Below are 57042 nucleotides of genomic sequence, written 5' to 3'. Positions count from 1 at the left end.
TGACCGAGATCATCTGCAACTCTTCCAACCGGCGCTGGGCGCGGCTGACCCGCGCGGCATCCATCGCCGTCAGGATGCACAGATCCTGGGACGAACAGGGCTGGTTCGACGGCAGTGCCATCATGATCCGCCACTCGGGCACTTGTAGACCTGCATCTTCCACGACTTGCTGGAACACGCGGCCAGAGATGACGGACATCTGGAATGGCAGGTACTCGCAGAGATCGAAAAGCAGGAATTGGGCTTGATCCTTCACGCCGCAATCCTTTCATTCGCGAGGAATTCAATCATAAGTTTAGGACGGCTTGATCTACTCGCGCAAGTGTATTGTCAATTCCGATGGACAAAACGCCGCGTGAAACGTTGAGCGAACCGCCCAATCCCCTTGTTTTGCTGACCTGACGAAACCCATGGAATCAGGGTGTTACCCTTGATTTTGCGCAAAACGCTCTGCGCTTCGGCGTTTCATTTCTCGTCTCCAGAATGCCCGGTTGCGACGCTTTGGTCGCATTTTCCGGCTTGTCGGCCCTGACGGTCCCCCGTATGTGCGGCGGCGGGACACCCCTCCCCAACGAGGGGCGTATATCTGAGAGGGTATCAGATCATGACTATCGACCAACCGGCCACGCGGCCGGCCAATCCGCGTTTTTCCTCTGGCCCCTGTGCCAAACCCCCCGTTTTTTCCCTCGATAAACTGTCTGGCGCCGCGCTGGGCCGCTCGCACCGCGCCAAGATCGGCAAGGACAAGCTGAAAGCCGCGATCGAAATGACGCGCGAGGTTCTCGGCGTGCCCGCCGATTACCGCATCGGCATCGTGCCCGCCTCGGACACCGGCGCGGTCGAGATGGCCATGTGGTCGCTGCTGGGCGCGCGCCCCGCGACGATGGTCGCCTGGGAAAGCTTTGGCGCGGGCTGGGTCACCGACGCAGTCAAGCAGCTCAAGATCCAGGCTGAGGTGAAGACCGCCGAGTACGGCCAGATCGTCGATTTCGCCGAGGTCGATTTCAACACCGATGTCGTCTTTACCTGGAACGGCACCACCTCGGGCGTTCGCGTCCCGAATGGCGACCTGATCCCGGCCGACCGTGAGGGCCTGACGATCTGCGACGCGACCTCTGCCGCGTTTGCGCAGGACCTGCCCTGGGACAAGCTGGATGTGACGACCTTCTCCTGGCAGAAGGTGATGGGCGGCGAAGCGGCGCACGGCATGCTGATCCTCAGCCCCCGCGCGGTGGAGCGTCTGGAAAGCTACACCCCCGCATGGCCCCTGCCCAAGATTTTCCGCCTGACCAAGGGTGGCAAGCTGATCGAAGGCATCTTCGTGGGCGAGACGATCAACACCCCCTCCATGCTGGCGGTCGAGGATTACCTGCTCGCGCTGGACTGGGCGCAGGCCATCGGCGGCCTGCCTGCCCTGATGGCGCGGGCCGATGCCAACGCGCAGGCCATCTTCGATTTCTGCGCCGAGCGCGACTGGATCGACAACCTCGCCGAGGATCCGGCGACGCGGTCGAACACGTCGGTCTGCCTCAAGTTCACCGATGACCGGATCACGGATGGCGCCGCTTTTGCCAAGGCCGTCGCCAAGCGGCTGGAGGCCGAGGGCGTGGCGCTGGATATCGGCGCCTATCGCGATGCCCCCGCCGGTCTGCGGATCTGGTGCGGTGCGACGGTGGAAACCGCCGATATCGAGGCGATGCTGCCGTGGCTCGACTGGGCCTTCCACGCCGAGATCGAGGCGCAGGCTCAAGCCGCCTGACGGATATGCGTATGTACAGGGTGTGTACGGCATGTGCACGCCCTGTGACCCCCTGAATTTCTTGAATGAGGAGTGCCTGACATGGCCCCCAAAGTGCTCGTGAGCGACAAGCTCTCCGAAACTGCCGTGCAAATTTTCCGTGACCGTGGCATCGACGTGACCTTCGATCCCTCCATCGGCAAGGACAAGGACAAGCTCCTTGAAGTCATCGGAGATTATGACGGTCTGGCGATCCGCTCGGCCACCAAGGTGACCGAAAAGATCATCGCCGCTGCCACCAATCTCAAGGTCGTCGGCCGGGCCGGGATCGGGGTCGACAATGTCGATATTCCCGAGGCGTCGAAGAAGGGCATCATCGTGATGAACACGCCCTTCGGCAACTCCATCACCACCGCCGAACACGCCATCGCGATGATGTTCGCCGTGGCCCGCCAGATCCCCGAGGCCAACGCCTCGACCCATGCCGGCAAGTGGGAAAAATCCCGCTTCATGGGCGTGGAACTGACCGGCAAGACCCTTGGTGTCATCGGGGCTGGCAACATCGGCTCCATCGTCTGCAACCGGGCGCTTGGGCTGAAGATGAAGGTCGTGGCCTACGACCCCTTCCTGTCCGAGGAACGCGCCAAGTCCATGGGCGTGACCAAGGTCGAGCTCGACGAACTGCTGGCCCGCGCCGATTTCATCACGCTGCACGTGCCCTTCACCGAGAAGACGGCGAATATCCTGTCGGAAGAGAACCTCAAGAAGACCAAGAAAGGCGTGCGCATCGTCAACTGCGCCCGTGGCGGTCTGGTCGACGAAGCGGCGCTGGCGCAGCTGATCAAGGACGGTCACGTCGCCGGTGCGGCCTTTGACGTGTTCAAGGAAGAACCCGCCACCGAGAACCCGCTGTTCAACCTGCCCAATGTCGTGGTCACGCCCCACCTTGGCGCCGCCACCACCGAGGCGCAGGAAAACGTCGCCCTCCAGGTGGCCGAGCAGATGTCGGACTACCTTCTGACCGGGGCCGTCACGAACGCGCTGAACATGCCGTCCGTCACGGCCGAGGAAGCAGCGATCATGGGCCCCTGGGTCAAGCTGGCCGAGCACCTGGGCGCTTTTGTCGGCCAACTGACCGAAGAGGCGATCGAGGAAATCGAGATCACCTATAACGGCCTGGTCAAGGACATGAACCTGCAGGCGTTGAACTGCGCTGCCATCGCGGGCCTGATGAAGCCGTCCAACCCGGGCGTGAACATGGTGTCCGCACCGGTGATCGCCCGCGAGCGCGGGATCGAGATTTCGACCACCACGCAGGACAAGACCGGCGTGTTCGACGGCTATATCCGCCTGCATGTGAAAACGGCCGTCAAGGATCGTTCGATTGCGGGTACGGTGTTCTCCGATGGCAAGCCGCGCTTCATCCAGATCAAGGGCATCAACATCGATGCCGAGATCGGCGAGCACATGCTTTACACGACCAACAAGGACGTGCCGGGCATCATCGGGACATTGGGCCGCACGCTGGGTGAGAACAGCGTGAACATCGCGAACTTTACGCTCGGTCGCTCGGGCGCGGGCGAGGAGGCCATCGCGCTTCTCTACCTCGACGAACAGCCGCCTGAACCGGCCCTTGTCGCGCTGCGCGACACCGGCATGTTCCAGCAGATCCGTCCGCTACAATTCGACGCCGCCTGAGCCGGACATAGCAACAAAAAGGGCGTCCGGCCTTCCGCCGGGCGCCCTTCTCTTGAACTCTACCTTGCCAAATTCATCGTTTTACGTAAGACAGTTACAGTTCGCAAAGAGTAGTCACTTGCCATGTCCCTGTCGTTTCGCCTCGACGATTTCCTTCCCTATCGCCTTGCCGTTCTGGCTGGTCGGGTCAGCCGTGAATACGCTGATAGCTGCCGGTCCAAATACGGGCTGAGCCGGTCCGAGTGGCGGGTGCTCGCGCATCTCAACGAGGAAGCATCGGTCTCCGTCCGCGAGATCCACCGGCGCGTCGATATGGACAAGTCCAAGGTCTCGCGCGCAGCGGCCCGGCTTGAGGCCGCCGGTCTTGTCACCAAGACGGTCAGTCAGTCCGACCGCCGCCTGGTCGAGCTGGAGCTGACCGGCGAAGGCAAATCCATCTTCCACGCCCTTGCGCAGCAGGCGCACGCGTTTGAACGCGAGCTGAAGTCGCGTCTCGGCCCTGATGCCGACGCATTCCTCGCCGGGTTGGAACGCTTGATGGAGCATGATCCCGACGAGGGCGACGCCGCGTAAAACGCAACGTCGCTCTTTACCCTCGCCTTCCCCTTTGGCTTAACCAGAGCCAACGTGACTTACCTGAGACGGGGGAGGGATCTCATGGACGATATCGTCATTCTATCCGGTGCGCGGACGGCCATCGGCACCTTTGGCGGCTCGCTTGCGGGCGTTGCGCCGATCGACCTGGGCACGGTCGCCACGAAGGCCGCGCTGGAGCGTGCGGGCGTCGAGGGCGGCCAGATTGGCCACGTCACCTTCGGCCATGTCATCAACACCGAGCCGCGCGACATGTATCTCAGCCGTGTCGCCGCGATGCAGGCGGGTATCCCCGACACGACGCCCGCGATGAACGTGAACCGTCTATGCGGGTCGGGCGCGCAGGCCATCGTCTCGGTCATCCAGTCGCTGGCCATGGGCGATGCCGCGTTCGGCCTTGCCGGTGGCGCCGAAAGCATGAGCCGCGCCCCCTACATCATGCCCGATGCCCGCTGGGGCCAGAAAATGGGCGATGTGGGCGCGAAAGACATGATGCTGGGCGCGTTGAACTGCCCCTTCGGCACCGGCCACATGGGCGTGACCGCCGAGAATGTCGCCAAGGAACACGCTATCACCCGAGAAGCGCAGGACGCCTTTGCCCTCGAAAGCCAGAAGCGCGCCGCAAAGGCCATCGCCGAAGCCCGCTTCAAGGACCAGATCGTGCCGGTCGAGGTGAAGGTGAAGCGCGACCTCGTGCCTTTCGACACGGATGAACACCCCAAGGCCACGACCGCCGAGGCGCTGGCCGGTCTGCGTACCGTCTTCCAGAAGGACGGCACGGTGACGGCGGGCAATGCCTCGGGCATCAATGACGGCGCGGCGGCGCTGGTTCTGGCCCGCGCGGATGCGGCGGAAAAGGCGGGCCTGACGCCGCGCGCCCGCGTGATCGGCTATGCCCATGCCGGGGTGCGCCCCGAGGTCATGGGGATCGGCCCGGTTCCCGCGGTCGAGAACCTGCTGGCCAGGACGGGCCTTTCCATCACCGATTTCGACGTGATCGAGTCGAACGAGGCCTTCGCCGCACAGGCGCTGGCGGTGAACAAGGGCCTCGGCCTCGACCCCGCCAAGGTGAACCCGAATGGCGGGGCCATCGCGCTGGGGCACCCTGTGGGTGCGACGGGCGCGATCATCACCGTCAAGGCGCTTTACGAGTTGGAGCGTATCGGTGGCTCCAAGGCGCTGATCACCATGTGCATCGGCGGCGGGCAGGGTATCGCGCTCGCCATCGAGCGTATCTGAGCCTGATCGGGACTAGGGCGCCGCGATCTCGATCGCGCGGCGTCCGGCGCGGCCCTCCGCGTCGATCACCATCAATTCGCCAAAGCCCAGGCCGGGCCGGTCGAGGGCGAACTCGCGGTCATGCAGGCCCGACGCGACGGGTGCGCCATTCCACAGCCATGTAAAGGGGGGCGTCCCGTCGGCCACGCGCGCGGTGACGGGCAGGTCGGGTTGCCAGGCCAAAACGGCGCCCTCCGGGGGAAAGGCGATCTCGGGGCCGTCTGCCTCGGGGACGGCGTCATGGGCGGGTGTGAACCGGCGCAACGGCGCCGGAAGCTGCCCGTGCGAAAGGGTCAATGCCCCCTCGGGCGCACCGGCGCGCGGGGCCAGATCGCCGTCGATCCGCGCGAAGGCCTCGAACAGAAGCGGTGCCGAAAGGTCCGCGCCGAACGCCCCGGGAACCGAGGCGCCATCGGCCCGCCCCATCCAGATCCCCACCACGTGCCGCCCGTCGAACCCGAAGGCCCAGGCGTCGCGATGCCCGTAGCTGGTGCCGGTCTTGAAGGCCAGGCCGTTGCGCGGGGCGCTCGCCGGGGGCGGGACATCGCCCAGCACGTCGCCGAGATACCACGACGCGACAGGGCCGATCACGCGCTGCCCCTCGGTGGCCGTATCGCCCTGCCGCCAGTGCCAGGGCACCTCGACCCCGCCGCGCGCGATGGCCGCGTAAAGGCGCATCAGGTCTTCCATCCGCGTGCCGATCCCCCCCAGGGCGATGGCCAGGCCCGGCTGCTCTCCCACGGGCAATTCGATCTCCATCCCGGCGCGGCGCATGGCGGCCAGCATCTGCGCTGGCCCGATCTCGTGCAGGAGGGTCACGGCAGGGATGTTCAACGACAATTGCAGCGCCTCGGCGGCCGAGACCTCGCCCCGGAACGCGTTGTCGAAATTCCGGGGCGCGTAGCCGCCGAAATCGATGGGCCGATCCGAGATCAGGCTTTCGGGATGCAGCAGCCCCTCGTCGAAGGCCAGCCCGTAGATCAGCGGCTTCAACGTCGATCCGGGCGAGCGCACGGCGGTTGTCATGTCGACGAAGCCTTCGCGCGTCACATCCGTGTAGTCGGGTGACCCGACCGAGGCCAACAGCGCCCCGGTTCGGTGGTCCATCACCATGATCGCCGCGCTTATACGCGGGCCGCGCCCCTCGATGGCCCGCAGGGCGAGGTCCTCCATCCGGGCCTGTAGCCCGGCATCGAGGGTCAGGCGATGGGTGCCTTGCGTGGGCCGCTCGGCGACGGCGCGGTCGGCCAGGTGCGCGGCGAAGGCGGGAAAGGGGCGGCGTTCGGTCGGGATGGCTTCTTCACGCGCCCAGGCGATCTCGGCTTCGGTCAGCGAGGTAAAGCGCACGGCGCGGTCCAGCACCCGGTCGCGCGCGATGCGGGCATTCTCGGGGAAGCGGTCGGGGCGTCGGGACGCGGGCGCTTGCGGCAGGGCCACAAGCAGCGCCGATTGCGCGGCGGTCAGACGGTTGGGTTCCACCCCGAACCATGTCAGCGTCGCGGCGCGGATCCCCTCGATATTCCCGCCATAGGGGGCGAGGTGGAAATAGAGCGTCAGGATCTCTTCCTTCGACAAAACCCGCTCCAACGCCAAGGCCAGACGGATCTGCCGGATCTTGCCGTCCAGCGCCCCAGTGCCTGAGTCCTCCAACAGGCGCGCCACCTGCATGGTCAGGGTCGATCCCCCTGACACGATCCGCCCCGAGGTCACGGCCTGCCACGCCGCGCGGCCAAAGGCCCGCAGATCGACGCCGGAATGGCTCCAGAACCGGCGATCTTCGTAGGCGACCAGCATCTCGACGAAATCGCGGTCCACCGCGCCATAGCTGACCGGCAGGCGCCAGCGCCCGTCCTCGACCGTGTAGGCGCGCAGCAGGCGGTTGTCGCGGTCCAGCACCTCGCCCCCGGTTTCCAGCACCAGTGGCGGGATCTCGGTGGCGTCGATCCAACGATCCAGCCACCACGCGCCCGCACCCGCCGCCAGTAGCAGCGCGACCAGAAGCGTGGTGATGACCCGTTTGATCATTCGCTTGCGATCACGACCCGGCCCGAGGCGGTCTGCGCGCGGTATTGCGGGCGGTACATGTCCTCGACGCTGGCCGCGGGGTGGTGGAAGTCACCGGGGGTGACCGCGCGCACGATATAGGCCAGGCGGAACTGCCCGGCATCGCCGCGCCTGTCGACGGCGGCAAGGAAGCGGTCCTGCCGGAACTCCGCCATCTCGGTCCCAAGGAACAGGTCCAGCCCCTGCACCGCCGCAAGGTCGCCCGATTGCAGAAGGTTCGGGTTGTCGATCTCGAACCCCGCCGGCAGCGGATCGTTCACGATCAAGCGGCCTTCACGGGTGCCGCTGGTTGGCGTCACCGTCAGGACCGCGACCATGCGGGTGCCTTGCGCGACCTGCGCCGGGTCAACCGGCTGACCCTCCAGCGTGAGGTAGCTGCGGCTGATGCGGAACCCGTTGCCGAAGGCCTCGGTCGCGCCCTCGGGCACGCCGAAGCGCGTGATGGTCAGAACCTCGTCGCGGTCGCCCGCGTTTTCGAGGGTGCGGGCGGCATCGCCAGCCTGCATCACCTCGACCAGCGGGCCGTTCACCACCTCGCCGTCGATGCGCAGGCCACCGGCGCTCGGGTCGTCGATCAGCGCATGCGCGGCCAGCAGGCTCCACACCGCCTCTTGCGTTGAAACGGGCCGGTTTACGGTGGCCAGCGACTCCGACAGGGCAGGGAACGGCACCGCTTCGGACCCGGCCGCCGCCGCCAGCGCCAGCAGGCCCGCCGCATCGCGCCGGTCGCTGCCGTAATCGGCGCGCCAGACCTGGCCTTCGCCCTCGCGCTCAAGGTCCTGCAACAGGGCATAGCCCGCGCGGAACATCGCATCGGCGCGCGGCTGGTCGCCATACATCGCCAGCGCCGCCCCCAACTGACCCAAGGCCAGCGGCGTGGCGAAACTGTCGGCCTTCACGTCGGCATAGTAACGCAAGTCGCCCATGCTGGCCTGCCCCTCGCGCGCCAGAACCATCAGCGCATAGGCCAGGCCCTGCCCGCCCTCCTCGAAATCGGGATGGGCGGCGACCTGGTTGGCAAGGTTGTCGAGCGCCGATTGAAACGCCTGCGCCGGAACGCGGTGCCCCTGCGCCCGCGCGCGGCTGAGGAAATCGGTGACATAGGCATCGAGCCACAGGTCACCCGACCCGGCGCGCCACAATCCGAACCCGCCATTCGCCGACTGGTTGGTCAGAACCCGCCCGATGGCATCGGCGATCCGCAGCCCGAGGTTTTCGGCCGTGCCAAGGTCCAACGCCTCGGCGACCGAGGACAGGTAGAGAAGTGGCAGTGCCCCGCTCGTCACCTGCTCGGTACAGCCATAGGGATAGCGGTCCAGCATGGTCAGAAGGCCCGCCGCGTCGAACCGTGCCAGCGGACCTGCCGCAACCGTCACCCGCCCCACGCCTTCGCGGAAACCGGTGAAGGCGGCGGCATCCAGAAGGAAGCTCTGGCCGGGCGAAAGGGTGACGCGGCTGGTTTCCGCGACCTCCGGGTCGTTCACCTGCACGGGCAGCATCAGCTCTTGCATCAATTCGATACCATCCGGCGTGGTCAGCGCGACGCGGATCTCCTGAACGCCGGTGGCTCCGGTGGCTTCGATCGGAAGGGAAACGCGCTGCGTTTCGCCCTCACCCAAGGTCACTGCACCCGGCACCTCGCCGATGCGCACGCCGCCATCCGTCTCGATGGCCAGTTGCATCTCGCCCGTCGCGCCCTCGGCATGGGCCAGTTCCAGCAGCATCCGCGCGCTGTCCCCGGGGGCGAGGAATCGCGGCAGGCTGGCCTGCACCACCACCGGGTCACGCAGGATGACCTCCGCCTCGGCCTGCCCCACGCCCGTCTCGGACCACGCGACGGCCATCAGCCGGACGGTGCCGTTGAAGGCGGGCATGTCGAAGCTGGCGCGCGCAAGACCATCCGCGCCCACCGTCAGCGGGCCGGAAAACTCAGCCACCAACTTCTGCGTGGGTGGCGGGGCTTGCATCCGCATCCCGGCGCCCGCGTCACCACCTTGCCGGATGCGCCCCTCGGCCCCGTCGCGGCTGTCGATCAGGCGGCCATAGACGTCGCGGATCTCCATACCCAACCGCCGCTGGCCGAAATAGTGGCCTTGCGGATCGGGGCTGTCGAAGCCGGTCAGGTTCAGGATCCCCAGGTCGACCGCCGCGATGGTGGCATGGACGGTTTCGCCCTCGACCGCGCCATCGACGCGCAGCGCGACCTCCAGCGGCTGGCGTGGGCGGGCCTCTTCGGGCGTCTCCAGCGTGACGTCCAGGGCGCGTGCGCCGGGATCGACAGCGGCATGGACCAGACCCATGGCGCGCGTCGGCACCGGGCCAGAGACCGCGCCGATGGGCCGGATCAGAGAGGCGGTGACATAGGCCCCGGCCCCCCAGTCCTCGGTCACGGGCAAGGTCACCTCGGTCGGGTCGTCGCCCAGTTCGACGATCTGCATGTCGATCAGTCGGTTCGACATGACCTGCACCAGCGCCACGCCGCCCTGCCGTGGCACGATGCGCAGCGTCGCGGTGTCGCCCGCGCTGTAGCTTTCGGCATCGAGCGATACCTCGAGGACATCGGGCGTGTCGGTGGCCCCCTCGGCCCCGTACCAGCCGGCGTCGAAGCCAACCGACGTGACGGCATAGCCGCTGGCATCGCTTTCCACGCGCAACTCGTAGCTGCCCCAATCGACGGGCAGGGCCAGGCGCTCGGGCGTGTCGCCAAGCGTGGTTTCGCCCGTCGCGATCCGGCTGCGCGTGGTGATCGGCTCCCACGTCCAGTTGCCGTTCTGGCGATACCATTGGTAGCGCCGCTCGACCCGGTTCAGGACCCAGCGGACGGGCAGGGCGTCGGCGCCGACCGCGATCAGGTCGAACTCGGCTTCGGCCTCCTCGGGCAGGGTCGAGTCGAATAGCGGCCGGATCCCGATCATCGCCGTGTCGGGCAGGACCACGCGTGTCAGGCTCCGTTCGACCGGACGCCCGGAGGCTTCGGCAACTTGGGCAGTGACCGTCAGGCGCGAGGGCTGCGGGGCACCTGACAGGGCAGGGATCGGGACGCGCAACGCCGCCGATCCGTCATCGCCCGTCGTGGTGGTGGAGAGCGTCGGGAATTCGGCATTGGGCTGGTCGTCATGACGCCCGAAGAGGTGGCCGGGAAAGTCCTCGGTGCGGCGGGTGGGGCGCAGGGCGGCGCGACCCGTGACCTCGAGGTCGCTGGCGGGCGCGCCGAACAGGTAATCGGCCTGCACGGACAGGCGCGGCCGGTCGCCCGGGGTGAATGGCCCCTCGTCCATGCCGAGGGCGACGTCGATCCGTTCGGGCAGGAAATCCTCGACCAGCAGGCTGGTGGAGGAGAGCGGCGCATCATCAGGGTCGGCATGCACGGATAGGCGCCACGTCCCGCGCGGCACGTCCGCGCCCAGATCGAAATCGAAGACATAGCCCCCGCCGCCGACCTCTTCGATCAACTGGCGGGCATATTCCACGCCATCCGCCCGGTTCAGGATCGCGGTCAGCGGCAGGTCCGTCACTGCCCCGGCCCGGCCGTCGCGCGCCAGCGCGGTCGCATGGATCGTCTCGCCCGCGCGGTAAGCGCCACGCTCGGTCGTCAGGAAAAGGTCGATCGCGCCGGCGGGTTCGCGCCCCTCGACGCCGCGGTCACTCAGGTCGAACTCGGCCTCGCGCAGACTGAGGAAGGCGAAGTCGCTTTCCCCGTCGCGCAGGCTGACCATGGCCGGTGCTGCGCCCGCCTCTCCGCGGGCCAGCCCGGCGTCGAAATGCGCATAACCATCGGCATCGGTCGTGACCTCGCCCAGCAACCGGTTCGAGGCCGACACCAGCGAGACGGACACGCCCGCGCGTGGGCCTGCCGTTTCCAGCGATCGCACGATCACATGCACCCCGTCGGCCCCGAGCAAGGTGGTGACGCCAAGGTCGCTGACAAGGAACCACTGCGTCGCGCTGTCCGAGCGCGTCCCCGCTCCGCCGACAGAGGCCTCCAGCGCGTAAAGACCCGGTTCGCGCCCGTCCAGCACCTCCCCGATGGGCAGGCGCGTGGTGACCGAGCGGTTCTGTTCCATCGCGACCTCGGCCTCGCCTTGCCAGATCTCTTCCCCGATCTCCTCGGCGAAACGGGTCAGTTCCCAATCGGCCAGCGGACGCCCGAAATACTGGGTCTGCAAGGTGCGCAGGATGTTGCGGTCGGACACGTGGTAAAGTCGCAGGTCGACAAGATCGGTATTCACCGCGACCAGTGGAATGGTGCCCCCCGCGCTGGCCGGCAGGATATAGGCGCGGCCCGCGAAACGGACGCTCGGCTGCCGGTCGCGCACGTATTGGCGCAAGGTCACCGGCGCGCGCAGAACCTCGCCCGACGCGGCGGGAAGGTCCGCGCGCAGGGTGAATTCATAGCGCGAGCCGTGGCTGACCCCGGTGATGCAGAATTGCCGGTCCTCGGCCTCGACGGCCAATCCGTCCTCGGTCGTTTGCAGGAAATCGTCAAACAGCACGCCGCCCGGTGCCAGCGGTTCCGAGAAGATGGCGCAGATGCGCGGAAACTCGGCCTCGGCCTCGACCCGGGTGTCGGTGACGCGAAACCCGTAAAGCCCAAGGACCCGGTCCAGCGCCTCTTCCCGCGCGGGGGTGGGGGCCTCGGCGATGGCAAGGCGCAGGGCCGGGATGGCGTCGCGCCCGCGACCTTGCTCTTCCAGCGATTGCGCAAGAATCGTCGCGGCGCGGGCCAGGTCCTCGCCCGGTGCAGCCCGCAGCGCGGCATTGGTGGCGGCGCGCAGGGCCGCGCGGCGGTATTCCCGCTGGCGGCCGCGATCCTCCGTTTCGATGGCCAGAAGAAGCCGCGCGTAATCGGTCCAGTCGGCGGCAAGATCCCCGCGCGTGATCCCGGCCCCCATCAGGCGCATCGCGCCGACAAGGTTGCCATCCGCCTCCTCACGCTGCGACACGTCGCGCCAATCGCTGGCCGGAAACGCCCCGCCGTAATGCGCCCGCGCCATGTCCAGCGCCTGCTCGCGGGCAAGCTCGAAATCGCTTTCCCGCAGGAAGCTAAGCTGCCCGATCCGGTCCTCCAACCGCGCCAAAACGCCCGCATCTGTGGGACGGAATACCCCCGAGAACGCACCGCTATAGTCTTCGCTATCGCCTGCGGCGGATTTCGGAAAGCAGCTGTCGTTGCGGCTGTTGAAGGTGAAGGCGACGCAATCGGGGTCGGCGCGGCAGGCGGCTGAACAGGCCTCCAGCGTCGTGTCGAACAGCGGGCGAAGGTCGTTTCCGGGCAGATCCACGTCGCGCGCAATCGACAGGTAGCGGTCGGGAACGACCTCTTGGGCGGTGGCGGAAAGCGGCGCGATCAGCCCCGCACCAAACAGCAGGGCAACAAGGGCTCGCATATGATCCTCGCGGGAAACGCAATCAAATAAGGCTCAGCGTGCCATAGCGGTGATCCCCGAGTCCACGATTCGCCCGGTCAGGGTCAGGACATCCTTACCCCTTAACCGATTCTTCAGCCTGTCCGCGCCATGCTGCCCGCGCGTGCAGGGGCGACTGACGGAAGAGCGATGGGGTTTGGCGGCATTGATGACAGGCTCGCGCAGGAACGCCGGGCGCGCCTTCAGGCCGAGCGCCTGCTCGCCCTGCGGTCCGAGGAACTGTATTCCGCCAACCGCAAGCTGGCCGAACACGCGCACGCCCTGTCTCACCAGATCATCGAGCAGCGCGAGGAAAACGCCGCCTTGCGCGGCCAAAGCGAAGAGGCCGCTGCCGCGCTTGATATCGCCACTGACCGCGCCGTTCTGGCCGAGCGGCGGCTGTGGGATGCCCTGACCGCCGCCGAGGATGGATTCGCCATTTTCGACGCCGATTGCCGGCTCGTCATTGCCAACCCGGCATGGCTGGCCCCGTTCGACGGGATGACCGATGTCGCGCCCGGCGCCTCCTACGAGGCGATCCTGCGCATCGCGACCGATGAGGGGATCGTTGATTTGCAGGGCGAGGGGCCGGATGACTGGATCGACCGGATGCTGGCGCGGTGGGAAAGCGCCCCGATTCCGCAAGAGGATATCCGGCTTTTCAACGGCACCTTCATCCGCCTGATCGACAAGCGCACGCCGCAGGGCGACACGGTTTGCCTTGGCCTCGACATCACGCGCACCATTGAACGCGAGCAGGCCCTGCGCGAGGCGCGCGATGCCGCCCTTGCCGCCAGCCGCGCGAAATCGGCCTTCCTCGCCAATATGAGCCACGAAATCCGGACACCGATGAACGGCGTCGTCTCGATGGCCGAGATGCTGCGCGAAACCGGTCTGACCGAGGAGCAGGCGCTTTACGCCGAGACGATTCGCAATTCCGGCGAGGCGCTTCTCGTGATCATCAACGACATTCTCGACTACTCGAAGATCGAGGCGGGCAAGATGGTGCTGCATCGTGACGCCTTCGACCTGCCCGCGATGATCTACGAGATCTTCCGCCTGCTGCGCCCCACGATCGCGGGGCGCGATCTGGATCTTCGGCTCGACTATGACCTGTTCCTGCCCGACCGCATCATCGGGGATCGCGGGCGCGTGCGGCAGGTGCTGACGAACCTGATCGGTAACGCGGTGAAGTTCACCGAGGCCGGGCATGTGATCGTGCGCGTCGTGGGCGACCCGCCACCGCCCGCCGGAACCAGCCCCAGTCATCTGACCCTGCGCGTGGTGGTCGAGGATACCGGCATCGGCATCGCGCCCGACATGCAGAAGCACGTGTTCGGAGAATTCAACCAGGTCGAGGATCAGGCCAACCGCCGCCATGACGGCACGGGCCTTGGCCTCGCGATCTCTTACCGGCTGGTGAAGATGATGGGGGGCGAGATGTGGCTGGACTCGACCCTTTGCCAAGGCTCTGCCTTCGGGTTCCGCATCAGTTTCGATGTCGACCCCAAGGCGGTCGGCGACCCGGTGCCGCCTCTGCCCGACGGAACCGGCCCCGTCTACCTCGTCGGCGACGGTGGAGAGGTTGCGCATGCAATCGGCGCAAAGCTGGCGCGGCTCAGGGCCGACATGCACCACGTGTCATCCCTGCCGCCCGCTGACGAATGCGCCGGTGCATCGGCATTCATCTGGACGCAGCCGCCCGGCGATCCGCCCAAAACACGGGCTGCCCTGCAAGCGGCGGGCATGTCGGGCCTGACCGCGTGCCTCGTGACCGGACCCACGCCCGCTCTGCCTGACTGGCTGACCCCGCTCGAGGCGTCGATCTCATTGGGCGATCTCGCGGCCATGCTCACGATGGCCCCTTCGCCCGAGACTTCGATCCAAGCACCAGTGCCAAACCGCCGCCTCCGCGTGCTTGCGGCCGAGGATAACAAGACCAACCAGATGGTCCTGCGCGCCCTGCTGAAAACCTGCGATCTGGACCTGACGATGGTGAATGACGGGGCCGCGCTTGTGGCCGCGTATCAATCGGACCCGCCTGACCTGATTCTCACCGACATCTCCATGCCCGGCATGGACGGGACCGAGGCAACCAGGCGCATTCGCGAGATCGAGGCAAGCCGGGGCGCCCGGCCCGTCCCGATCATCGCCATGACGGCCCATGCCCTCGACGAAGACCGCCAGCGCATCCTTGCCAGCGGTCTCGACGGCTACATGACCAAGCCGCTCAGGAAAGAGGTGCTGCTGTCCAACATCGCCGCGCACCTGCCGCCGGGCTGCACCCCGGTCACGCCGCCCTAGGGCCGCCAGCGCGCAAGATCGTCACTGACCTTGATGAAGCCGGTTTCGATGCCCCGCCAGTTGCGGATCGGCCCGTGCGCAAAGGCCACGGCCTCGGGGTGTTCGGGGTCCAGTACGCCCATCGCGATCAGGATTTGCGTGATCACGGCCTCCGAGGCGCGTGTGCCGCCATCCTCGATCTTGACCGCGACGCCCATGCGCCGCTCGGGGATGATGGCGGCAAAGACCGCCTCGGCCCCGGTCTTGATGGTGGCACGCCCGCCCATCGCCTGCATCAGCCGGGTACAGGCGCGCCCTTCGCCCGCGACCAGTTCGGGGTGGGCGGCCATCGCCGTGCGCAGAGTCACCATCGCCTCGTCGCGCACCCCGCCGCCCGCGCCCGCCGCCGCATAGGCCGCAAGCGCCTTGGCAAAGGCCTTGAGCCGCGTCGCGAAATTCGGGGCCGAGCACCCGTCGATGCCGTAACCGGGACTGTCCTCGCCCGTCACCTCTTCGAAGGCGGTGCGCACGGCGACCTGAACGGGGTGGTCGATCTCAAGGTATTCCGGCCCGGCCTTCAGATGCTTGGCCACTGTCAGAAAGCCGGAATGCTTGCCCGAGCAGTTGTTGTGCATCTGGTTCGGCCCGTCATGGGCGCGAATCAGGCGGTCGCGTTCTTCGATGTCGTTGGGCCACTGGCAGCCGCAGCGCAGCGCGCCCTCGCCCAACCCCAGATCGCCCAGCCAGTCTTCGACCATGCCGCGATGCACCGCCGCCCCCTGGTGCGAGGCGCAGGCCAGAGCAAGCTGCCGTTCGCTCAGGCCCGCCTCGCGCGCCGCACCGCTTTCGAGCAGCGGCAAGGCCTGGATCATCTTGCAGGCGCTGCGCGGCAGGATCACGGCCTCTGCATCGCCCCAACTGGCCACCAACCCGGTGTCGTGATGCCAGATCGCGACATGGCCGCGATGGGTGCCTTCGTGGAACGGCCCGCGCCAGATTTCCACCAGTTCCGCGGCGTCCGTATTGGCTCGTTCCATCATGCGCGTGTCCCTCTTGTCAGCTGGCGTTCACAGAACGGCGAATTTCCGCCGCCGGGTCTTTCTCAAATCCGCGCAATCCCCTATGTTCATCCTGTGGATAAGGCGCGTGACCGGGTTAGTCCTGAACCAAAAACCTTGCGCGCGCCAGAGGCAGAGAAGGGGCTGGAGGCTCTCGTGGTCATGAAGAATACCATTGTCGGCATGGTTGCGGCGGCGGCGCTTACGTTTGGCGGGGCGGCACTGGCGCAAGAAGAAGAATCCTCGAACCGTGTGGCTGCCGAGACGGATTGGAGCGTTTTCGTCGAAGACGATCCGACCCAGTGCTGGGTCGTGTCCACCCCGCGCGAGACCCTGAACACCCGCGACGGGCGCGAAGTCTCGGTGCGCCGCGGCGAGATCCTGATGTTCGTCAGCTTCTGGCCCGGCCAGGATCGTCTGGGCGAGGTTTCGTTCACCGGTGGCTACCCCTTTGCCGACGGCTCCACCGTCACGATGCAGATCGGCGATTCGACCTTCGAGCTGTTCACCGATGGTGAAATGGCCTGGGCCGCGTCCCCGCAGGATGACCAGCGCATCATCACCGCGATGAAGCGCGGCGCCGACGCCGTCCTGACCGCGCGCTCCAGCCGGGGCACCCAGACCCAGGACACCTTCTCGCTCATGGGTTTCACCGCCGCCGTCGAGGATGCCGAGGCGCGCTGTTCGGGCTAAGCTCGGGTTTGCGAAAACGCGGCGGCCTCTATATGTGACCCTCGACCTTATCCGAGGATTCTGACCGATGACCGCCAGCGCCCCTGTCACGCAGGATGTTCTGACCATTCCGCGCAAGCTGCCCGAGGGCGGCAAACTGAACCTCGTGGGCCTGACCCGCGAGGGGCTGCGCGATGCCCTGATCGCCGCAGGCACCCCCGAGAAACAGGCGCGCATGCGCACCGGGCAGATCTGGCAATGGATCTACCAGAAGGGCGCGCGCGAGTTCGGCGCAATGACGAACCTGTCCAAGGACTATCGCGCGCAGCTCGATGAGCATTTCACCATCGCGGTGCCCGAGATCGTCTCGAAACAGGTCAGCCTGGATGGCACGCGCAAATACCTGATGCGCATCGCCGGCGGCCACGAGGTCGAGGTTGTCTACATCCCCGAGGAAGATCGCGGCACGCTGTGTATCTCGTCGCAAGTGGGCTGCACGCTGACCTGCACCTTCTGCCACACCGGCACGCAGAAACTGGTCCGCAACCTGACCGCGGGCGAGGTGATCGGCCAGGTCATGGTGGCCCGCGACGACCTCGATGAATGGCCCCGCCCCGGGGAGGGCTCGGGCGAACGCCCGCGCCTGATCTCGAACATCGTGCTGATGGGCATGGGTGAGCCGCTCTACAATTTCGAGAACGTGCGCGACGCGATGAAGATCGCGATGGACGGCGAAGGCATCGCCATTTCCCGCCGCCGCATCACGCTGTCCACTTCGGGCGTCGTACCCGCGATCGCCAAGACCGCCGAAGAGATCGGCTGCATGCTGGCCGTGTCCTTCCACGCCACGACGGACGAGGTGCGCGATGTCCTCGTGCCGATCAACAAGAAGTGGCGAATCAAGAAGCTGCTGGAGGCGCTGCGCGAGTATCCCAAGGCATCCAATTCCGAGCGGATCACCTTCGAATACGTGATGCTGAAGGATGTGAACGACAGCGACGAGGATGCGCGCCGCCTGGTCAAGCTGATCGCGGGCATTCCGGCCAAGATCAACCTGATCCCCTTCAACGAATGGCCCGGCGCGCCCTACCAGCGCTCGGACTGGGACCGGATCGAGAAATTCGCCGACATCATCTACAAGGCCGGCTACGCCAGCCCGATCCGCACCCCGCGCGGCGAAGATATCATGGCCGCCTGCGGGCAGTTGAAATCTGCCACCGAACGCGGCCGCAAGTCCAAGGCCGAGATCGAGGCCGAAACCGGCATCTGACAATATCCACCCAGACAGCGAAAAGCCGCCCTGCGAGGGGCGGCTTTTTCATGGGGACGCCGTGCATCTGCACGATCCTGAAAAGAGAAAAGGCGGCCCGCCGAAGCGACCCGCCTTTCCAATCACGTCTGATCCGTTGGGATCAGTTGTGGTGCAGAGCAGCTGCGATCAGGATCAGAGCGATCACCGGAACGATGATGCCGCCTGCCGAGCTGGACGTGTCTTCAACGATCACGACGGGCTCAACAACGGTCGGTTCAACGTAGCCGCCGGCGAACGCACCAGTGGCGACGACCGACAGAGCAGCAGCGAGAGCGAGTTTCTTCATAGTATCCTCCAAGATACGCCCCTTTTTGCGCGACATGCACAGGTTCAGGGCACCCAAGACTGTACCTCGTATCCGTGTTTAAGCAGCAATGCCTTACGATTGCAACGCCGCTTGAAATTCGCGCGCAGCAGGATTCCGAACGTGTCGTCATATTGGCAACACATGCGGGTCCTGACGAACGGAATCGACTCAGACCGAAGCCATGGTTCACACATAGAGGTGCAACGTGGCCGGAGCGATTGGGTTGCATTGCCCCTGCGACAAGCGCTGGCCGGCTGCGACATTTATGCCACGGGCTTTTCCGGGGCGGGCGACCAACCCGACCCGATCATTTACGAAATCTAAAGGATTTTGCCTTAAATCCTTGGCGCATGACACGCTGACAGGTCCTCATGGCGAGTGCTGCGATTCTTCCGGCGCTCGGATCTTGCGGGCTGTCCGGTGCCCATCCCCAGACCGCCCCATACCTTGGGGCCGCCCCTCGGGCGCGCGATGATGCGAGCCGCCAGCGGCTTTCCTTGCTTTCCGCGCTCAATGCGCGCCGCAGCGCGGCTGATCTGCCGAATCTCACCCTTTCGCCAACGCTCGACTGCGCCGCGCTGGCCCATGCGCGCGATCTATCTGGACAGGGCCAGACCGGGCATCGCGGCACCGATGGCAGCCTGCCGACCCAGCGCGCCGCCCGAACTGGATATGCCGGGCGCCTGTTGGGTGAGGTCGTGGCGCGCTCGACCTCCGGGGCGGGCGCCATCCTGTCCGACTGGCTGGCGGAGCCCGATACCGCCGCGGTTCTGCTCGACCCGGTGGCCGAGGATGCGGGGCTGGCCCTTCATGTCGACGCGGTCGGCATGGGCTGGTGGGTCGTGATGACCGGAACCGGGGGAATTACGGATGAATGATGATCGGCGTGCCGTCTTCGACCATGGCGTAGATGCGCCGCATTTCGCGATTCGTCACCGCGATGCAGCCCGCCGTCCAATCCTCGTCGCCGCGGAATTCCCGTGGCGTGCCATGGATGAAGATATCGCCCCCGGGGCTGACGCCGGCCTCTTCGGCGGCGGCGATGTCGTCCGCGTTGGGATAGCTGATGCCGATGGACAGGTAGTATTCGCTGTCGGGGTTGCGCCGGTCGATGACGTATTCGCCTTCGGGCGTGCGCCCGTCGCCTTCCTGCGCCTTGTGCCCTTCGGGTGCGAAACCCAGCTCGATCGGCATCGCCTCAAGGATTTCCTCGTGGTGATAGAGCACCAGGAACCGCTCGGATTTATGCACCTCGACCCGCGTCACCTCGGGGCCGTCATACTCCATGAACCGCGAGCATCCCGCGCCAAGCGCAAGAAACAGGCCGAGGCAGAGGATCAAAAGGGCGCGCATGGCCGGAACCTTCCTGACGGGAACTATCGCGGAAATACACGGCGGCGCGGTGCGCGGCTAGAGGTTGCCGTCCGTCTCGGCAGAAAGCAGCGCGGCCAGCCCCTCGCGGTAGGTCGGGTAACGCAGGCGCACGCCCAACTCGTCCTTGATACGGTCGTTCCGCACGCGCTTGCTCTCGGCGTAAAAACTGCGCGCCATCGGGCCAAGCTCGGCCTCGTCGAAGGGGATGGCTTCGGGCACCGGCAGGCCCAGCAGTTCGGCGGCATGGGCGATGACATCCTGCGGCGGCGCCGGGTCATCGTCGCAGACATTATAGGCCGCGCCGGGATTGGGCCGGTGAATCGAGGCCAGCAGCACCTGCGCGATATCCTCGACATGGGTGCGGCTGAAGACCTGCCCCTCCTTGATGATGCGCCGCGCCGTGCCGTTGCGCACCTTGGCGAAGGGGCCGCGCCCCGGTCCGTAGATGCCCGCCAGCCGGAAGATATGAAGCGGCAGGCCATGGTCGCGGTACAGGTCCATCCACGCCGTTTCGGCGGCGATCCGGGCCTGTCCGCGCCTTGTGGACCCCGTCAGCGGCGTCGATTCGTCGACCCATCCGCCATCATGGTCGCCGTAGACGCCGGTCGTCGACAGGTAGCCGACCCAGTCCAATCGCGGCGCGGCTTCGACCAGCGCGTCGCGCATGCGCGCGACCACGATATCCTCGCCCTCGACCGGGGGAATCGACACCAGCACATGCGTGGCCTCGGCCAGTTCGGCGGCGATCTTGTCTTCCTCGCCGGGAAAAAGCGCGCCGAGGATCGACGTGCCGCGCCACTGATCGAGCGTCTCCTGTGAGCGCGTGGTTGCAAACACCCGCGTATCGTCGGGCAGAAGGCGCAGCAGCGCCTTTGCGGAATATCCCAGGCCGAATACGATCAGGCGCATTGCAATCTCTCCACTGCCCACCGGGCCGCGTCCGCCACGGCCGGGTCGGGGTCATTCATCAAACCCTGCGCCACCGGACGCAACCGGGCCTCGCCCGAATTCCCGATGGCATACAGCACGTTCCGCACGAAACGGTCCCGCCCGATCCGCTTGATCGGACTGCCGGAGAACATCGCGCGAAAACCGGCGTCGTCCAGCCCGGCCAACTCCTCCAGCCGGGGCGACAGGAAATCGGGCCGCGCGGCGTAGCGCATTTCGGTCGCCTCGACCGCGAACTTGTTCCACGGGCAGGCAGCAAGACAATCGTCGCAGCCATAGATCCGGTTGCCGAGGCCGGGGCGCAGCTCGGGGTCGACCGGGCCTTTGTGCTCGATCGTCAGGTAGGAAATGCAGCGCCGCGCATCGAGTTGGAACGGCGCGGGGAAGGCGCGCGTCGGGCAGATGTCGAGGCAGGCGGTGCAGCTTCCGCAATGCTCCCGCTCGGGCGGGTCGGGCGCGATCTCGACGGTGGTGAAGATCGCGCCAAGAAAGAACCAGTTGCCCAGATCCCGCGACAGAAGGTTCGTGTGTTTGCCCTGCCAGCCCAGGCCAGCGGCTTGGGCCAAGGGCTTTTCCATCACCGGCGCGGTGTCGACGAAGACCTTGATCTCGTGTCCCGGCGCCTGGTCCAGCAGCCAGCGGCCGACGCGCTTGAGGCGCTTTTTCACAAGGTCATGGTAGTCGCGGTTCTGCGCGTAAACGCTGATGGTCGCGCGGTCGTGGCGCGTGATGGCCTCCAACGGGTCGCTTTCGGGCGTGTAGGGCTCGGCCAGCATGATGACCGAGCGCGCCTCGGGCCAGAGCGCCGTCGGATCGCCGCGCCAGTGCATCCGCTCGGCCATCCAGCCCATCTGCCCGTGCCGCCCCTTGGCCACGAACTCCGCCAAGCGGCCGGCGGCCTGCGGGATGGCGTCGGGCCGGCACACGCCCATCCGTGCGAAGCCCGCCGCGCGGGCCTCGGTCTGCAGGGCGGTCTTCAGATCGGTCAAAAGTCGAGATTCGCGTAATGCGGCGGTTGGATGAAGCCCGAGATCTGGTCGGCCAGGATCGACCGGAAGGCCGGGCGCGATTTCATCGTCGCGTACCAGTCCTTGACCGCGGGCGACAGGTTCCAGTCCACGTCCGAGATGTAGTCGAGGCAGGACAGGTGCGCCGCGGCCGTGAAATCGGCCAGCGTCATGCGGTCCCCCGCCAGCCAGCGGCGATGATCCAGAAGCCATTCCATGTAGCTCAGGTGGAACTTGATGTTCGCTGCCCCCGCCTTGACCGCGCGCCCATCCGGGTAGCCGCCGCGCATGATCTTCTTGTTCACGCGCTCGTAGACGAGGTTTTTCGTCACCTCGTGGTGGAACTTGTCATCGAACCACGCCACCAGCCGCCGCACCTCGGCGCGTTCGGCGGGCGCGCTGGGCATCAGGGCCGGTTCGGGATGTGTCTCCTCGATGTATTCGCAGATGGCCTGCGACTCGGACAGGTTCATGCCGTCGATCTTGAGGATGGGCACCTTGCCCGCCGGGTTGCGGCGCAGGAACTCGGTCTTGGGTTCCCAGTATTTTTCCTCGACCAGTTCAACGTCGATCTTCTTTTCAGCCAGGACAAGACGCACCTTCCGGCAGAAGGGCGAGAGGGCGAAGTGATAAAGGCGAACCATGATTGCTCGGGAAACCGGGTTGGGATTGCCCATCGTCTTTGCAGAAATCCGCACGGTTTTTCAATTCGCAAAGCACGCGTCGCGCCCATCGGCGCGGATCGTCGCCGCCCCGTCGCGAATGGCGGCGGCTCTCCGCTCGACCCAGGCCGAGGGGGCGGAGGCATCGCGCTCGGCCGGGTTGGGCAGGACGGCGGCCAAAAGCGCGGCCTGCCGTGGTGAGAGATCGGCGGCGGAGATGCCGAAATGATGCCGGGCAGCGGCCTCGGCCCCGAAGACACCGGGCGCGAACTCGGCCACGTTCAGATAGACCTCCAGCACCCGGCGCTTGGGCCAGAGGGCCTCCATCACCGGGGTGATCACAGCCTCGAGCGCTTTGCGCAGCCAGGATCGCCCGTGCCAGAGAAACGCGTTCTTCACGACCTGCTGGCTGATGGTGGAGCCGCCGCGCGCTGCCCCTTCGTCGATGGCCGCGCGGATCGCGTCCATGTCGAAGCCCCAATGCAGGCAGAAATTCGCATCCTCGGCGGCGACGGCAGCGCGTTGCAGGTTTTCCGAAATCTCTTCCATCGGGACCCACGCGTATTCCGCGCCCCCAAGCCGCCGCGACTCGGTGAAGATGTAGGGCGTCGTGGGCGGGGGCATGACGGCATAAAGCCCGACCCAGGCGAGGATCACAGCGACCGAGGCCAGCATGGCACGCGCCAACCAGCGCCGCAGCCAACGCGCTGCTCGCCTTGTCCGCGACACGCGCGGGGTCACGGTTTTCCTGCGGGTTCGTTTCGCCATCTCGCCTGCCTGCCGGGGGCTCTTTGCCCTCTTGTGCGGGCACGATAGCGGCAAGTGCGGCGCAAACAAAGGCGTCGGCGCGACAATCGCTTGTCAGCGCGCCGATCCGCCCGCAGGGTTTGCCCCATGACACATGGATACGAGTCCGGCCGCCTGAACCTGCCCTTTGTCGGCATCGCCACTTTCGGCAAATACCCCTACCAGCCCGATTGGGAGGGGCTTCAGGCCGATGTCGCCATTCTTGGCGCCCCGTTCGATTTCGGCACGCAATGGCGGTCCGGCGCGCGCTTTGGGCCCCGCGCGATCCGCGAGGCCTCGACGCTCTTCGCCTTTGGCCATGCCGGGGCCTATGACCACGAGGATGATGTCACCTATCTCGGGCCGGGGACGCGGATCGTCGATATGGGCGATGCCGATATCGTCCATACCGATACCGAGGGTAGCCACGCGAATATCGAGGCCGCAGTGCGTGCGATCCGCGCTGCGGGCGCTTTGCCCGTGGTGCTGGGGGGCGATCATTCGATCAATATCCCCTGCATTCGCGCCTTCGACGACCATGGGCCGATCCATATCGTGCAGATCGACGCGCATCTCGATTTCGTGGATGAGCGGCATGGCGTCCGGCACGGGCATGGCAACCCGATGCGCCGCGCGGCGGAACAGGACCACGTCACGGGGCTAAGCCAGTTCGGCATTCGCAACGTCTCGTCCACCGCGAAAGAGGGGTATGACGCCGCTCGCGCGATGGGGTCCGACATCCTGTCGGTGCGTCAGATCCGCAAGCTGGGGGTCGAGGCCGTTGCCAAGCGGGTGCCGGAGGGTGTGGACCTCTACCTGACCATAGATATCGACGGATTCGATCCGTCCATCGCACCGGGCACGGGCACGCCCAGCCATGGCGGGTTCCTCTATTACGAGGTTCTGGAACTGCTGGCGATCCTGGCCAGGCGCAACCGCATCGTCGGTGTCGATCTGGTCGAAGTTGCGCCGGATTACGACCGCACGGGTACGACCGCGATCCTGGCGGCGCAACTTCTGCTGAACCTGATCGGGCGCATCCTGCACGCCCGCAACGCCTGAGCCATCACTGCGCGTAGTCGGGTTCCTCGGCATCCAGCATGGCGCGCATCCCGGCAAGGAATTCGGCCTCGGCCTTCGTGTCGCCCTCCTGCTGCTGCGCGGTCAGCTCGGCCACGTCGGGCGAAAGCTCCCGCAAGGGGCGGCCGGTTTGCAGGGCAAGGATGTAGGTCCGCGCCGCGCGCTCGAAATAGTACATGCGCATGAAGGTCTCGGCGACGGTCTCGCCGATCACCAGGACGCCGTGGTTGCCCATGATCATCGTGCGCACGCTCGGGTCCTGGAACAGGCGGGCACAGCGCGTGCCTTCTTCTTCCAGCGCAAGGCCGCCATAGGCCTCGTCCACCACCTGCCGGTTGTAGAAAATGGCCGAGGACTGGTCGATCGGCGGCAGGCGACTGTCGGCGAGGCTGGCGAGAACCGTGGCATAGGTCGAATGCACATGCATGGCGCAGCGGGCATGGGGCACATGGCGATGCAGGCTGGCATGCAGGCCCCAGGCCGTCGGGTCGGGCGCATCGGGGCCTTTCGCGCTGTCGGGGTCGTTGGCGTCGATCACCCAAAGGTCCGAGGCGCGCATCCGGCTGAAATGCTTCTTCGGGTTGATCAGGAACTCGGTCCCGTCGCCGTTCACCGCCAGCGAGAAATGGTTGGCGATCCCCTCGTGCATGTTCTCGCGCGCGGTCAGGCGAAAGGCGGCGGCAAGCTCGGCGCGGGCGGTGGCGTGATCCATATCGGGGCTCCTTCGGTCGATCGCGGCCACCCTAGCGGACGCCCCGGTGGGAACAAGGCGAACTGCCTCGAATGCTGTTGCGCGGTCACGAACGATCCGCGCAATTTCCCGTCTTTGAACAAGGCGTGACCCCAATCGCGCCCCATTTCACGATCAATGTGCATCCTGAGCAGCAAGTATGCAGGTGTAACGCATCATGGATCGTTTGACGGAAATGGAAGCCTTCGCCACGGTCGTGGATCAGGGCGGCTTCACGGATGCCGCCCGAAAGCTGGGCATTTCGAAATCCGCGGTCTCGAAACACGTTTCGAGCCTCGAAGCACGTCTTGGCGCGCGCCTTTTGAACCGCACGACACGGCGGGTCAGCCCCACGGAAATTGGCCTAGCCTATTACGACCGGGCGCGCCGTGTCCTCAACGATGCCGGAGAGGCAGACGCGCTTGTCACCGCAATGCAATCGGCGCCCTCGGGCACGCTGCGCGTCTCCATCGCGACCGATTTCGGGGTGAACCATGTCTCACCGATCCTCGGCAAGTTCCTGAACGAATACCCCGAGATCACCGTGAACATGGTGCTGAACAACCGCTATGTCGAGTTGATCTCGGAAGGGTTCGACATGGCGATCCGCGTGGGCGAGCTGGAAGACAGCAGCCTGCGCGCGCGCAAGATCTGCGAAACCACCCGCCGCATGATCGCCTCGCCCGAGTATTTCGCGCGCTACGGCCGCCCCGAGAAAATCGACGATCTGAACGAACACAAGCTGCTGCATTACTCGAACTCGTCGTCCAGCAATGTCTGGAAGATCACCGCGCCCTCGGGCGAGCAGCGCCAGGTGCGCACCGGTGGCTGGCTGACGGTGAACGACGGTCAATCCCTGCTGAACGCCGCGGTCGGCGGCCTTGGCATCGCCTACTTGCCCAGCTTCCTTTACGCGGAGCCCATGCGCGAGGGTCTGCTCGAAGATGTGATCCCCGATCTGCCGGTGGATGTGCAGGGGATCTACGCCGTCTATCCGCCGGGCCGGTTCATCCAGCCCAAGGTGCGATCCTTCATCGATTTCCTTGTGACGGCCTTCAAGGACAAGGGGCCGACCGACTGGTAAGCCCGCCCGCCGTATTACCCTTCGTGCCAGCGCCTGCGTCATGCAGCGCGCCGACTATTCCCCCGGTGATGGCCGATCCATCCCGGGGGATTTTTTCTGATGCGTAGGAAACCGCCTTAGCCCGGGGTCGTCAGCACGACCTCAACCCGCCGGTTCGCCTCGCGGCCTTCGTCCGTGTCATTGGCGGCGCGCGGCGCGAGAAAGCCGATCCCCGCGGCGCTGACCTGTTCGGGCGACACGCCAAGGCGGTCGATCAGGTGGCCGCGCACGGCCTCGGCCCGCGCCTCGCTCAGTGCGATGTTGCCCTCCAGCGACCCTTGCGCGTCCGTGTGCCCGACAAGGACGATCTGCCGTGTCGGGTCACCGGCCAGAAACCGGGCCAGCTCGGCAAGCGAGGCATAATCCGCCCCCGACAATTCCGACGCGCCCGTCTGGAAACTCAGGTCATCCAGCGGGGCCGAGCCGTGGATCAGCAGGCGGTCGATCAACCCCAAATCCTCCGCCGCAGGGGCCGTGGGCGCGCTCGCCTCCGGCGCGCGGCTGGAGCCTGTAACCGGCGCGGCGGTCTGGTCGGCCGGGGTGACAAGGGTCAGGTGCAGGTAGGCCGTTTGCCCGCCGCGCGAGACCACCACGGCCACGCGGTCGCGCGCCCCATCGTCGCCATCGCGATCCGCGGCGATATAGCGGAAATCGCCCAAATCCACGTGCATCGTGGGGGCCTCGCCGACCGAGATCGCGTTGCGGAAATCGAACCCGCCGCAGGCCCGGTCCGCGCAGGCAAAGGTGATGCGGTAGCCCTGCGCCTCAAGCTGTTCAGCCAGGGCAGTGGCCAGTTGCGCGCTGCTATCGGTGGCGGCATTCGGCACATGCCAGGTGAAGCCCTGGACGACACCCTGGGCCAGGTCCGTGGGCACCTGCCCGTCCGCGAAAGGCCCCGTCGCAATGGCGTGATCCCCCGGCGTGGCCGGATCGGTCGCCACCAGCTCCGCCCCCGGCGGCAGATCGAGGTCGAGCGCAGACGCTGCCCCGGCGCAAAACACCGCGGCGCACATCAGGCTCAGGGGGGCGCAAAGGCCGCGTTTTCTGCGGCCAAGGGTGATCATTTTCAGGCTGTCTCGCCGCTTTTCACTCGATAGTGGTACTGTCCCACAGGATTCATCCCCAAGGAAGCGTAAAGCCCCAGGGCCGGCGAATTCTTGCGCGTGACAAGAACGGCGAAGGTCTCCGCGCCCTGCTCGGCGGCCCAATGCGCCGCCGCCCGCATCATGTGTCCGGCCAACCCCTGCCGCCGCGCGCGGGGCAGAACCTCCAGCGCGTGCAGCATGGCGACGCCGTCCGAGATGGCCACAAAGGCCGTGCCCGCGGGCCGGTCGCCAATGCGCCCGAAAAGGCTGGTCTTGGCACCATCGGCCCGGTGCATCACGGCCAGACGCGAGGGGCCGATGCCCCCCTCGGCCCAGATCTCCTCCTGCACGGCGAGGGGCGGCCAGATGTCGAAACAGGTGACGCGCGGCGGCGGCGCGGCCATCTCGCCCGCGGCGATGGCAAGGGCGACGGTCTCGTCGCGGGTGGTGTAGCCCTCGGCCTCTAGCACGGCATCAAGGCCGGTCTGGTGTCCCGGCACCATGAACAGCGCTTCCTGCCCGATGGCGCGCTGCGCGTCGGCCACGACGGCGATCTGTGCGGGCGTCACCTCCGATCCGTCCGAGGTCGCGTCCGCCAAGCGCGCGGCGGACACGCGGTTGCCGCCCCCGCCGCCATGCGCCACCTTGAACGGCCCCACGGCCTCGACCCGCTCGGGCGGCCATGTCTCGGCGATGACGCGCGCCAGCCGCTCGGGCGGCAGGGCCACGCTCACCGCGTCTCTCCGAACAGGGCGGAAAGCTCCTGCATCACGGCATCCACCGCCTGCCCGTCCTGGCTGCGCACGACAATGTTCGACCCGTGCACCCCGTCGCGGATGAATGGGTAGGACCCGATGGAAACCTCGGGGTGATCCTCGGCCAGCTGGCCCAGCCTTGCCGCGATGTCCCCCTCGCCCTGCCGCACCATCAGGCTTTGCGACAGGACCGGCGCGCCACCTGTCAGCGTGGGCAACACCCCCGCCAGCATCGCCTCGAAGATCGACGGGACGCCGGCCATCACGTGGACATTGCCAAGGGTGAACCCCGGCGCGGCGGAAATCGGGTTGTCGATCAGGGTCGCGCCGTCGGGGATCCGCGCCATGCGCAACCGGGCCTCGTTCAACTCCTGCCCACGGGCGTCGTAATGCGCCTGAAGGATCGCGCGCGCGTCGTCGCGGATGCCGATCGGGGCGCCCATCGCCTCGGCCACGGCTTCGGCGGTGATGTCGTCATGGGTCGGCCCGATCCCGCCCGAGGTGAACAGGTGGTCGTAGCGGCCCGCCAACGCCTTCACCGTTGCCACGATGGTCGCGTGATCGTCCGCGATCACCCGCGCTTCGCAGAGCGGGATGCCGTGATCGGTCAGCGCCCGGGCGAGGTGATACATGTTCGCGTCGCGGGTGCGCCCCGACAGGATCTCGTCCCCGATCACAAGCATCGCGGCGGTTGGGGATGTCATGGGCAGGCTCCACGCTTGAGGAAAACGTCCCAATCGGTATAGGGGCGGGCCCATGCGCTTTCAAACCCCTCTCGTGCCCGCACGGCTGATCCGTCGCTACAAACGCTTCCTCGCCGACATCGTGCTGGAGGACGGGACCGAGGCGACGGCCCATTGCCCCAATCCCGGCTCGATGATGGGTCTGAACGCCCCGGGTAGCCGCATCTGGGTCGAACCGAATGACGACCCGAAGAAAAAGCTGAACTACGGCTGGCGGCTGGTCGAACTGGACGGCGGGCACCTTGCGGGCATCGACGCAGGTCTGCCCAACCGCATCGTGGGCGAGGCGCTGGCCGAGGGGCGCATCCCGGCGCTGACGGGCTACGAGACGATCCGCCCCGAACAGAAATACGGCGAGAGAAGCCGCATCGATTTCCTGCTAAGCGCCCCCGGCCGTCCCGACGCCTATGTCGAGGTCAAGAACGTGCATCTGCGCCGCGACGGCGACTGGGCCGAGTTCCCCGATTGCGTCACCGCGCGGGGCACCAAGCACCTGGGCGAGCTGTCGCGCATTGCGCAGGCCGGGGGACGTGCCGTCATGCTCTACGTCATCCAGCGCACGGATTGTGCCCGGTTTCGCCTTGCCGCCGATCTTGACCCGGCCTATGCGGCGGGTTTCGACGCGGCGCGTGACGCGGGGGTGGAAATGCTCTGCCACGCCACGCGGATCGACCGCCATGGCGTGTCGCTGTCCGGGCCGCTGCCCATCGACGAGGGGCCGCAAGCGCTGCGCTGACCTGTCCGGCCCGCCCCGGCTGGAAAACCGGCGCCGAAAGGCATAAATTCCGCACAAGCACAGGAGGCTTGTCTTGGACGATTTCAAGGGCCGTCTGACCAAGGACGGCATTCGCATACACGAGCCCGCCGATTTCGCGGGCATGCACAAGGCCGGTCGGCTGGCGGCGGACATCCTCGACCGGATCGCGCCCATGGTCGAACCGGGCGTGACCACGGCTGCGCTGGACGCGGAAATCGAGCGCATGGTGGACGAGGCCGGGGCCAAATCGGCCACCATCGGCTATCGCGGGTACAAGCACGCCTCCTGCATCAGCGTGAACCACGTGGTGTGCCACGGCATCCCGGGCACCAAGGTGCTCAAGGATGGCGATATCCTGAACATCGACGTCACCGTGATCGTCGATGGCTGGTTCGGGGACACCTCGCGCATGTATGTGGCGGGCACGCTGGGGCGTAAGGCCGAACGCCTCGTGCAGGTGACCCATGACGCGCTGTTCAAGGGGATCGAAGCGGTCAAGCCCGGCAACACCTTCGGCGATATCGGCCATGCCATCCAGACCTTCGTCGAAGGCCACCGCATGTCGGTCGTGCGCGATTTCTGCGGTCATGGGCTGGGGCAGGTGTTCCACGCGCCGCCCAACGTGCTGCATTACGGTCGCCCCGGCACCGGCCCGGTTCTGGAAGAGGGCATGTTCTTCACCATCGAGCCGATGGTGAACCTTGGCCGCCCCGAGACCAAGGTGCTGGCCGATGACTGGACGGCGGTGACCCGCGACAAGAGCCTGTCGGCCCAGTTCGAACATTCCATCGGCGTGACGGCGACGGGATACGAGATCTTCACCCTCTCGCCCGCGAATAAATTTCATCCCACCTGGGCCTGATCCGGTAACCGGATATTAACCAGCGCATGGCACAGTGTCGGCATGTCAAATGTCATGCCGACTCAGCCGAGCTTTTCCTTTGACGAAGTCTCTCCGCGTTTCGTGACGACTGCGCCCGTCGTTTCGAACCCGGCCCCGACCGCCCGCGCGCTGGCGGGCGGCCCGTCCAGAGGGGCGGAGCTTCACCGTCACAAGCATCGCGACCGCCTGCGCCAGCGGTTTACCGAGGGCGGGGCAGATGCCGTGCCCGATTACGAATTGCTGGAGATGATCCTTTACCGCGCCATCCCGCGTGGGGATACGAAACCGCTCGCCAAGGCGCTGCTGAAGCGGTTCGGCGATATCAACCACGTCCTCGCCGCGCCCGAGGCCCGGTTGAAAGAGGTCGTGGGCGTCGGCGACCGCGTCGTGTTCGAATTGAAGCTGATGCAAGCCGTGGGGCACCGCATGGCCCGCGCCAAGGTGCTGAAAAAGCCCATCCTGTCCTCGTGGGACGCGCTGCTGGAATACTGCCAGACCGCGATGGCGCATCGCGACCTCGAACAGTTCCGCGTGCTCTACCTCGACCGCAAGAACGTGCTGATCGCGGACGAGGCGCAGGCCGACGGCACGGTCGATCATGTCCCCGTCTACCCGCGCGAGGTGGTCAAGCGCGCGCTGGAACTGAACGCCTCGGCGCTGATCCTCGTACACAACCACCCCTCGGGCGATCCTACGCCCAGCCAGGCCGATATCGACATGACCTATGCCATCCGGGACGCGGCCGAGGTGTTGGGCCTCGTGATCCATGACCACCTTGTGATCGGCAAGGCGCGCGAACTCAGCTTTCGGGCAGAAGGGTATCTGTGATGCGGCAGGGCGCGGCCCATTGCGAGCATCTCACCCAACCCGGCCAAAACACCCTGCAGGCGCTATTCCAGCCAGACCTCGACACGCCGGTTCACCGCGCGGCCCCAATCTGTGTCGTCACAGGCCATCGGCATCGCCTCCCCAAAGGCCTCGACGATCATCTCGACCCGGCCCGGGTCCACGGCCTCGGCCGCGGCGATCACCGCCTCGCGGACCGTTTCGGCACGCCTGAGCGACAGGCGGCGGTTGACGGCTGCCGCGCCCGCACTGTCCGAGAAACCCACGAAGATCAGGCGCCGCCCGTCAAAAGCGCCGCGCTCGATCGCGGCGGCCAATCGCAGGACCGAGGCGCGCGACTGGGTATCCAACTCGGCGGTGCCATCCCCGAAGCGGAAGGTCGGCGACAGCCGCTCGGCCCCGTCCAGCCGCGCGACGAGGGTTTGCAGATCGGCGAGTGTCACGTCCTCGCCCGCCCCGGCAATCGCATTGGCCAGCCGCGCGCCCTGCCACGCCAGCGGGGTGCGCGTCAGGCTCTGGTTCACGTATCCGGCGGATTGGACCATCCGCTCGGCGGTCTCGGAGCGGGTGAAATCGAGGAACTGGCGCACCAGTTGCGGCAGGCGGCGCGGCGCGAGGTACAGGTAAACCGGCGCGGTCAGCGGGTAATCCTCGGCCTTCACGGCGTCGGGCGTCGCCAGTTGCGAGAACCCGCAAGCCCCCCTCAGCGGCAGGGATCGCGCCAGGCCGCGCGAAGATCGGGGCATGATGCCCACGGCATAGGGGTCATTCGCCACGGCGGCCGCCAAGGCCGCGCCGCTGTCATGGCGCGTGACCTCTTCGGACAGGCCAGAGTCGGATGCGACAAGAACGCGGTCGGCGAAGCCCTGCGCCAGGCCCAGCCCCGGCGACAGAAGATGCAGGGCAACCGGTGCGTCCGGGCCCCCAAGCTCGGACCAGTTCGTGACCTCCCCGCCGAAAAGACGGGCGAGGTCCGGCAGCGAGATCGCGTCCACCGGGTTCTCGGGCGATACGACGGGCACCAGCGCGTCCAACGCCAGAACGCGCACGCGCCGCTCAAGCGCCGGGTCATCCGGGGCGGCGGCCTCGGCCGCGCGGCGCTCGGCGGCGTTGGGTTCGCGCAGGGCCAGCGCGATATCCGTCTCGCCATTCAGCAGCGCCAGAAACCCTGCGTCGGTGGTGCCGGGGGTGAGGTGAAAGCGTGCGGCGGGGCTGCCGTCTCTCCGGGACAGGGTAAAGATCTGCGTGCCGTCCGCGCCCTCGGTCTGGCGCAGCGCCATACCTTGCGCTTCGGCAAACCCTTGCAGCAACTCGGGCATCAACCCCTCGGCCACTGTGGCTGCGCCCGCGATGCGCGCCTCGGCGACAAAGGTCGTCAGGTCGGGACAGCCGGGGCCGGCACAGGACACGCCCTGCGCCGACACAGTCATCGGGCCGAATTCTGTTTCGATCCGGTAATAGGCGCCGTCATAGGAGATCAGGTTGCCTTCCAGCGTGACCGATCCATCGAGCGAGCGCAGTTCGACATCCTGCGCGATCGCCGGCGAGGGATGGGACAACAGGAAAAGGGCGGCGATGACTGCCGCCCCGACATACCGGATCATGGATCTGTGAAACTGCGCAGGGCCTCAATTGGAGGCGAGTCTCACGTCCCCCAGCAGATTTTGCAACACAAGAAAGTCGCCCACCGCGTCGCAACCGGGATGGGTGAAAGTCAGCGGCGTCACCTCGACCCGGCCCGCGGCCTCGGCGCGCAGGGTGCGGGCCTCGGCGGGGTCGCCGCAATTGGCCTCGGTGATCTCGGCATCCAGAGACAGGCGGACGGAGTCGCCCTCGGACAGCGTGTCGCGCGGCAGCGTATAGACCTGCGCAAGCATCGGATCGTCCATCGTGGGGTCGCCCAGTTGCGTCAGGAAGCCACCGGTGCCGTCAAGCGCGGCGGCAGGTGTGCGGGGCGTTTCGGCCCAGACATGCCCTTCTTCGCCGAAGCGCGCGCCGAATTCCATCGCGTGCAGGCTGAGCGCGGCATGGCCTGCCCAGGACACGCCGATGCGGTCATACTCGCGCAGGTCGGCCAGCGGCACGAGCAGAGAGTTTTCCGTCCCATCACCCATGCGCACGGTGAAGAAGGCGGGCGTCTCGAAGGCCGGGATGTCCAGCGTCAGAAGACCCAGGGCATCCGTCCGCGCGGTGATCGTCAGGCCGGAATGTTCGACCGTGACGCTGGTGTCGGGTTGACAGGGCGACAGGATATCGAGCGCCACCATCGCGGCGGGCTGTGCCGTTGCATCGACGCTCAAGCCGCAGGGCAGGCCAAGCGGCGACAGTTGCGGGCCCTCGGGCGTTGCGGCGGCCGGGTCCGGGATTTGCGCCGGCGCGGCATCGGGCGTGGGACCGTCGCCCATCGCGGCGAGGCCCGGCAGGTCGGGGGCCGCGGCCTCTTCGGTCAGGGCGACCTCGACAACGGGGTCGACCTGCGGCTCGGACATTTCGGGGGCCATCGCCACGGCAAGGGACAAGGGAAGCGGGGCGTCCGTGGCGGCAGCGGCGGCTGTTGCCGGCGCGGCGGATGCAGGCGGCAAGAGATCACCGGCAGCCGATGCGATGGGTTGAGGCGCGTCGGCGCCGCCGGAAGGGATCGGGAGCAGGCCTTGCGATGCCGCATAAACGCCGCCGCCAGCAAGGCCGAGGGCCACCGCGGAAACGCGCATGATGAGGGAACTGGGCATGACGTGACCTTTCGCTCGCTTCGATTGGCGAAGAGGGTCACCCCGGAAATGGGCGAAAATCAGGAAACAATCGGGGCGGTTTTGCGGATATCGGACACGAGGCCCCGCGTTTTTCCGCCGTGCGTCAGCCGTGATCGGGCGTGGAATTCTGCTGAACCTGCCGGGCGATCAAGTCGAAATCCGCCGCGTACATTTCCCGGATCGCGTCGTGATGGGCCGGGGTCAGATCCTTGCGCGTCACGGTTTTCGTCGACTTGTTTTGGTGCCCGAGGGGCGACCGCAGCCCGGCCTTTGCAGCGATCCGGGGGTAGTGGTCGGCCAGGCGATCCAGCAGGATCAGATCCTGGACCATGACCTCTCCGTTCGCATCGAGGACGAAATCGACCTGCGGACGCACGAAGTAGAACTTGCGCCCGCGCGTCTCGGCGCGGCCCGCCTTGCCAAGTTGCTCGGGCAACCATGTTCCCAGGAAACGGTCGAAGGAGATCCGGCGCCCGTACCTTTTCGGGGCGAGGTAGTTGTATATGGACAAGGCGCGGTCCACGGGATCGCGCAACAGGGCGAATGTGTAGTAGCTCGCGAACATTTCGGGCGTCGCATACCAGTATTGGATGTACTCGCGCGCACAAAGATGGGCGAGGCGTGGCGGCCCGTTTCGCGGGTTCTTGTTCGGGCGCAACAAGAGCGGCGCGCGACTCTCCCAGTCGAGGCCCAGATCCTCGAGAAAACAGGATTCGATGCTTTGCCCGCCGCATTTCGGAATGTGAACGAAGATCGTCTTGTGGGGATGCGAAATCACCTATCGCCCCTCCTTGTTTGGGGACCGGCCGCGGCACACGGCCCCCGACGAAAGCAGACTCAGGCCAGACGCCCGTGGCAATGCTTGAACTTCTTGCCCGACCCGCAGGGGCAGGCGTCGTTCCGGCCGGGGTTGCCCCAGGTCGCGGGGTCGTTCTCGTCGAACCCTTCGACCAAGGGCGCGCCGTCGCCGGTGGCGGGCGTTCCGGACGCGGCTTCGGACGCGGCGGCGCCGGCCTTTTCAGCTTGTTCCTGTTGCTGTTTCTGCTGCGCCTGAAGCTGGCGGATCAGTTGTTCCTGCTGTTCCGGGGTCAGCGGCTGGATGCGCGACAGTTTCTGGGTCACGTCGGCGCGCAGACCGTCGAGCATGATTTCGAAAAGCTGGAACGCCTCGGTCTTGTATTCGTTCAGCGGGTCGCGCTGGGCGTAACCGCGGAAGCCCACGACGGAGCGCAGGTGTTCCAGCGTCAGCAGGTGATCGCGCCATTTCTGGTCGATGGTCTGCAGCAGAACCTGTTTCTCGATGTTGCGCATCTGCTCGGGGCCGAACTGCGCGGCTTTGGAGGCCATGTATTCGTCGGCGGCCTTTTCCAGACGCTCGCGGATGACTTCCTGATCGACGCCATCCTCGGCGGCCCAGTCCGTCACCGGAACGTCGATGCCGAGCGTGTCCTTGGCGGCCTGCTGCATCTCCTCGGCTTCCCACTGGTCGGCGTAGGAGCGGGGCGGCATGTGGGTGTCGACCATGTCCTCGATCACCTGGTGGCGCATGTCACGGGCGATCTCGGCAATGTCCTCGGCGCCCATGATCTCGTAGCGCTGGCCGAAGATGACCTTGCGCTGGTCGTTCATCACGTCGTCGAACTTGAGCAGCTGCTTGCGGATGTCGAAGTTGCGGCCCTCGACCTTGGCCTGCGCGCGTTCCAGCGACTTGTTCACCCAGGGGTGCACGATCGCCTCGCCCTCTTGCAGGCCGAGGGTGGTCAGCATCTTGTCCAGCCGTTCCGAGCCGAAGATACGCATCAGGTCGTCTTCCAGCGACAGGAAGAACGAGGATTTGCCCGGGTCGCCCTGACGGCCGGACCGCCCGCGCAACTGGTTGTCGATGCGGCGGCTTTCGTGGCGTTCGGTGGCGAGGACGTAAAGGCCGCCCGCATCCTTCACCTTTTGCTCTTCGGTGGCATGCTCGGCCTCGATCCGGGCGCGCACCTCGTCGGGGTGGGCGTCGGGGTCGGCCTCGAGCGCCTCCATGATCTTGAAGTCGACATTGCCGCCCAGTTTGATGTCGGTCCCGCGACCGGCCATGTTGGTGGCGATGGTGATCGCGCCCAGCTTGCCGGCATCGGCGACGATCTGCGCCTCCTGCTCGTGCTGGCGGGCGTTGAGCACGTTATGGGGCAGGTTCGCCTTGGTCAGCATCTGGCTGAGCATTTCCGACTTCTCGATCGACGTGGTGCCGACCAGAACCGGCTGGCCGCGGCCATGGGCGTCGCGGATCGCCTCGACGATGGCCTCGTATTTTTCCTTGGCGGTGCGGTAGACCGCGTCATCCTCGTCGATCCGGGCGATGGGCTTGTTCGTGGGGATCTCGACCACGCCAAGCCCGTAGATCGACATGAATTCCTCGGCCTCGGTCGCGGCGGTGCCGGTCATGCCCGCCAGCTTGTTGTAGAGGCGGAAGTAGTTCTGGAAGGTGACGCTGGCCATCGTCACGTTCTCGGGCTGGATCTTGCAGCCTTCCTTGGCCTCGATGGCCTGATGCAACCCGTCCGACAGGCGACGGCCCGGCATCATGCGGCCGGTGAATTCATCGACCAGCACAACCTCGCCGCCGCGCACGATGTATTGCTGATCCTTTAGGAACAGCTTGTGCGCGCGCAGTGCGTTGGTGACGTGGTGAACGATGGTGGTCGACTCGGGGTCATAAAGGCTTTGCCCTTCGGGCAGCAGGCCGACCTCGTGCAGCTTGTCTTCGAGGAACTCGTTGCCTTCGTCGGTGAAGGTTGCGTTGCGCTGCTTTTCGTCCAGCGTGTAGTGCTCTTCCCGGATGTCGGGGATAATCTTGTCGATCGCGACATAGAGGTCCGAGCGATCCTGCGACGGACCCGAGATGATCAGGGGCGTCCGCGCCTCGTCGATCAGGATCGAGTCGACCTCGTCCACGACGGCGAAGTTGTGCCCGCGCTGCGCCATTTCTTCGAGGCTGCCGCGCATGTTGTCGCGCAGGTAGTCGAAGCCAAGCTCGTTGTTGGTGGCATAGGTAATGTCGGCGCGATAGGCGGCGCGTTTTTCATCGTCGGGCTGGCGCGGGTAGACGACGCCGGTGGTCATGCCGAGCGCGGTAAAGACCTTGCCCATCCATTCCGAGTCGCGCTTGGCGAGGTAGTCGTTGACGGTGACGATATGCACGCCCTTGCCGGTCAAGGCGTTCAGATAGGCCGGGAAGGTCGCGACCAGCGTTTTGCCTTCACCGGTTTTCATCTCGGCGATGTTGCCCTGGTGCAGGAAGATGCCGCCGATCAGCTGTACGTCGAAGGCGCGCAGGCCAAGCGCGCGGCGGGCCCCCTCGCGGCAGTTGGCGAAGGCTTCGGGCAGCAGGTCGTCAAGGCTTTCGCCATTCGCGGCGCGGGTGCGCAACTCGGCGGTCTTGGCGACGATCTCGGTGTCGGTGAGTTTCTCGAACTCGGGCTCAAGCTCGTTGATGCGGGCGACAAGGGGGCGGACTGCCTTGACCTTGCGGTCATTCGGGGTGCCGAAAACCTTTTTCGCGATCGTACCGAAACCCAGCATGCGCAACGCCTTTTTCCTGCGGGCGCGCGGGGCTCGCGCGGCCCGGATCATCTCAAATCATCGTGTGGGGCATCCGGGTTGTTCGACCCATCGCGGCGGTCTATCAACGGCGGCAAGACGGCCAAGGCCCCGATGCGAAACCCGCAAGGGACATAAGGGGCGGCCACATGAGTGTCAACGCGGCCAAAGGGGCCATTCACCCCGGCCGTCCAGCCAAGGGAAGTCTTTCATGAAATCGCTTTTTGCCAGTGCCGCGCTGTCGGCCCTTCTTGCCCTGCCCGCCTTTGCCCAGGATGAAGTGACGGCGGATACCGTTCTGGCCACGGTGAACGGCTCCGACATTACGGTCGGTCACCTGATCGCCATGCGCTCGATGCTGCCCGAGCAATACCAGCAGCTTCCGGCCGAGGTCCTGTTCGACGGCATGCTGGAACAGCTGGTGCAGCAGCAGGTGCTGGCCGATGTCGCCGACGACAACATGACCGCCGCGATGGAACTGAGCCTGGCCAATGAGCGCCGCGCGATCCTGGCGTCGATGTTCCTTGACGAGGTCGCCATGGCCGAGATCACCGACGAAGAGATCCAGGCCGCCTATGACGAGCAATTCGCACAGGCCGAGCCGGTGACCGAATACAACGCCAGCCACATCCTCGTGGAAAGCGAAGAAGCCGCGCAGGCCCTGATCGACGAATTGGCCGAGGGTGCGGATTTCGCAGAACTCGCCGCCGAGCATTCGATCGGCCCGTCGGGCCCGAACGGCGGTGCGCTGGGCTGGTTCACCGAAGGGATGATGGTGCCCGAGTTCGAGACCGCCGTTCTCGCGCTGGAGGTCAACGAGGTGTCGCCCCCGGTCGAGACGCAATTCGGCTGGCATGTCGTCCTGCTGACCGACACCCGCGAGCAGGAGCCGCCGGCGCTGGAAGAGGTGCGGGGCGAGCTGCTGGAAGGCATGCGCCGCGCCCGTGTCGATGCCCGCGTTGCCGAACTGATGGACGCGGCCGAGATCGAGCGCCCCGAGATCGAGGTTGACCCGGCGGTGATCGCGGATACTGACTTGATCTCCGAGTAACCCATTCACGGACGGGCGCGATGGCAAAGGGCGACAAGAAGGCCAAGGGCAAATCCAAGGACACGTCCGGCAAGAAGGCCAAGGACAAGTCCAAGAAGAAAGCCGCGAAAGAGACCAAGGCCGAAGAGGCCGAGGTCGCGGCCAAGCCCAAACCCCTTGTCTCCCCGCTCGCGCCCGACCGTTTCCCGGACCTGCCCGTGATCGACGGTGTGCGCTTTGCCACCGCGCAGGCCGGGGTCCGCTACAAGGATCGCACCGACGTGATGCTGGCCGAGATCGCACCGGGCAGCACGTTGGCCGGGGTCTTTACCCGATCCGCCACGCGCTCTGCGGCCGTTCTCGACTGCCAGGACAAGCTCGAGATGTTGGGCGATACGCCCAAGGGCGGCTTCGCTATCGTGGTGAATTCCGGCAATGCCAACACCTTTACCGGGCAGCGCGGGGCCAGCGATGTGGCCGTGATCGCACAAGCCGCCGCCTCGGCGCTGAAGGTACCGGTCGGGCATGTGTTCACCTCGTCCACCGGCGTGATCGGTGAGCCGCTGCCAGCCGAAAAGATCACCGACGCCCTGCCGGGGCTGGTGCAGGGTCTGTCGCCGGATGCCGCCGAGGATGCCGCGCGTGCGATCATGACCACCGACACCTTCCCCAAGGGCGCGATGGCCGAGGTCGAAATCGGCGGCGTTGCGGTGAAGGTGATGGGCTTCGCCAAGGGCTCGGGCATGATCGCGCCGGATATGGCGACGATGCTGGGCTACATCTTTACCGATGCAGCCGTCACGCAGGATGGGCTGCAAGCCATCCTGAGCGCCGCGACCAAGCGCAGCTTCAACGCGATTACGGTGGATAGCGACACCTCGACCTCGGACACGGTGCTGCTGGCCGCCACGGGTAAGGCCGGCAACGTGCCGCTGTCCTCGGGGCGCAGTGCCGAGGGCAAGATCCTGGCCACCGCGATCGAGGAGGTGATGAAAGACCTCGCCCTTCAGATCGTGCGCGATGGCGAGGGGGCGACGAAACTGGTCGAAGTGCGGGTGACCGGTGCCAAGACCGCGCGGGACGCCGACAAGGTGGCGCGGTCCATCGCGAATTCGCCCCTGGTGAAAACTGCCGTGGCCGGTGAGGACCCGAACTGGGGCCGCATCGTGATGGCCGTCGGCAAATCGGGGGCCGTGGCCGACCGCGACCTTCTGTCGATCCGCTTCGGCGATATCCTGGTCGCGGAAAACGGCTGGGTTGCCGAAAGCTACCGGGAAGAGGATGGCGCGAGCTACATGACCGGGCAGGAGCTACTCATCTCGGTCGATCTGGGCCTTGGGCGCGGCGAAGCGACCGTCTGGACCTGCGACCTGACCAATCGCTACATCGAGATCAACGCGGATTACCGGTCGTGAAGACCATTCTCGTCTCTGCCGTCGCCCTGATCGACCGTGATAACCGCGTGCTTCTGGCGCAGCGGCCCGAGGGGAAGTCCATGGCGGGCCTGTGGGAGTTTCCGGGCGGCAAGGTCGAACCCGGTGAAACGCCCGAGGCGGCGCTGGTGCGCGAATTGCACGAGGAACTGGGCATCGAGACGTGGGACAGCTGCCTTGCGCCACTAACCTTCGCCAGCCACAGCTACGACGATTTTCACCTGCTCATGCCGCTGTTTGCCTGCCGCAAGTGGACCGGTATACCGCGTGCGCAGGAGGGGCAGACACTGGCCTGGGCGCGGGCGAGTGAATTGCGGGACTACCCGATGCCGGCTGCCGACATCCCCCTGATCCCGCTTTTGCGCGACTGGCTCTGAACAGGATTTCGCGGATTTTCGCCGATTGCCTGCAATTTGGTCGCTTTTTGCGTGCTTGCGAACAATTTAGCAGTGCTTTTTAAACTTTGCCGAGTAGTCTTGGGAAACACAAACGGGGGACAACGCTGTGTTTGCTACGATCGCGCTTGGAAGTTGCGTCACGATCCAGGGGATATTCGTGAAACGCCTGAACAACGGCTTCGTTCAGGTCAAGGTGGGCGACCAGCTGTATACCGGTCGCCCTGTTTCTGCGGTCAAGGCCGCCTGATCAGTCCAGCCACCCTTTAAGGTTTTCTTCGACCACGGCGGCCAGCGCCTTCATGTGTGCGTCGTCGTCGTTGAGGCACGGGATGTAGGTGAACTCTTCACCGCCGGCCTCTTCGAAGCTTTCCTTGATCTCTTCGTTGATCTCTTCGAGCGTTTCGATGCAGTCGGCCGAGAAGGCGGGTGCGCAGACGGCGATGTTCTTCTTGCCATCTTCCTCGGCAAGGCGCGCGACCTCTTCCACGGTGTAGGGCTTCAACCATTCCTCGGGGCCAAAGCGCGACTGGAACGTCGTCGTGATCTCGGTGTCGTCCCAGCCAAGGCGTTCCTTCAGCAAGCGCGTCGTTTTCTGGCACTGGCAATGGTACGGGTCGCCCTCCATCAGGTAGCGGCGCGGCACCCCGTGGTAGGAGCAGACAAGGATATCGGGCCGCTTCTCCAACTCGCCGTAAGCCCGCTCGATGGATTGCGCGAGGGCTTCGATGTAGAGGGGGTTCTCGAAATACGGTTCGACAGTACGCGCGATGGGCTGCCACTTGATGTTCTGCAGCGCGCGGAAGAATTCGTCACACGCCGTGGCCGAGGTTGCGCCCGCGTATTGCGGATAGAGCGGGAAGAACAGGATCTTGGTGCAGCCCTGGGCAACCAGTTCATCGACCTTGGACTTGGTCGAGGGGTTGCCGTAGCGCATGCAGAAATCGACCACGACCTGGTCGCCGTAACGCGCCTCCATCAGGGCCTTCATCTTGGCGGTCTGATCCTTGGTGATCGTCATAAGGGGGCTTTCGCCCTTGTCCTCGTTCCAGATCGACTTGTAGGCCGCGCCCGAGCTGAAGGGCCGCTTGGTCAGGATGATGAGCTGCAGAAGCGGCTGCCAGATCCACGGGCTGTAGTCGATGACGCGCTTGTCCGAGAGGAACTCGTTCAGATAGCGGCGCATCGACCAGTAGTCGTAGTTGTCGGGCGTGCCGAGATTGGCCAGCAGAATCCCTACCTTGCCGAAGGTCACCTTGGGGTGATCGGAGGGCGCGTGGTCGGAAGGCGTTGTCAAATCGGGCATCTGCTTCATCATGTTCATCTGTGGCAAGCCTCAGTCATCTGGTCCGTCTAGGGCCGGAATGGCCGCTTCGTCAAATTCGGTGGTGTTCAACGCGTCCGCCAACCGCGATTGGGCGGCGCCGGGTCGCAGGGGTTTCTGCTGGCTGTCATGCGGGGCCCAAGCGGTCAGGAAGGCGAGATCGAAGGTCGCGGTGATCCGCCCATCGGGTGTCCCGAAGCGGTCGGCATATAGCGCAGCCATATGCGCGAAAAGGCTTTTCGGCATCGTGCGGCGGTGCCGGTCGGCCAGGGCGTTGGTCTCGCCCATGTCTCGCAGGTCGCGCATCAGGGCGAACGCGTCGGGATAGGTCACGGTCTTTTTCACCCGATCCGCTACCGGCAGGGCGAGGCCCGCGCGTTGCAGCAGCGACCCCATGTCGCGGATCTCGGCCATCGGCGCGACGCGGGGAGACAGCCCGCCCATGGTGGCGATCTCTGCCTCGGCCAGCGTTTGGCGCAGTTCCGAAAGGGTCTCTCCGCCGAAACACGTGGCGAGGAACAGGCCATCAGGGCGCAGGGCGCGACGGCATTGCACGATCTGGCCAACCGGGTCATCGGCCCAGTGCAGCCCCATGGCATGCACCACGAGATCATGCGCGCCCGCGTCGAGATCGAGTGTCTCGGCATCCGCGACCACACGGGCATTCGGGAGCAGATCGGCCCATATTTGCGGGAACGGCGTCACGATCGCGGGCGACGTAAACCTTCTGTTAACGTCGATGAGCCTCTCCTGCAGCTCGAACCGGGCCTCGTCATGCAGGAACCCGGCCCGATCCAGCCGCGCACGGGCGCGGTGCCGCGCAAGGGCAGCGGCATCCACGAGACGAGGCTGTGGGGTGGTCGGGGTCATCAAGTCTGGGTCCTGTTCACTGACCCATCGCAACTTAGGGGGCGAAGGTGAGATTGCAAACGATGCTGCATGCGGTTTTTCCGCCGGAATGCTTGAATTGCGGCGCACACGTCGACAGCGATTTCGCGATCTGCGGGTCGTGCTGGGCCGAAACGCCCTTCATTCTTGGCGCGGCCTGTGACCTTTGCGGCACCGGCTTGCCCGGCCAGAGCGCCGAGGGCGAGAGGCTGGTCTGCGACGAATGCCACCGGATCGCGCGGCCTTGGGCCGCAGGGCGGGCGGTCATGGCCTATGACGGGGTCGGACGCAAACTGGTGCTTGGCCTCAAACATGGCGACCGGGCCGAGGTGGCGCGGGCCGCCGGGCCCTGGCTGGCGCGTGCCGGGGCCGACCTGTTGGCGGGCGCCCCCGTTCTGGTGCCTATCCCGCTGCATTGGCGGCGTCTTGCGCAACGACGGTTCAACCAGTCCGCGCTTCTGGTGCAGGCGATGGGCCGGGTGACGGGGGCCGAGGTCGCGCCGCAGGCCCTTGTCCGCGCACGCGCCACGCCAAGCCAGGATGGGCGCGACCGCGATGCGCGGTTTCGCAACCTGTCCGATGCGATTCGGCCACACCCGAAATACGGTGCGATCTTGGCTGGTCGCCCGGTGGTGCTTGTCGATGACGTCATGACCTCGGGCGCGACATTCGCCGCGGCGACCGAAGCCTGCCGAGGCGCGGGCGCCACAGAAATTCGCGTGATCGCTCTGGCCCGCGTCGGGATGGATACTTAGGTTGGGTCAACACCAGTACAGCAGGAAAGTCCCGGCCCATGTCGACCATCGAGATGTATACCTCGCCGTTTTGCGGCTTTTGCCACGCGGCGAAACGGCTTTTGCAGAGCAAGGGCCAAAGCTTTGTCGAGTACGACGTCATGCGGGACCCGTCGAAACGCCAGGAGATGCTGCAACGCGCCAATGGCCGCCACACGGTGCCGCAGATCTTCATCGGCGACACCCATGTCGGCGGCTATGACGACATGGCGGCGCTGGATCGGGACGGCAAGCTTGACTCCCTGCTGAACGGCGCGTGACGGGCTGGCGCGACCACCCGCCCTCTTGCGCCAACGCCCCTCAAGCCGTTCTAATCCCGGAATGACCGGTTCCGACGACCCGCTTTCGGTTGCCCTTTTCAGCGAGATGTTCATGGCGGACCAGCTGGCGCGCAACCGGCTGTCCCGTGCCTTGCCCAAGGGCATGGAGCTGAGTCATTTCTCGGTGCTGAACCATCTTGCGCGGTCGAGCGAAGAGAAATCCCCCGCCCAACTGGCCCGGGTTTTCCACGTCACGCGCGGCGCGATGACCAACACGCTGAACCGTCTGGAATGGGCGGGGCATATCCACGTGCGCCCCGATTGGGACGATGCGCGGCGCAAGATGATCTCGATCAGCCCCTCGGGCAAACGCGCCCGCGACGCGGCTATCGCCGCCATCGCCCCGATCCTTGCCGACACGGTGCGCGAAATCGGATCGGACCGCGTGCGGCAGACGCTTCCCGTGATTCGGGAGCTGCGCCTGCGGCTGGAAAGCGACGAGGGTTAGGCCGGTTTGATCGAGGCGGTGACGTAGTTCACCGACAGGTCCCGGTCCGAGATCGACCAGCTCCACGCGATCGGGTTGAAGACGAACCCCTTGCGATCGACCGGGTCGAGGCCCGCGTTGCGGATCAGGTCATAAAGTTCATCGGGCGTGATGAACTTCGACCATTCATGCGTCCCCTTGGGCAGCCAGCGCATGATGTATTCCGCGCCCACGATTGCCATGGCAAAGCTTTTGGGGTTGCGGTTGAGCGTCGAGCAGACCATCAGCCCGCCGGGCTTCAACAGCTGGCGGCAGGCGGTCAGGTAGGCCAGGGGGTCGGCCACGTGTTCGACCACTTCCATGTTCAGCACGACATCGAATTGCTCGCCCGCCGCGGCCAGCGCCTCGGCGGTGGTGTGGCGATAGTCGATCTCGAGCCCCGATTGCTCGGCGTGGATCTTGGCCACGGGGATGTTGCGCTCGGCTGCATCGGCGCCGATCACCGTCGCTCCCAGACGCGCCATTGGTTCCGACAGCAACCCGCCGCCACAGCCGATATCCAGAAGGCGCAGCCCCTCGAACGGCTTGTCCGCCGTCAGGTCGCGCCCGAACTCGGCGGCGATCTGCGTCGTGATGTAGTCCAGCCGGACGGGGTTCATCTCGTGCAGCGGCTTGAACTTGCCGTGCGGATCCCACCATTCGGCGGCCATGGCCTCGAACTTGGCGATTTCGGATGCGTCGACGGTGTCGACAGTTTGCGTGGCGGTGTTCATGGACATCCCCCCGTCTTCCTGCGAGTGTGGTGGTGCCAGTGTCTTGAGGATCTATATAGGAAGCCGATGGACAAGTTCTCCGGCCAAAAGCGCGCAGCCGCGCATCTTTTCCCCCCGATCGACCCGTTTGACCAACGGATGCTCGATGTTGGCGATGGGCATCACATTTACGTGGAGCAGTGCGGCAACCCCAAGGGCGCACCTGTCGTGGTGTTGCATGGCGGTCCGGGCGGCGGGTGCAGCCCGGCCATGCGGCGCTATTTCGATCCCAAGGATTGGCGGATCATCCTGTTCGACCAGCGCGGCTGCGGGCGGTCGCGGCCCCATGCCACGGTCCGCAGCAACACGACCTGGCACCTTGTCGACGATATCGAGCGGATCCGGAACACGCTGGGGATCGAGCGGTGGGCGGTTTTCGGCGGCAGCTGGGGCGCGACACTCGCCCTGATCTATGCCGAGGCGCATCCCGAACGCGTGGGCTATCTCGCCCTGCGCGGCGTGTTCCTGTCGATGCAGCGCGAACTGGATTGGTTCTACGGGGGCGGGGCCGGGCAATTCTGGCCGGACCAGTGGTCGCGCTTCGTGACCCCGATCCCCGAGGAAGAGCGCGGCGACCTGATCGCGGCCTATAACCGGCGTCTCTTCTGCGGCGACCTGATGACCGAGACGCGCTATGCCCGGGCCTGGGCGGCGTGGGAAAACGCGCTGGCCTCGATGGAAAGCGACGGGATGGGGGGCGAAAGCCCGGCCGATTATGCCCGCGCCTTCGCCCGGCTGGAAAACCATTACTTCGCCAACAAGGGCTTCCTCGAGGAAGACGGCCAGATCCTGCGCGACCTTCACCGGATCGCGCATATCCCCGGCACCGTGGTGCAGGGGCGCTACGACATGATCTGCCCGCCCTTGTCGGCGCATCGTCTGACGTCGGGGTGGCCTTCAGGCCGGTTGCACATGATCCGCAACGCGGGCCATGCCTTGAGCGAGGGCGGCATCAGCGAGGAGTTGGTGCGCGTGATGAAGGGCGTCGGACAGGCGCGCGACAAGTTCGGCCTTTGACCCTGTTCAACGGGTCGGGCGCGGCTGCGGCGGCAAGACGCCGGTCTGTGGCGGCCCTTTCAGCAAACGCCGATCGATCCGTGGGCTGAGGCGGTCGCGGATCAGCGCCACGGGGTGGCTGCGCAAGGTCAGGCGCATGGCGACGTAATCTTCCACCACCTCTTCGCCCTCGGTCATCTTTGGCAGATGGGCGGCAGGCTCCACGATCCCTTCACCATCCAGATCGCCCGCGAACAGCGGCAATTCACGCTTGGGTGTCAGCGCGCGGGCGGCCCACAGCGCCTGCCGCCGATCCAGCCCGAGCGCGGCGAAGGCGTCGGCCTCGGACAGGATGGTGAGAAACCGCGCCTCCAGCCCCGCGCGGCGCCAGACATCCTCGACCGAGGTGTAGCCGTTGCCGCGTGCGGCGGTCAGCCAATCGGCCTCTTCCTCGCGCATCGACTTGATCTGCCGGAACCCTAGCCGCAGCGCCAACTCGCCCGTCTCGGTCCGTTCCATCACGTTGTCCCAGTGGGAGCGGTTCACGCAGATGGGCCGCACCTCCACCCCGTGTTCGCGGGCGTCGCGCACGATCTGGGCAGGGGCGTAGAAGCCCATGGGCTGGCTGTTGAGCAGCGCGCAGGCGAAGATGCCGGGGTGATGCCGTTTCAGCCACGCGCTGGCATAGACCAACAGGGCAAAACTGGCGGCGTGGCTTTCGGGAAAGCCGTAGCTGCCGAAACCCTCGATCTGGGAAAAGCAGCGTTCGGCGAATGCGTCGTCATAGCCATTGGCCCGCATCCCGCGCAGGAACCGGGTGCGAAATTCGCTGACATTGCCGTGCTTCTTGAAGGTGGCGAGTGACCGGCGCAGGCGGTCGGCCTCTTCGGCGGTGAAGCCCGCGCCGGTGATCGCGATCTGCATCGCCTGTTCCTGGAACAGCGGCACGCCGAGGGTCTTGCCCAGCACGCGTCCGAGGTCGTCCGAGGGAAAGCTGACTTCTTCCTCGCCGTTGCGGCGGCGGATGAAGGGGTGGACCATGTCGCCCTGGATGGGACCGGGGCGGATGATCGCGACCTGGATCACGAGGTCGTAGAAACAGCGCGGCCGCATGCGCGGCAGGAAATTCATCTGCGCCCGGCTTTCCACCTGGAAGACGCCCAGACTGTCGGCGCGGCACAGCATGTCATAGACCGCCGGATCCTCGGGCGGGAGGGTCGCCAGCGTGTAATCGGCCTGGTGGTGCATCGCCAACAGGTCGAACGCCTTGCGCACGCAGGTCAGCATCCCAAGCGCCAGCACATCGACCTTGAGGATGCCGAGCGCGTCGATGTCATCCTTGTCCCAGCAGATGACGGTGCGGTCCTCCATCGTGGCGTTCTCGATGGGGACCAGTTCATCAAGGCGGCCTTCAGTGATGACGAAACCGCCGACATGCTGGGACAGGTGGCGGGGAAAGCCGATGATTTCCTCGATCAGGCGGATGGTCTGTTTCAGGCGCGGGCTGTCGGGGTCGAGGCCGATTTCGCGCATGCGGTCCATCTCGGGTCCGGTTTTCGACCATGACCCCCAGATCTGGCTGGAGAGCGCCGAAAGCACATCCTCGCTCAGCCCCATGGCGCGGCCCACCTCGCGCACGGCGCGTTTGCCGCGATAGTGGATGACGGTGGCGCACAGGCCCGCGCGGTGGCGGCCATAGCGTTCGTAGATGTGCTGGATCACCTCTTCGCGTCGTTCATGTTCAAAATCGACGTCGATATCGGGCGGCTCGTTCCGCGCCTCGGAGACGAAGCGTTCAAACACCATGGTGCCGATCTCGGGTGAGACACTGGTCACGCCAAGCGCGTAGCAGGTGATCGAGTTCGCCGCCGACCCGCGCCCCTGACAGAGGATGCCGCGCGACCGGGCGAAGGCGACGATATCATGGACGGTCAGGAAATAGGGTTCGTAGTTCAGCTTGGCGATCAGGCGCAGCTCGTGCTGTAGCTGCTTTTGCGCACGCTCGGGGATGCCCTGGGGATAGCGCCATTCCAGCCCCTCCTGCGCCAGCCGGGTCAGGCGCTGGGCTGCGGTTTCGCCATCGGCGATTTCCGAGGGGTATTCGTAGCGCAGGCTGGCGATGTCGAACTGCAGGCGCGCGGCGATCTGGGTCGTGCGTGCGACCGCGTCCTCGTGCCCGGCGAAAAGGCGGCGCATCTCGACCTCGCCACGCAGGCGCTGTTCGGCATTGGCCTGCGCGGCGGTGCCCAGATCCTCGACGCGTAGCCCCTCGCGAATGCAGGTCAGCACATCGGTCAGCCGCCGCCGCGATCCGTGATGCATCAGGGGCCGGGCCGAGGCGACGGTGGGCAGGCCCAGCCGATCTGCCAGCCGCGCCGCCGCGTCTAAGCGCGCGTCGTCCAGCCCGTCATAGCGGGGCGCCATCAGCAGGCTCATCTGCGGGCCGAGGCCGCGCACCAGGCGATCCGCCGGGCGCTGCCAGTCGGGGGTGGCGCGGTCGGGCGCGTGCAGCAAGAGTTCCAACCCGCGCGCCTGCCCCAGCAGGTCATCGACATGCAAAAGGCACCCACCCTTTTCTGCGCGCAGCTTGCCCACCGACAGCAGGCGGCACAGGCTGGCCCAGCCGGTGCGGTCGCGGGGCAGCGCGGTCAGGCGCACCCCCTCGGCCAGCGTCAGGCAGGCGGCGGGCAAGAGGCGCGGCACATGGTCGATGGGCGCGCGCGGCGGGTCTGGCAGATGCGCGGGTTTTGGCGGGCCGATCGGGTCGGCGCGGGCGGATTTGGCGTCGGCGATCTCTTCCTCGATCTTGCGCAGCTCGGACCACGCCCGCACCACGCCCGCGACCGAGTTTTCATCGGCGATCGCGATGGCTTCGATCCCCAGCAGGGCGGCACGCCGCGCGTATTCCTCGGGGTGCGATCCGCCCCTAAGAAAGGTGAAGTTCGAGGTGATGCTAAGCTCGGCGAATCCCATGGTGCCGGTTAGTATATTCACCTTTTGTTCTCATTTGGAGTCGCTTGTCGCCGCTCTTGCTACCGGCATCTTGTGGGGCCGGGTGCTTGGCAACCAAGGCCCAATCGGGCACCACGTCAAAGGGCCGTCATTCTCTGGCCGTGGAAGGTGCCTATGCTTCTCTCGATCCATCACGCGGCGATCATCTGTTCGGATTATGAACGGTCCCGGGCGTTCTATACCGACGTTCTCGGGCTACGCATCCTTGCCGAGACGTACCGCGCCGCACGCCACTCGTGGAAACTTGACCTTGCCCTGCCGGATGGCGGCCAGGTCGAGCTGTTCTCTTTCCCCGATCCGCCGGTGCGGGCAACAGGCCCCGAGGCGCAGGGTTTGCGCCATCTTGCCTTTGCCGTGGCGGATGTGGCGGCGGCCAAGAGCGCCCTTGAGGCAAAAGGCGTGGCGGTTGAAGCCATCCGCATGGATGCGCTGACGGGGCGCGCCTTTACCTTTTTCCGAGACCCGGATGGCCTGCCGCTTGAACTGTACGAGGCGGGGTAAGGGCGCTCAGATCAGATCGAATTCGGTCAGAACGGCCTCGTAGATATCGCGCTTAAACGGCACGATCAGGGTCAGGAGGTCCTCCCCCGTCATCCAGCGCCACTCGGAAAACTCGACATCCTCGTGGGTCAGGTCGATGACGTCATCCCCGGCATCCAGCCGCATCAGCACCCATTTCTGGCTCTGGCCGCGATACTTGCCGCGATAGGGCAAAACCTCGGGCGGCAGATCGTAGGGCAGCCAGTCGGCGGTTTCACCCAGAACGGTGACATGCTTTCGCTTTACACCGGTCTCCTCGCGCAATTCGCGCAGGGCCGCCTTGACCGGGGTTTCGCCCTTGTCGATCCCGCCCTGCGGCATCTGCCAGGCGGGGGTGTCCATGTCGGCGCGTTGCCCGGCAAAGACACGGCCCTGCCCGTCCGTCAGCACCACGCCCACACAGGGGCGATAGGGCAGGGCCGCGATCTCGTCCGGCGTCATGCGCTTACTGCGGGTTCGGACCGAGCGCGTTCAGACCGGTCAGGATATCGATGGCATAGGCCAGCTGGTAATCCTCGTTCCGCAGGCGCGCGGTGGCTTCGGCTTCTTCACGCTCCAGTTCGCGCTGGCGCAACTCATCCTCGGTCAGGGTCGAGTTTTCCAGCGCGCCGCGCAGAGAGGCTTCGGTGCGGGCGGGGCGGTCGGCCTCGTCCTCGGCCATCTCCACCGGGTCGCGCTGTTCGACGATGATGTCGGGCGCCACGCCAAGCGCCTGGATCGAGCGGCCCGACGGCGTGTAGTAAAGCGACGTGGTCAGACGCATGGCGCCGTTGCCCGGCAGCGGCATCACCGACTGGACCGAGCCCTTGCCGAAGGTGTTGGTGCCCACGATCACCGCGCGGCGATGATCCTGAAGTGCGCCTGCCACGATCTCGCTGGCCGAGGCCGAGCCGCCATTGACCAGAACGACCATGGGCAGGCCTTCGATCAGGTCACCGGCGGTGGCGTTGTAACGCTCGCCATCGGCAACCTCGCGCCCGCGGGTCGAGACGATCTCGCCCTGTTCGAGGAAGGCATCGGACACGCGGATCGCCTGGCTGAGCAGGCCGCCGGGGTTGTTGCGAAGGTCGAGCACGACCCCGTTCAGGTTTTCGAGCCCGCCAACCTCGGCGATCATTTCCTCGAGGCCTTCGACGAGGTTCGGGAAGGTCTGATCGTTGAAGGTCGAGACCCGCAGGATCGCGGTGCGGCCTTCGAGGCGGTGGCGCACGGCGGTCAGCTGGATCCGGTCGCGCACGATGGTCACGTCGAAGGGTTCATCTTCGCCCTCGCGCACGATGGTGATGACGATCTCGGACCCGACCGGGCCGCGCATCAGGTCGACGGCCTGTTCCAGCGTCAGCCCCAACAAGGCCTCGCCATCCACATGGGTGATGAAGTCGCCGGCTTCGACGCCGGCCTCCATCGCGGGGGTGTCGTCCATGGGCGTGATGACGCGGACGAACCCGTCTTCCTGCGTCACCTCGATCCCGAGGCCGCCGAATTCGCCGCGGGTCTGCGTTTGCATCGCGTCGAAATCGCGCGGCGGCAGGTAGCTGGAATGCGGATCGAGCGAGGTCAGCATGCCGTTGATCGCGGCCTCGATCAGCGCGGCTTCGTCCACCTCTTCGACATAGTTGGCGCGGATGCGTTCGAACACGTCGCCGAACAGGTCGAGCTGTTGATAGACCGAGGCGTTGCGCGCCTCTTCCTGCGCCAGGAGCGGTCCTGCGACCTGCGTGGACAGGAGGACGCCCCCGGCGATGCCTCCGATGGCTGCGTAGATCAGCTTGTTCATGGGTGTGCGTCCTTGTACGTCTTTCGTTCGTTCTGCTCCGCGCGTGGCGCGCGCCGTCATTCGATTAGGAACCACTCGCCCGGGTCAACCGGACTGCCGCCCTCTCTCAACTCTATATAAAGCGTTTCCGAGAGGCCGGCACCACCGCCTTCCGCATCGGAGACGATCAATTCCCCGCCAGTGGCCACAGGCCCCGGCATGAGTCCAAGGGCCGTATCGCCCGCCACCAGTTGCCCGGCCGTCACGTAGAGGTCCCCCAAACCAGCGAGAATCAGAAGGTAATTCGTATCCGGTTCAAGGATAACGACATTTCCATAGTCCAGCAGAGGGCCGGCATAGCGGATCGACGCAGGCCAGGGCGCGGTCACGAGGGCGCGGGGGTGGGTGGCCAGCACGATCCCCGGGCGGCGGACGCCCGCCGCATCCGTTTCGTTGTAGCGTCGAAGAAGCGCACCCAGGGCAGGGGCGGGCAACGCGCCCTGCGCTTGCGTGAAATCCGGCAGATCGGCCGAGGCCGCGACCGGATCCGCGGCGAGAATCTCGGCAAAGCTGGTCAGCGAATCGACGTTTTCGAGGATCTGCCGCATCGCGTCGGCATCCAGGGCGAAGCGCGCCGGCAGGTCGCGCCGGTCGGCGATGGCCTGCGACAGCTCGGCTCGCGCGGCCTGTGCCCCTTGCAGCCCTTCGGTAAGCTGCGCGAGGGCGTTTTCCTGCAACGCGCGCAGCACTGCCAGTTCCTCCAGTTGCGCGCGCAGCGCCATCGCCTCGTCCGCGACGGCGGGCGTTACCTCGGACACGATCATGCCGGAACGGGCCGTGCCAAGCGGACCTTCCGGGTGCAGCAGGAGCAGGGGGGCGGGGGCCGCCTCGATGGATTGCAGAACGGCCAGAAGGCGGGCCAGGCGATCGCGCTCCGCTTCGAAGACCAGCAGGATGGTGCGTTCCCGCAAGGCGGCCTCGCGCAGGCCATCGCGCAGGGCCAGCAGGCCCTCCTCATAGGCGCGGACAGTCTGGGTCAGGGCCTCGACCCGGTCCCGCGCGCCCTCGGCCTCGGACAGGGATTGCCCGGCGGCCTCCAGCATCTCGGCGGCGCGGGCGGCTGTCTGCGCGGCATCGGTCTGGGCGGGGGCCGGACCGGCGATGCCGAGCGCACAGGCCACCGCGATGATCCGTGCCCATGCCCTCATGCCAAGAGGCTCTCCCCGGTCATTTCCTTGGGCTGCTCCAACCGCATCAGTTGCAGAAGCGTCGGCGCAAGATCGGCCAGCTTGCCGCCTTCGCGAAGCCTGGCCCCCTCCGGCCCGCCGACAAGGATCACCGGAACCGGGTTCAGCGTGTGCGCCGTGTGCGGCCCGCCCGTTACAGGGTCGACCATAGTCTCGCAATTGCCGTGATCGGCGGTGACGATCATCACGCCGCCGACCTTCTCCAACGCCGCCAGCGCCCGCCCGAGGCCCTTATCGACGACCTCGCAGGCGGCGATGGCGGCATCAAGGTCGCCGGTATGGCCGACCATGTCGGGATTGGCGAAGTTCACCACGATCAGGTCGTAGTCGCCCTCGATCGCCTCGATCAGGTGGTCGGTCACTTCACCTGCGGACATCTCGGGTTGCAGGTCATAGGTCGCCACCTTGGGCGACTGCGCCATGTAGCGGTCCTCGCCCTTTTCGGGAGGTTCCTTGCCGCCGTTCAGGAAGAAGGTGACATGGGGGTATTTTTCGGTCTCGGCGATGTGGAACTGCTTGAGCCCGTGCTGCGACACCCATTCGGCCAGCGTGTTCACGATCTCCTGCTTGGGAAAGACCGTGGTCATGTAGCGATCATGGCTTTTGGAATAGTCGACCATCCCCAGTTTGCCCGCGAGGTCCGGTCGCTCGCCCGTGTCGAACCCGTCGAACTCCGGGTCGCCGATGGCGGCGAGGATCTCGCGCGCACGGTCGGCCCGAAAGTTGAGGCAGAACACCCCGTCCCCATCCGCCATCCCGGCGTAGTCGCCCACCACGGTCGGCTGGATGAACTCGTCCGTCTCGCCCCGGTCATAGGCTTCGGCCACGGCGTCGGTTGCGTCGCCTGAAACGTGCAGCGTGCCCTCGGCCCCCTTGCCGCGCACCATCGCGTTGAAGGCCCGTTCGACCCGGTCCCAGCGCTTGTCGCGGTCCATGGCGAAATAGCGCCCGATCACGGTGGCGATGCGCACACCTTCGGGGCTGTTCGACTGGATATCCTCGATGAAGCTGGTGGCCGATTTCGGCGCCACGTCGCGGCCATCGGTGATGGCGTGAATGCGCACCGGTACACCCGCCGCTGCGATGACCCGCGCGGCCTCGGTCATGTGGGTGTACTGGCTGTGCACGCCCCCGTCCGAAACCAGCCCGAACAGATGCGCCGTGCCGCCGGTTTTCTTCAAAGCCGCGATGAATTCGACCAAGGCGTGTTCCTTGGTGAAACTGCCATCCTCGATGGCAGCGTCGATGCGCACGAGGTCCATCATCACGACGCGACCGGCGCCGATATTCATGTGCCCGACCTCCGAGTTGCCCATCTGCCCGTCGGGCAGGCCCACGGCGCGGCCATGGGTGGTCAGCGTCGCATGGGGGCAGGCTTGGTGAATCCGGTCGAAGTTCGGGGTCTTTGCCAGATGCGGGGCATTGTCCGCTTCGGTCGGTCCGATCCCCCAACCGTCGAGGATACACAGGACGACGGGGCGCGGGGGTGTCGGCGTTGCGTCAACCATGGAGCATCCTTCCCAGTTTGATCGCAACCGGGATACCGTTGGCCCGGCTGAGGCACAAGGCGCGGCCGCTGGCGAAGGATTCGTCCGAGCTTTCTATAGGTTTGAACAATGGAAGCTTGTTTCGTGGGTCCTTCTTGGTATTTTTGCCGACGATGCAGGGCTATCCCGCACCTGCACCTGATTTGAGCGACGGGTCTTTCGATGAGCTATACCGACAATCCGCTTTATTCCCAGCAATGGCATTTCAACCTGATCGGCGACATCGAAACGATCTGGGCAGAGTACAGCGGCGATGGCGTCGTCGTCGCGGTCTATGACGACGGGGTTCAGCAGAATCACGCGGATCTCGCGGATAACTACGATGAGACGCTGGAACTGCCTTACGACGATGGCGATCCCAACGACTTCAATGACGGAATTATCGGCGATTTCGACGACGGTCATGGGACCGCCTGCGCAGGCATTATTGCAGCAGGGAATAACGACGAAGGCGGGATCGGTGTCGCTTGGGGCGCGACGATCACAGGCGTCGATTACCTGGTGGACATCCAGAACGCCGGATCGGCGGCGATGGTCCAGGCGCTCTACGACATGGAAAATTATGACGTCGTGTCGAATAGCTGGGGGACCTTCGGGTTCGGGTATACTTTTGATTCCAGCTATGCCGACATTCAGAACGCGGTCTTTGGGTTGGTGGACGAGGCGAACGCCTTGGCCAGTGCCGCCGAAAACGGGCGTGGTGGACTTGGCACGATCATGGTCAAGGCCGCCGGCAATGACGCTGGCAGCGGCGTGCAGTACGGCGTCACGGGTCACCCCAGTTCACAGAACGATGGTCTCAACGTCGTGCGCCAGATCATCACGGTCGCTGCCACAGAGTCCGATGGCTTCACGGCCGAGTATTCCAACTGGGGTGTCAACCTGTTGATTGCCGCGCCAGCGGCCGCGGTGACCACTGATCTTCTGGGCACCGGCAATGGGTATGACTGGACCGGTTCTGGCAGTGACGATTACACTAACACGTTCGGCGGGACATCTGCCGCGACGCCCGTTGTTTCCGGGGTTGTCGCCCTGATGCTGGAGGCCAACCCGAACCTCGGTTGGCGTGATGTGCAACAGATCCTTGCCCTGTCGGCCAGCCACACAGGGTCGTCCTTCGGCAGCGGCGCCGCCGGCTTTGAAGATGGATCATGGTTCTCCAACGGCGCGTCCAACTGGAACGGTGGCGGCCTCAGCTATCATATCAACTACGGCTACGGCATGGTCGATGCCTTTGCTGCCGTTCGCATGGCCGAGATGTGGTCGGAATTCTTCGATAATCCGCAGGTGTCGGCCAACGAGGTGACGTCCGTCCACACAAGTGCAACGACCAACCAGACCATCGACGGGTCGTCGATCATCTATGATGAGCTCGAGGTCTCCGCGAATGATGCGATTTCGATCGAGACGATTTATGTCTACGTCGATGCGACGCATACTTGGATGGACGACCTGACGATCACCTTGATCGCGCCCGACGGGACCGAATTTGTCCTGAACGAGAACAATGGCAGCAGCGCCGACCTTTTCGGCTACACCTTTGCCGTGAACGCCGCGATCGGCATGAGCAGTGAAGGCATCTGGACCCTCGAGATCGAGGATACTTTCCCCTCAGCTGACGATGGCACGTTCTACGATTTCGAGCTGACCTTCTTCGGGTCGGACTTCACCAATGACGACGTTCACCACTTCACCGACGATTTCGCCGATTACGAGGCCGTGGAGAGTGACCGTTTCAATATCTCGGACAACAACGGCGGCACGGATTGGCTGAATTTCGTCGCCGTGACGCAGGATGTCTGGGTCGATCTCAGCTTGTTCAACTCGATCTATTTTGATGCGGCATGGGTGGCGCAAGTCGTTACGCCCAGTGCGTTCGAAAACATTGCCACCGGAGATGGCGACGACATCATCGACGGCAACCTCCTCGGAAACCACATCATCACTGGGCGGGGCGACGACCGTATCTACGCCTACGACGGAGAGGATATCCTCGAAGGCGGTGCCGGCAACGACTACCTCTGGGGCGGTGCGGATTCGGACCATTTCATCTACAGCAGTGGTGCGGACACCATCGAAGACTTCACCTCGGAAGATCTTGTCCTCATCAACCCGGCCATCTGGGGCGGCAGCATTGCCAGCTTGTTGGCCGGTGCCACGGTGGTGAATGGGGATGTCGTCCTGAACTTCAGCGCGGGCAACAGCCTGACCTTCACGGGCATCTCCAATGTCAGCGCGCTGGAGGGGTACATCTATTTCGAAGGGGAATTGCCGACGACCCCCAATGCGATCACCGTGGACATTTCCGCTGCCGGTCAGGCGGCCGGTCTCGCGTTGCAGGATATTGAGGGGGCGCTCTCGGACCTCGTAATGGAGGCAGAGATCCAAAGTGGGCAGTCCTCGACCGGGTTCACGAGCATCTCCGTCGGCGATGGACAAACGATTGTCTACACGGTCACGGGCACCGGCCTGACCTACGGCACCGACGCGTTCGGCACCTACCTGAACGGTGGCACGGTCACCAATGTCAACGTCACGATCAACGGCACATTCGTGGGCAGCTTCTCCGGCACGATCGATGCCGCGCAACTGTCTGCTGCGGCCTTCGCAGAGCTTGGCGGATCGCTGGGCGCGCTCGAGGCGTTCTTCAGCGCCGTGAACTGGACGTATAACGGGTCGTCGAACGACGATATCATCCCCGAGGGCTTTCTTAGCGAGGATGGTGTCCCGTTCGCGTTCAACGGGACCGATTCGCTCACCCTTGGCGGCGGCAACGACTCGGTGTTTCTCGCCGGCGGTGATGACTTCGCCAATGGCGGTGATGGCGATGACAGCATCGGTGGCGGCGACGGCAACGACACGCTGGAAGGCGGCAACGGGACCGACACGCTGGAGGGTGGCACCGGCTCTGACACGTTGAATGCGACGGGTGGCAATGGCAACCTGCTGCGTGGCGGGGCGGGCGACGATGTGCTGATCGGCGGCTGGGGGTCTGACA

49 protein-coding genes (1 of these 49 only partly in view) are annotated in these 57042 nt (G+C 65.7%); 23 read left to right on the top strand and 26 right to left on the bottom strand.

Annotated elements, in window-relative coordinates:
- On the bottom strand, positions 1 to 256 hold the 5' portion of the coding sequence (locus KUV65_RS09040) for a MarR family winged helix-turn-helix transcriptional regulator (protein ID WP_222189803.1). 179 nt of this gene lie to the left of the window's left edge; 256 of the gene's 435 nt are visible here — the first part of the coding sequence; the start codon lies at positions 254 to 256; its stop codon lies off the left edge, out of view.
- Between the two features lie 348 nt (positions 257 to 604).
- Here KUV65_RS09040 and KUV65_RS09035 point away from each other — a divergent pair, with 348 nt between their 5' ends.
- The 4 genes from KUV65_RS09035 to KUV65_RS09020 all read left to right on the top strand — a co-directional run bounded on the left by KUV65_RS09035 (position 605) and on the right by KUV65_RS09020 (position 5269).
- Entirely contained in the window at positions 605 to 1759 is a 1155-nt protein-coding gene (locus KUV65_RS09035) for a phosphoserine transaminase (RefSeq protein WP_222189801.1), read from the top strand.
- Positions 1760 to 1840: 81 nt separating this feature from the next.
- Positions 1841 to 3436 carry a phosphoglycerate dehydrogenase gene (gene serA / locus KUV65_RS09030; RefSeq protein WP_222189799.1) on the top strand — a complete coding sequence of 532 codons (1596 nt, stop codon included), beginning with the start codon at positions 1841 to 1843 and terminating at the stop codon, positions 3434 to 3436.
- Between the two features lie 123 nt (positions 3437 to 3559).
- Positions 3560 to 4009 carry a MarR family winged helix-turn-helix transcriptional regulator gene (locus KUV65_RS09025; RefSeq protein ID WP_261331720.1) on the top strand — a complete coding sequence of 150 codons (450 nt, stop codon included), beginning with the start codon at positions 3560 to 3562 and terminating at the stop codon, positions 4007 to 4009.
- Positions 4010 to 4093: 84 nt separating this feature from the next.
- A complete protein-coding gene (locus KUV65_RS09020) occupies positions 4094 to 5269 on the top strand; it encodes an acetyl-CoA C-acyltransferase family protein (protein ID WP_222189797.1) in 1176 nt (391 codons plus the stop codon).
- A 12-nt stretch (positions 5270 to 5281) separates the two neighbouring features.
- Here KUV65_RS09020 and pbpC read toward each other — a convergent pair whose 3' ends face one another.
- Positions 5282 to 7333 carry a penicillin-binding protein 1C gene (pbpC, locus tag KUV65_RS09015; protein ID WP_222189795.1) on the bottom strand — a complete coding sequence of 684 codons (2052 nt, stop codon included), beginning with the start codon at positions 7331 to 7333 and terminating at the stop codon, positions 5282 to 5284.
- Entirely contained in the window at positions 7330 to 12759 is a 5430-nt protein-coding gene (locus KUV65_RS09010) for an alpha-2-macroglobulin family protein (protein ID WP_222189793.1), read from the bottom strand. Before KUV65_RS09010 ends, pbpC begins: the two co-directional genes overlap by 4 nt.
- A 168-nt stretch (positions 12760 to 12927) precedes the next feature.
- Here KUV65_RS09010 and KUV65_RS09005 point away from each other — a divergent pair, with 168 nt between their 5' ends.
- A complete protein-coding gene (locus KUV65_RS09005; RefSeq protein WP_222189791.1) occupies positions 12928 to 15081 on the top strand; it encodes an ATP-binding protein in 2154 nt (717 codons plus the stop codon).
- Here KUV65_RS09005 and KUV65_RS09000 read toward each other — a convergent pair.
- Positions 15078 to 16100, bottom strand: coding sequence for an asparaginase (locus KUV65_RS09000; RefSeq protein ID WP_222189789.1), 1023 nt, complete (start codon positions 16098 to 16100; stop codon positions 15078 to 15080). The genes KUV65_RS09005 and KUV65_RS09000 overlap by 4 nt on opposite strands.
- Positions 16101 to 16280: 180 nt before the next feature.
- Between KUV65_RS09000 and KUV65_RS08995 the strand changes: the two genes are divergently transcribed.
- Both KUV65_RS08995 and rlmN read left to right on the top strand, forming a co-directional pair.
- A complete protein-coding gene (locus KUV65_RS08995) occupies positions 16281 to 16811 on the top strand; it encodes an invasion associated locus B family protein (RefSeq protein WP_222189787.1) in 531 nt (176 codons plus the stop codon).
- Positions 16812 to 16878: 67 nt separating this feature from the next.
- Complete coding sequence (gene rlmN / locus KUV65_RS08990; protein ID WP_222189785.1) at positions 16879 to 18060, top strand: 23S rRNA (adenine(2503)-C(2))-methyltransferase RlmN; 1182 nt, start codon at positions 16879 to 16881, stop codon at positions 18058 to 18060.
- A gap of 142 nt (positions 18061 to 18202) precedes the next feature.
- Here the strand turns inward: rlmN and KUV65_RS08985 are convergent, their stop codons facing one another.
- A complete protein-coding gene (locus KUV65_RS08985) occupies positions 18203 to 18388 on the bottom strand; it encodes a hypothetical protein (RefSeq protein ID WP_222189782.1) in 186 nt (61 codons plus the stop codon).
- Between the two features lie 518 nt (positions 18389 to 18906).
- On the opposite strand from KUV65_RS08985, the gene KUV65_RS08980 reads away from it, so the two are divergent.
- Complete coding sequence (locus KUV65_RS08980) at positions 18907 to 19287, top strand: CAP domain-containing protein (RefSeq protein ID WP_222189780.1); 381 nt, start codon at positions 18907 to 18909, stop codon at positions 19285 to 19287.
- On the opposite strand, the gene KUV65_RS08975 is transcribed toward KUV65_RS08980, so the two are convergent.
- The 5 genes from KUV65_RS08975 to mtgA are packed head-to-tail and all read right to left on the bottom strand — an operon-like array spanning position 19274 to position 23168.
- On the bottom strand, positions 19274 to 19762 hold the full coding sequence (locus tag KUV65_RS08975) for a L,D-transpeptidase family protein (RefSeq protein ID WP_222189778.1): 489 nt from the start codon (positions 19760 to 19762) through the stop codon (positions 19274 to 19276). The genes KUV65_RS08980 and KUV65_RS08975 overlap by 14 nt on opposite strands.
- Before the next feature lie 57 nt (positions 19763 to 19819).
- Positions 19820 to 20692 (bottom strand): SDR family oxidoreductase, encoded by an 873-nt coding sequence (locus tag KUV65_RS08970; protein ID WP_222189776.1) that lies wholly within the window; start codon positions 20690 to 20692, stop codon positions 19820 to 19822.
- The gene (queG, locus tag KUV65_RS08965) at positions 20683 to 21720 is read right to left on the bottom strand and encodes a tRNA epoxyqueuosine(34) reductase QueG (RefSeq protein ID WP_261331719.1); all 1038 of its coding nucleotides are present in this window, start codon (positions 21718 to 21720) and stop codon (positions 20683 to 20685) included. Before queG ends, KUV65_RS08970 begins: the two co-directional genes overlap by 10 nt.
- Complete coding sequence (gene fzlA, locus KUV65_RS08960) at positions 21717 to 22382, bottom strand: FtsZ-binding protein FzlA (protein ID WP_222189774.1); 666 nt, start codon at positions 22380 to 22382, stop codon at positions 21717 to 21719. Before fzlA ends, queG begins: the two co-directional genes overlap by 4 nt.
- 60 nt (positions 22383 to 22442) lie before the next feature.
- The gene (mtgA, locus tag KUV65_RS08955) at positions 22443 to 23168 is read right to left on the bottom strand and encodes a monofunctional biosynthetic peptidoglycan transglycosylase (protein ID WP_222189772.1); all 726 of its coding nucleotides are present in this window, start codon (positions 23166 to 23168) and stop codon (positions 22443 to 22445) included.
- Between the two features lie 126 nt (positions 23169 to 23294).
- On the opposite strand from mtgA, the gene speB reads away from it, so the two are divergent.
- On the top strand, positions 23295 to 24248 hold the full coding sequence (gene speB / locus KUV65_RS08950) for an agmatinase (protein WP_222189770.1): 954 nt from the start codon (positions 23295 to 23297) through the stop codon (positions 24246 to 24248).
- A gap of 4 nt (positions 24249 to 24252) precedes the next feature.
- Here speB and KUV65_RS08945 read toward each other — a convergent pair whose 3' ends face one another.
- On the bottom strand, positions 24253 to 24978 hold the full coding sequence (locus KUV65_RS08945; protein ID WP_222189767.1) for a class II aldolase/adducin family protein: 726 nt from the start codon (positions 24976 to 24978) through the stop codon (positions 24253 to 24255).
- Between the two features lie 196 nt (positions 24979 to 25174).
- Between KUV65_RS08945 and KUV65_RS08940 the strand changes: the two genes are divergently transcribed.
- A complete protein-coding gene (locus tag KUV65_RS08940; RefSeq protein ID WP_222189764.1) occupies positions 25175 to 26080 on the top strand; it encodes a LysR family transcriptional regulator in 906 nt (301 codons plus the stop codon).
- Positions 26081 to 26196: 116 nt separating this feature from the next.
- Here KUV65_RS08940 and KUV65_RS08935 read toward each other — a convergent pair whose 3' ends face one another.
- The 3 genes from KUV65_RS08935 to KUV65_RS08925 are packed head-to-tail and all read right to left on the bottom strand — an operon-like array spanning position 26197 to position 28663.
- Positions 26197 to 27132, bottom strand: coding sequence for an OmpA family protein (locus KUV65_RS08935; RefSeq protein ID WP_222189761.1), 936 nt, complete (start codon positions 27130 to 27132; stop codon positions 26197 to 26199).
- A gap of 53 nt (positions 27133 to 27185) precedes the next feature.
- Positions 27186 to 27938: a GNAT family N-acetyltransferase gene (locus tag KUV65_RS18195; RefSeq protein WP_222189759.1), complete on the bottom strand. Its 753-nt coding sequence runs from the start codon at positions 27936 to 27938 to the stop codon at positions 27186 to 27188.
- Positions 27935 to 28663: a competence/damage-inducible protein A gene (locus KUV65_RS08925; protein ID WP_222189756.1), complete on the bottom strand. Its 729-nt coding sequence runs from the start codon at positions 28661 to 28663 to the stop codon at positions 27935 to 27937. The genes KUV65_RS18195 and KUV65_RS08925 overlap by 4 nt, the downstream gene beginning before the upstream one ends.
- 52 nt (positions 28664 to 28715) lie before the next feature.
- Here KUV65_RS08925 and sfsA point away from each other — a divergent pair, with 52 nt between their 5' ends.
- From sfsA to radC, 3 genes are all read left to right on the top strand, one after another.
- A complete protein-coding gene (gene sfsA, locus KUV65_RS08920; RefSeq protein WP_222189753.1) occupies positions 28716 to 29438 on the top strand; it encodes a DNA/RNA nuclease SfsA in 723 nt (240 codons plus the stop codon).
- A 73-nt stretch (positions 29439 to 29511) separates the two neighbouring features.
- Positions 29512 to 30321, top strand: a complete 810-nt coding sequence (gene map / locus KUV65_RS08915) for a type I methionyl aminopeptidase (protein ID WP_261331718.1) — start codon at positions 29512 to 29514, stop codon at positions 30319 to 30321.
- 42 nt (positions 30322 to 30363) lie between these two features.
- Positions 30364 to 31170, top strand: a complete 807-nt coding sequence (gene radC, locus KUV65_RS08910; RefSeq protein ID WP_374107068.1) for a RadC family protein — start codon at positions 30364 to 30366, stop codon at positions 31168 to 31170.
- A gap of 62 nt (positions 31171 to 31232) precedes the next feature.
- Here the strand turns inward: radC and KUV65_RS08905 are convergent, their stop codons facing one another.
- The 4 genes from KUV65_RS08905 to secA all read right to left on the bottom strand — a co-directional run bounded on the left by KUV65_RS08905 (position 31233) and on the right by secA (position 37505).
- The gene (locus KUV65_RS08905; RefSeq protein ID WP_222189749.1) at positions 31233 to 32792 is read right to left on the bottom strand and encodes a phosphate ABC transporter substrate-binding/OmpA family protein; all 1560 of its coding nucleotides are present in this window, start codon (positions 32790 to 32792) and stop codon (positions 31233 to 31235) included.
- A 24-nt stretch (positions 32793 to 32816) separates the two neighbouring features.
- Positions 32817 to 33917, bottom strand: a complete 1101-nt coding sequence (locus KUV65_RS08900; protein ID WP_222189746.1) for a hypothetical protein — start codon at positions 33915 to 33917, stop codon at positions 32817 to 32819.
- A gap of 124 nt (positions 33918 to 34041) precedes the next feature.
- The gene (locus KUV65_RS08895; RefSeq protein WP_222189744.1) at positions 34042 to 34716 is read right to left on the bottom strand and encodes a sulfotransferase family 2 domain-containing protein; all 675 of its coding nucleotides are present in this window, start codon (positions 34714 to 34716) and stop codon (positions 34042 to 34044) included.
- Between the two features lie 59 nt (positions 34717 to 34775).
- A complete protein-coding gene (secA, locus tag KUV65_RS08890) occupies positions 34776 to 37505 on the bottom strand; it encodes a preprotein translocase subunit SecA (RefSeq protein WP_222189742.1) in 2730 nt (909 codons plus the stop codon).
- A 229-nt stretch (positions 37506 to 37734) separates the two neighbouring features.
- Between secA and KUV65_RS08885 the strand changes: the two genes are divergently transcribed.
- The 4 genes from KUV65_RS08885 to KUV65_RS08870 all read left to right on the top strand — a co-directional run bounded on the left by KUV65_RS08885 (position 37735) and on the right by KUV65_RS08870 (position 40631).
- Positions 37735 to 38574 (top strand): peptidylprolyl isomerase, encoded by an 840-nt coding sequence (locus KUV65_RS08885; protein WP_222189740.1) that lies wholly within the window; start codon positions 37735 to 37737, stop codon positions 38572 to 38574.
- Between the two features lie 20 nt (positions 38575 to 38594).
- Positions 38595 to 39968 carry a bifunctional glutamate N-acetyltransferase/amino-acid acetyltransferase ArgJ gene (argJ, locus tag KUV65_RS08880; RefSeq protein WP_222189738.1) on the top strand — a complete coding sequence of 458 codons (1374 nt, stop codon included), beginning with the start codon at positions 38595 to 38597 and terminating at the stop codon, positions 39966 to 39968.
- Entirely contained in the window at positions 39965 to 40363 is a 399-nt protein-coding gene (gene mutT, locus KUV65_RS08875; RefSeq protein ID WP_308124588.1) for an 8-oxo-dGTP diphosphatase MutT, read from the top strand. The genes argJ and mutT overlap by 4 nt, the downstream gene beginning before the upstream one ends.
- 127 nt (positions 40364 to 40490) lie before the next feature.
- Positions 40491 to 40631 (top strand): hypothetical protein, encoded by a 141-nt coding sequence (locus KUV65_RS08870; protein ID WP_222189736.1) that lies wholly within the window; start codon positions 40491 to 40493, stop codon positions 40629 to 40631.
- Here the strand turns inward: KUV65_RS08870 and hemH are convergent, their stop codons facing one another.
- Together hemH and KUV65_RS08860 are read right to left on the bottom strand one after the other, a co-directional pair.
- On the bottom strand, positions 40632 to 41687 hold the full coding sequence (gene hemH, locus KUV65_RS08865; RefSeq protein WP_222189734.1) for a ferrochelatase: 1056 nt from the start codon (positions 41685 to 41687) through the stop codon (positions 40632 to 40634). It abuts the gene before it with no gap.
- Positions 41688 to 41717: 30 nt separating this feature from the next.
- Positions 41718 to 42575, bottom strand: a complete 858-nt coding sequence (locus tag KUV65_RS08860) for a methyltransferase domain-containing protein (RefSeq protein WP_222189732.1) — start codon at positions 42573 to 42575, stop codon at positions 41718 to 41720.
- Between the two features lie 62 nt (positions 42576 to 42637).
- On the opposite strand from KUV65_RS08860, the gene KUV65_RS08855 reads away from it, so the two are divergent.
- The 3 genes from KUV65_RS08855 (at position 42638) to KUV65_RS08845 (ending at position 44155) form a co-directional block, all read left to right on the top strand.
- Positions 42638 to 43348, top strand: a complete 711-nt coding sequence (locus KUV65_RS08855) for a ComF family protein (RefSeq protein ID WP_261331717.1) — start codon at positions 42638 to 42640, stop codon at positions 43346 to 43348.
- 38 nt (positions 43349 to 43386) lie between these two features.
- Complete coding sequence (grxC, locus tag KUV65_RS08850; protein ID WP_222189728.1) at positions 43387 to 43647, top strand: glutaredoxin 3; 261 nt, start codon at positions 43387 to 43389, stop codon at positions 43645 to 43647.
- Positions 43648 to 43708: 61 nt separating this feature from the next.
- Positions 43709 to 44155, top strand: coding sequence for a MarR family winged helix-turn-helix transcriptional regulator (locus KUV65_RS08845; RefSeq protein WP_222189727.1), 447 nt, complete (start codon positions 43709 to 43711; stop codon positions 44153 to 44155).
- On the opposite strand, the gene ubiG is transcribed toward KUV65_RS08845, so the two are convergent.
- Complete coding sequence (gene ubiG, locus KUV65_RS08840; protein WP_222189726.1) at positions 44152 to 44907, bottom strand: bifunctional 2-polyprenyl-6-hydroxyphenol methylase/3-demethylubiquinol 3-O-methyltransferase UbiG; 756 nt, start codon at positions 44905 to 44907, stop codon at positions 44152 to 44154. The two genes, KUV65_RS08845 and ubiG, sit on opposite strands and share 4 nt — an antisense overlap.
- A 66-nt stretch (positions 44908 to 44973) precedes the next feature.
- Here ubiG and pip point away from each other — a divergent pair, with 66 nt between their 5' ends.
- On the top strand, positions 44974 to 45963 hold the full coding sequence (gene pip, locus KUV65_RS08835; protein WP_222189725.1) for a prolyl aminopeptidase: 990 nt from the start codon (positions 44974 to 44976) through the stop codon (positions 45961 to 45963).
- 6 nt (positions 45964 to 45969) lie between these two features.
- On the opposite strand, the gene KUV65_RS08830 is transcribed toward pip, so the two are convergent.
- Positions 45970 to 48936 carry an error-prone DNA polymerase gene (locus KUV65_RS08830; RefSeq protein ID WP_308124586.1) on the bottom strand — a complete coding sequence of 989 codons (2967 nt, stop codon included), beginning with the start codon at positions 48934 to 48936 and terminating at the stop codon, positions 45970 to 45972.
- Between the two features lie 132 nt (positions 48937 to 49068).
- Here KUV65_RS08830 and gloA2 point away from each other — a divergent pair, with 132 nt between their 5' ends.
- The gene (gene gloA2, locus KUV65_RS08825) at positions 49069 to 49455 is read left to right on the top strand and encodes an SMU1112c/YaeR family gloxylase I-like metalloprotein (RefSeq protein WP_222189724.1); all 387 of its coding nucleotides are present in this window, start codon (positions 49069 to 49071) and stop codon (positions 49453 to 49455) included.
- Between the two features lie 6 nt (positions 49456 to 49461).
- On the opposite strand, the gene KUV65_RS08820 is transcribed toward gloA2, so the two are convergent.
- Genes KUV65_RS08820 through gpmI form a run of 4 tightly spaced genes read right to left on the bottom strand, consistent with a single transcriptional unit; the run spans position 49462 to position 54005 of the window.
- Positions 49462 to 49935, bottom strand: a complete 474-nt coding sequence (locus KUV65_RS08820; protein WP_222189722.1) for an RNA pyrophosphohydrolase — start codon at positions 49933 to 49935, stop codon at positions 49462 to 49464.
- A 4-nt stretch (positions 49936 to 49939) separates the two neighbouring features.
- Entirely contained in the window at positions 49940 to 51271 is a 1332-nt protein-coding gene (locus tag KUV65_RS08815; protein WP_222189721.1) for a S41 family peptidase, read from the bottom strand.
- Between the two features lie 56 nt (positions 51272 to 51327).
- Positions 51328 to 52458, bottom strand: coding sequence for a murein hydrolase activator EnvC family protein (locus tag KUV65_RS08810; protein WP_222189719.1), 1131 nt, complete (start codon positions 52456 to 52458; stop codon positions 51328 to 51330).
- Entirely contained in the window at positions 52455 to 54005 is a 1551-nt protein-coding gene (gpmI, locus tag KUV65_RS08805; protein ID WP_222189716.1) for a 2,3-bisphosphoglycerate-independent phosphoglycerate mutase, read from the bottom strand. Before gpmI ends, KUV65_RS08810 begins: the two co-directional genes overlap by 4 nt.
- A 201-nt stretch (positions 54006 to 54206) precedes the next feature.
- On the opposite strand from gpmI, the gene KUV65_RS08800 reads away from it, so the two are divergent.
- Positions 54207 to 57042, top strand: a 2836-nt coding sequence (locus KUV65_RS08800; protein ID WP_222189714.1) for a S8 family serine peptidase, incomplete at its 3' end; no start/stop codon positions are given.

This window comes from Maritalea mobilis, assembly GCF_019800885.1.
GTDB classification, from domain to species: domain Bacteria; phylum Pseudomonadota; class Alphaproteobacteria; order Rhodobacterales; family Rhodobacteraceae; genus Roseibacterium; species Roseibacterium beibuensis.
Note: the sequence above shows the minus strand (reverse complement) of the source record. Positions and strands in the feature narration are given on the sequence as shown.

Excerpts from the sequence above, each read along its gene's own strand:
- radC (WP_374107068.1), top strand. The coding sequence starts at position 30,364 with ATGTCAAATGTCATGCCGACTCAGCCGAGCTTTTCCTTTGACGAAGTC.
- KUV65_RS09010 (WP_222189793.1), bottom strand. The coding sequence starts at position 12,759 with ATGCGAGCCCTTGTTGCCCTGCTGTTTGGTGCGGGGCTGATCGCGCCG.
- fzlA (WP_222189774.1), bottom strand. The coding sequence starts at position 22,382 with ATGGTTCGCCTTTATCACTTCGCCCTCTCGCCCTTCTGCCGGAAGGTG.
- sfsA (WP_222189753.1), top strand. The coding sequence starts at position 28,716 with ATGCGCTTTCAAACCCCTCTCGTGCCCGCACGGCTGATCCGTCGCTAC.
- gpmI (WP_222189716.1), bottom strand. The coding sequence starts at position 54,005 with ATGGTTGACGCAACGCCGACACCCCCGCGCCCCGTCGTCCTGTGTATC.
- KUV65_RS08995 (WP_222189787.1), top strand. The coding sequence starts at position 16,281 with ATGAAGAATACCATTGTCGGCATGGTTGCGGCGGCGGCGCTTACGTTT.
- KUV65_RS09005 (WP_222189791.1), top strand. The coding sequence starts at position 12,928 with ATGGGGTTTGGCGGCATTGATGACAGGCTCGCGCAGGAACGCCGGGCG.
- KUV65_RS08975 (WP_222189778.1), bottom strand. The coding sequence starts at position 19,762 with ATGCGCGCCCTTTTGATCCTCTGCCTCGGCCTGTTTCTTGCGCTTGGC.
- KUV65_RS08855 (WP_261331717.1), top strand. The coding sequence starts at position 42,638 with ATGCTGCATGCGGTTTTTCCGCCGGAATGCTTGAATTGCGGCGCACAC.
- KUV65_RS09025 (WP_261331720.1), top strand. The coding sequence starts at position 3,560 with ATGTCCCTGTCGTTTCGCCTCGACGATTTCCTTCCCTATCGCCTTGCC.
- KUV65_RS08885 (WP_222189740.1), top strand. The coding sequence starts at position 37,735 with ATGAAATCGCTTTTTGCCAGTGCCGCGCTGTCGGCCCTTCTTGCCCTG.
- KUV65_RS08935 (WP_222189761.1), bottom strand. The coding sequence starts at position 27,132 with ATGTGCGCCGCGGTGTTTTGCGCCGGGGCAGCGTCTGCGCTCGACCTC.
- argJ (WP_222189738.1), top strand. The coding sequence starts at position 38,595 with ATGGCAAAGGGCGACAAGAAGGCCAAGGGCAAATCCAAGGACACGTCC.
- rlmN (WP_222189785.1), top strand. The coding sequence starts at position 16,879 with ATGACCGCCAGCGCCCCTGTCACGCAGGATGTTCTGACCATTCCGCGC.
- secA (WP_222189742.1), bottom strand. The coding sequence starts at position 37,505 with ATGCTGGGTTTCGGTACGATCGCGAAAAAGGTTTTCGGCACCCCGAAT.
- gloA2 (WP_222189724.1), top strand. The coding sequence starts at position 49,069 with ATGCTTCTCTCGATCCATCACGCGGCGATCATCTGTTCGGATTATGAA.
- KUV65_RS08905 (WP_222189749.1), bottom strand. The coding sequence starts at position 32,792 with ATGATCCGGTATGTCGGGGCGGCAGTCATCGCCGCCCTTTTCCTGTTG.
- KUV65_RS08945 (WP_222189767.1), bottom strand. The coding sequence starts at position 24,978 with ATGGATCACGCCACCGCCCGCGCCGAGCTTGCCGCCGCCTTTCGCCTG.
- KUV65_RS09035 (WP_222189801.1), top strand. The coding sequence starts at position 605 with ATGACTATCGACCAACCGGCCACGCGGCCGGCCAATCCGCGTTTTTCC.
- KUV65_RS09000 (WP_222189789.1), bottom strand. The coding sequence starts at position 16,100 with ATGATGGAACGAGCCAATACGGACGCCGCGGAACTGGTGGAAATCTGG.
- serA (WP_222189799.1), top strand. The coding sequence starts at position 1,841 with ATGGCCCCCAAAGTGCTCGTGAGCGACAAGCTCTCCGAAACTGCCGTG.
- pbpC (WP_222189795.1), bottom strand. The coding sequence starts at position 7,333 with ATGATCAAACGGGTCATCACCACGCTTCTGGTCGCGCTGCTACTGGCG.
- KUV65_RS08845 (WP_222189727.1), top strand. The coding sequence starts at position 43,709 with ATGACCGGTTCCGACGACCCGCTTTCGGTTGCCCTTTTCAGCGAGATG.
- KUV65_RS08820 (WP_222189722.1), bottom strand. The coding sequence starts at position 49,935 with ATGACGCCGGACGAGATCGCGGCCCTGCCCTATCGCCCCTGTGTGGGC.
- mtgA (WP_222189772.1), bottom strand. The coding sequence starts at position 23,168 with ATGGCGAAACGAACCCGCAGGAAAACCGTGACCCCGCGCGTGTCGCGG.
- KUV65_RS08985 (WP_222189782.1), bottom strand. The coding sequence starts at position 18,388 with ATGAAGAAACTCGCTCTCGCTGCTGCTCTGTCGGTCGTCGCCACTGGT.
- KUV65_RS09020 (WP_222189797.1), top strand. The coding sequence starts at position 4,094 with ATGGACGATATCGTCATTCTATCCGGTGCGCGGACGGCCATCGGCACC.
- speB (WP_222189770.1), top strand. The coding sequence starts at position 23,295 with ATGACACATGGATACGAGTCCGGCCGCCTGAACCTGCCCTTTGTCGGC.
- KUV65_RS08810 (WP_222189719.1), bottom strand. The coding sequence starts at position 52,458 with ATGAGGGCATGGGCACGGATCATCGCGGTGGCCTGTGCGCTCGGCATC.
- grxC (WP_222189728.1), top strand. The coding sequence starts at position 43,387 with ATGTCGACCATCGAGATGTATACCTCGCCGTTTTGCGGCTTTTGCCAC.
- KUV65_RS08925 (WP_222189756.1), bottom strand. The coding sequence starts at position 28,663 with ATGACATCCCCAACCGCCGCGATGCTTGTGATCGGGGACGAGATCCTG.
- hemH (WP_222189734.1), bottom strand. The coding sequence starts at position 41,687 with ATGCCCGATTTGACAACGCCTTCCGACCACGCGCCCTCCGATCACCCC.
- KUV65_RS08815 (WP_222189721.1), bottom strand. The coding sequence starts at position 51,271 with ATGAACAAGCTGATCTACGCAGCCATCGGAGGCATCGCCGGGGGCGTC.
- pip (WP_222189725.1), top strand. The coding sequence starts at position 44,974 with ATGGACAAGTTCTCCGGCCAAAAGCGCGCAGCCGCGCATCTTTTCCCC.
- KUV65_RS08860 (WP_222189732.1), bottom strand. The coding sequence starts at position 42,575 with ATGACCCCGACCACCCCACAGCCTCGTCTCGTGGATGCCGCTGCCCTT.
- KUV65_RS08970 (WP_222189776.1), bottom strand. The coding sequence starts at position 20,692 with ATGCGCCTGATCGTATTCGGCCTGGGATATTCCGCAAAGGCGCTGCTG.
- KUV65_RS08900 (WP_222189746.1), bottom strand. The coding sequence starts at position 33,917 with ATGCCCAGTTCCCTCATCATGCGCGTTTCCGCGGTGGCCCTCGGCCTT.
- KUV65_RS08940 (WP_222189764.1), top strand. The coding sequence starts at position 25,175 with ATGGATCGTTTGACGGAAATGGAAGCCTTCGCCACGGTCGTGGATCAG.
- ubiG (WP_222189726.1), bottom strand. The coding sequence starts at position 44,907 with ATGAACACCGCCACGCAAACTGTCGACACCGTCGACGCATCCGAAATC.